The sequence below is a fragment of the Luteimonas sp. gir genome (genome assembly GCF_037198055.1).
In the GTDB taxonomy this organism is placed as follows: domain Bacteria; phylum Pseudomonadota; class Gammaproteobacteria; order Xanthomonadales; family Xanthomonadaceae; genus Luteimonas; species Luteimonas citri_A.
Genome location: NZ_JBBAXQ010000004.1, coordinates 1 through 57,671, shown reverse-complemented (window position 1 = coordinate 57,671; position 57,671 = coordinate 1). Strand labels below are relative to the sequence as shown.

The window sequence follows — 57,671 nt, the reverse complement described above, 5'->3', positions numbered from 1 at the left end:
CGACGCGCACAACTCCAAGACCGAGAGCCTGCCCAATGATCCGCTGACCGGCGGCGGCTCGATCTTCATGAGCGTGGCGGGCACCAACAACTGCACGACCGGGCCACATTGCGGCGGCTCGTGGGTGCAGGAGCTGGTCTTCAACAACGGCCTGCCGATTGGCACCCAGACCTGGTATCCGACGACCGCCGACGCGATCGCCGGCACCAACGGGGTGGTCAATCCCGGCTTCGTCGCCGGCGAGATCGGCTCCCAGGTGCTGCGGGTCAATGCGCAGACCCAGGTCAGCGAGATCGAGCAAGCCCGACTCGACGGCGAATGGATGTTCGATCAGGGCCGCTTCCAGTTCGGCGTGGATTCCAGCACCGCGAAGACCCACCGTCTGCAGGCCGCCGAGGCGTATTCGACACTGGGCGACTGGGGCGTGGCCAATGTCGATGCGGATGTGGCGGGCGGCCTGATGGATCTGTTGCAGCCGCTGGACCTGGTGGGGCTGTTCCACGGGCGCAGCATCAGCAGCTGGCCGGCCTGGCGCGGCGATGCCGGCGCGCTCGCGCAATGGGCGCGGGGGCAGTACGGCGTCGGCCTGGGCGTGAGCCCCCAGAACGCGGCGGACAACCGGGTGGAGGAGAAGACCCGCTCGGCCTACATGCAGGTCTCGCTGGACGGCGAACTGGGCGGCTTCACGACCAATACCCGCATCGGTGTGCGCTACGAGACCACCGATGTCGTCTCCACCTCGGTCATCGCCACTCCCGAGGCGATCGAGTGGCAATCCAACAACGATTTCCGCATCGTGTTGTCCGACGAGCTCGAACCCTTCAGCGAGTCGAGCAGTTACAGCTACATCCTGCCGAACCTGGATTTCAGTATCGACTTCACCGACCAGCTCAAGGGCCGGGCCTCGTTCGGAAAGAGCATTGCGCGCGCACCCTACGGCAATCTCTACGCAGGCCCCGGCGCGCAGCAGCCCTTCGGTTCGGTCTTGCTGGACCCGTCCAGCCGGGCGAGCGGCAACGCGCAGAATCCTTCGCTCAAGCCGCTGGAGTCGGACAATCTCGACTTCGCGCTGGAGTGGTACTTCGCCGAATCGAGCTACGTCTCGCTGACCTACTGGCACAAGTCGGTCAGCAATTTCGTCGGCAACACGGTGAGCCAGGAATCGCTCTACGGCCTGACCGACCCGACCTCCGGCCCCGACGCCCAGGCCGCGCTGGCGTTCCTGCAGAGTGCGCAATGCCGCGAGCAGGTGGGGCCGGCCAACGCGGCCGCGTGCTCGGGCAACGACACTTCGCTGTTCACCGCGCTGGCGCTGCTGCGCAACGATCCGGCGGGGCTGGGGGCGTTCAACGGCACCGGCGCCCAGGCGCTGGCGACCGAGGCCGCCTACGATCTGTACGGCACGCCGGACGATCCGCTGTACCTGTTCAACGTCAACCGCCCGATCAACCAGAACCAGTCCAAGCTGCACGGCTGGGAGCTCGGCGGCCAGTACTTCTTCGGCGACAGCGGGTTCGGGATCCTGGCCAACTACACCGTCGTGCAGGGCGATGTCGGCTACGACGATGGCGGCGACCCGGGCATCGACCAGTTCTCGCTGACCGGGCTGAGCGATACCGCCAACGTCATGTTCATGTACGAGAAGTTCGGCTGGTCGGTCCGCTTGGCCTGGAACTGGCGCGACGAGTATCTGATCCTCGCCAACCAGGGCGCCAGCCGGAACCCCTACTACGTGGAGGCCTACCAGCAGTGGGATCTGAGCGTGAACTACGCGCTCGACGCGCACTGGTCGTTCGGGCTGGAAGCGATCAATCTGACCAGCGAGGAGGTGCGTTGGCACGCGCGTACCGATCAGCAGATCATGAAGCTGGCCGACCAGCGTCCGCGCTACATGCTGGGGGTGCGCTACAAGTTCTAGAGGCGCGGCGTGGCGTCGCAGGTTTCGATACCGCACGATGGAGAGGTGATGGCGCGTTACGAACTGCTCAACAACGTGGCGCACAAGGATCTGCGTGTCGCGACCGGCTTCGGCGCGCAGTTCGGCGACGACGTGGGCATGGTGCCGGCGTTCCCCAGCGAGTACGCCGAACTGCAACGCGAGTACCCGATTTTCTTCCGCAAGGATGCGGACGGGCAGTGGGGCTCGGTGGCGTTGCTGGGATTCGAACAGCGGGAGAACCTGTACCTGCGTGACGGCCGATGGAACGCCGCCTACCTGCCCGGCGCCGCGGCGAAGGGGCCGTTCCTCATCGGTTTCCAGGAGCAGCGCATCGATGGCGAGCTGCGCCGCGAGCCGGTGATCCATGTCGACCTCGATCACCCGCGTGTGAGCACGGACGAGGGCGAGCCGGTGTTTCTGCCGCAGGGCGGCAACAGCCCGTACCTCGATCATGTCGCCGGCGTGCTGCGCGGCATCCGCGACGGGGTCGCGTTCGGCGCGGCCATGCTCGCGGCCTTCGATGCGCTAGGGCTGATCCAGCCGGTGACGCTGGCGGTGGACCTGGACGAGCGCCATCGGGTGGATGTCGCGGGTCTGTACAGCATCGACCGCGAGGCCCTGGCGTCGCTGGACGGACCGGCGCTGGCGCGATTGAACCAGGCGGGCTATCTGGAAGGGGCGTATCTGGTCCTGGCCTCGCTGCATAACGTGCGCCGGCTGATGGCCGAGAAGCAGCGCCGCCTGCGCGAGCAGGATGCCGCGATGCCACGCGCGGACGCCTGAGCGCATGCCGTCGGCCATGCGCGCAATCGAGGTTCGCGACGCGGCCGCGCTGCCGCTCGATACGCTGGTGTCCGAGGGGCAGCCGGTGCTGCTCAAGGGGGTGGCGCGCGACTGGGGGCTGGTGCGTGCGGGCGAGGCGTCCACCGCCTCGGCCATGGCGTATCTGCGCGGCTTCGACACCGGCCGGCCGGTGCCCTATTCGTTCGGCGCTCCCGCGATCCAGGGGCGCCCGTTCTATACCGAGGACTTCACTGCTCTGAATGTCGAGGTCCGTCGCGGTGGACTCGGCGAGGTCCTGGATGCGATTGCGGCCCATCTCGACGATCCGCAGCCGCCGACCTACTACGTCGCCTCGTTGTCGGTGGCGGGCGCCTTGCCGGGCTTCAGCCAGGAGAACGATCTGCGTCTGGCCGACCGCGGTGTCCCTGCGACGCCGGGCATCTGGATCGGCAACCGGGTCGTGGCCTCCTGTCATTACGACGTGCCGGACAACCTGGCGGTCTGTGCCGTGGGCCAACGTGCATTCACCGTGTTCCCGCCCGAGCAGATCGACAACCTCTACCCGGGACCGCTCGATCCCACGCCTGGCGGGCAGGTCGTGAGTCTGGTCGACTTCGACCGGCCCGACCCTGCGCGCCATCCGCGCTTTCGTCAGGCATTGGCCCATGCGCAGACCGCGCTGCTGTCGCCGGGCGATGCGATCTTCATTCCCGGCATGTGGTGGCACCACGTGCGCAGCCTCGCGCCGTTCAACGTGCTGGTCAATTACTGGTGGCGCAACGCGCCGGCGTTCCTGCCATCGCCGGTGTCTTCGCTCTACCACGCGCTGTGGGCGATCCGCGACCTGCCCGAGCGGGACAAGGCGGCCTGGCGCCATGTTTTCGATTACTACGTGTTCGGGCCGAGCGCGCACGCGGGCGGGCACATCCCCGAACAGGCGCGCGATGTGCTGGGGCCGATCGACGAAACGCGGGCGCGACGCATCCGTGCCTTGTTGCTCGGCCAGTTGAACCGGTGAGCGGATAGAGAGGCGAGGCAATGGACGAGCACCAGGGGCCGCCTGGCCGGATACGCAAGGTGGTGATCGCCGGAGGCGGTACCGCGGGTTGGCTGGCCGCGTGTGCGCTCGCCCACCAGTTCCGGGACCGGTTGGACATCACGCTGGTGGAATCCGAGCAGATCGGCACGGTGGGCGTGGGGGAATCCACTGTGCCGCCGATCCGCACCTTCCACCGCTTCCTGCAGATCGATGAGCAGGCGTTCCTGCGCGCAGTGTCGGGCACGTTCAAGCTCTCGATTTCGTTCGAGCACTGGCGGCGGCCCGGCGATCGCTACATCCACCCCTTCGGTGCCACAGGACAGGGGACGTGGGCCGCGGCCTTCCATCATTTCTGGCTCGACAGCCTGCGCCGCGGCATGCCGTCGGAACTGGGCGACTTCTGCCTGGAGACGCTCGCTTCGCGCGCCGACCGGTTCTCGCTCGACACCGATCCGCAGGTCAACTACGCCTACCATCTCGACGCCGGTCTCTATGCGAAGTTCCTGCGCGCGCAGGCCGAGCGCCATGGCCTGGTGCGCATCGAGGGCCGGATCGAAACGGTCGTGCGCCATGCGATCAGCGGCCATGTCGAGGCCCTGGTGCTGGATGGGGACCGGCGGGTCGATGGCGACCTGTTCATCGATTGCACCGGCTTTCGCGGTCTGCTGATCGAGCAGACCCTGCAGACCGGGTACGAGGACTGGAGTCAGTGGCTGCTCTGCGACCGGGCGGTCGCGGTCCAGACCGAGCCGGTAGGTCCGCCCGTGCCGTACACACGCGCGATCGCGCATGAGGCGGGCTGGCGATGGCATATCCCGTTGCAGCATCGGGTCGGCTGCGGTCTGGTGTTTTCCAGTCGGTACATGTCCGACGATCAGGCGCAGGCCAAGCTTTTGCGCGACGTCGGCGCGCGGCCGTTGCGCGATCCCTGGGTGGTGCCGTTTCGGACCGGACGTCGGCGCCGGGCCTGGAACGGCAACGTGGTCTCGCTGGGCCTGGCCAGCGGTTTCATCGAACCTCTGGAATCGACCAGCCTGCACTTGACCATCAGTGCGGTCGTGCGGCTGATCCAGCTGTTCCCGTTCGAGGGCATCTCACCGACGCTGGTCGAGCTGTTCAACGCGGTCAGTCGCGCGGAGATGGAACACGTGCGGGATTTCATCATCCTGCATTACCACGCCACCCAGCGCGACGAGCCCCTGTGGGCGGCGTGCCGGGACATGGCGCTGCCGCCATCGCTGGAGGCCCGGCTGCAGGCCTGGCGCGAGCGCGCGCATGCCTGGCAGGGCGCCGATGAGCTCTTCCGGGTCGATTCGTGGACGCATGTGCTGCTGGGGCAGGGCATCGTGCCCCGGCAGCATCATCCTCTGGCGCGTGCGCTGCGCGACGAGGACCTGCGTCATTTGCTGCGCGCGATCCGCGAGCCGGTCGAGCGTGCGGTCGAGCAGATGCCTTCCCAGCAGGCCTACATCGATCGCTACTGCAAGGCAGATGCGGCGGTGTGGGGCACGCGATCCGTGGTGCGGTAGGCGGATCGGCAGAAGAACAGAAAGAACGAAGCCGCGGCTGAGCCGCGGCTTCGTCGTTCATCCATTGCCGGCGTGTCGGCTCAGAAGCGGAAGGTCACACCCGCCATCGGGCCGTGGACCTTCAGGTCGCCGGTCAGCTTGCCTTCGTACGGGTAGGGGCCGGCGGCGACGCCGTCGGGGGCGCGCGCCGTCCCCTTGTACTCATCGGAAAGCTTCAGGCGGAACCAGTCGTAACCGGCATGGATACCGAAGCGCTCGGTGACCATGTACTCGACGATCAGGCCGCCGCGCTCGAAGTGGCCGCGCTCATCCAGGAAATCACCCCAGCGGGTATCGAGGTACTGGGCTTCCAGGCCGACGGTCCAGCGCTCGGCTGGGATCCAGGTCAGACGGGTGTGCAGGCCCGGCGAAAAGCCGTCACGCTTCCAGCGGACGGTCTCGAACTGCGGGTCCACAAGGTCGGTGCCTTCGGACGCGCCGTTGGCGAATGCCTCGAGCTCGGCGTAGGTGACGCCCAGACCCAGGCCCCACTGGAAGCTGTCGTTCTTGACCACGCTGTACTCGTAATTGAGGCTGGCGAGGCTGAACGACAGGCGGCCGTCGATGCGGGCGGCGGGGATGTCGATCTGTTCGCCGCTGCCGCCGATCGTGCCGGTGTCGAGTACGGTGCCGCCGTAGTTCCAGGTCTCGTCGCGGCGATAGTCGTAATAGTTGCCGACCAGCGCCTGGCGGTCGCTGATGCGGAAACCGAACGCGCCGCGCGGGCGCCATTCGCGGCCGGTGCCGAAGGTCTCGTTGAAGCCGAAGGTCGCCTCGTCGGTGCCGTCGGTGACGGTGCCGTTGCCCGAGAACCCCAGCTTGGCCTCAGGGTTGAATGCGCTCACGCGCAGGACAAAGCGATCATCGCGGCTCTGGGCCTGTGCGGGCATCGCAAGCGTGGCCAGAACCACGGCGGCAGGCAGGGCGGCCAGAGCGAGGGTGCGGAAGGGCTTGGGGGACATCGGCATGCCAAGGTCGTGGGAGAGGAGACGATGGTCGGTAAGTGAAGGTCTTGCCGGCGTGAAGTGATGACGCGAATAACGAATGGTCCGTTCATTGATGTCCCGGTCGGCCAGCTTCTGGAGATTGAGCTGGACTGGCGACCGGCGCGTTGTGCCGGCCGGACCGATTCGTAAATCGAAGCAGGCGCGCCCTGATTCACGAAAGCAGGGAAATCTTGCTTCTGCAGGCGATCATGGCCCCTGCCTTCGGATCGCGCGTCGCGCTGGCAGGGTATTGCTCCCGGCTCGGTCAGCCCGCTCCGCGGTCCGGCCCGGCGAAGCACGCCGGTCGTTCGTGCGGGCTGCGCGGCATGCCGCGCAAGCAGCCCACTCTCACCCATGGCTGACTCGCCGTCGCGGGCCATCCGTGGCCCGCTATCGCAATCCCCAACCAGCACGACGCACTGGGGCCGAAGGTGCGCGACTTCTTCAACGTGCGACTCTTGGTCTACTCGAAGACAGGATGCAAACGTCCACGGCAGCCGACTGGCGGCCGGTGGCCGCGTCGAGCGCGCCACGGATGGCGTGCGCCCGAGTCAGGACAGGGTGAGCATGGATGGCGCGCTCGGCATGCCGCGCATCCATGCGAACGCCACGCGTGCTTCGCGTGGCCGGACCGCGAAGCGGGCCTGACCAAGGGGAGAGCGGCTTTCGGCTGACAGGCTGCTGCCTATCCGAAGTGGAACTCCCGTTCAGCCCTTGAGAAGAACCAAAAAAGAGCCCCGGCGGCGGGCCAGGGCTCGGGTGGCGATCTGCGGACACGACCGACGAGGAAAGTACGGCAGATCGGGCACGATAAGTCGGACCCTGCTGACGGGCACAAGTTCCGCCCGGTTGCCAAGAAAATTATGAATGGGGCCGGGCATTTGCCGGCGTCGGTCCCCAGCCGGGAGCGGGACCTTCGCCGGTTGTGGGTCAAATGGCTCCGCTGCTATACTTTTGCGGCTCGACGGGGCCGTTTCGACGCGTTCCGTGTCCCTCAGATGCCCAGGATCCTGATGTGTTGACATCCGTCGCTGTCGGTCGGCGGCTGGCACAGCGCGCACTCGTCTGGCAGGCGGTGGCGGTCGCGGTGACGGCCCTGGCCTTCCTTGCAAAGGGTGGCGCCTGGGCGCTGGCGGCTGTACTGGGCGGCGCGGCGATCGCGATCGGCGGCTGGCTGTCGAGCGTGATTGCGCTGGGGGGCGGGGTCAATCCTTCGGCAGGCGCGCTTGCGCGGCTGCTGGCGGGAATGGCGCTGAAGTGGGTCGTGGTGGTGGCCGTGTTGCTGCTGGGCACAGGGATGGTGGGCTTGCCGCCGGTTCCGATGCTCGCCGGGGTCATCGTCGCGCTCTTCGCGCAATTGCTGGCGATGGCCCGGCCTCCGGCCGGTTCCTGACACTTGGGCACTGAATTTCAAACACAGGCAGGTCTTCGATCTTATGGCGGCTGATTCGGAACTGACCCCAACCAGCTACATCCAGCATCACCTGCAGAACCTCACGGTCTCGACCGGCGAGGGCGGCTTCTGGACGTTGCACCTGGACACCCTGATCACCGCGCTGCTGATGGGCGGCCTGATGGTGCTGATGTTCTGGATGGCGACGCGCAAGGCCACGTCCGGCGTGCCGGGCAAGTGGCAGGCGTTCGTCGAGATCTGCCTGGAGTTCGTCGACAAGCAGGCGCGCGACACGTATCACGGCACCAGCAAGCTGGTGACGCCGATCGCGATCACGCTGTTCTTCTGGATCCTGCTGATGAACCTGCTGAAGATGATCCCGGCAGACTTTATCGCCAAGCCGCTCGAACTGGCCGGCGTGCATTACTGGAAGCCGGTGCCGACCGCCGACGTCAATGCGACGCTGGGCCTGTCGATCAGCGTGTTCTTCCTGACGGTCTTCTTCGCGCTGCGGTCCAAGGGCCTGGGCGGGTTGACCAAGGAGTTCCTGACCGCGCCGTTCGGCAAGTGGATGGTGCCGTTCAACCTGATCCTCAACATCGTCGAGTGGCTGAGCAAGCCGATTTCGCTGGCGATGCGACTGTTCGGCAACATGTTCGGCGGCGAGATCGTGTTCCTGCTGATCTGGGTGCTGGGCGGCGCCGGCCTGCTGGGCATGCTCGGCAGCGGCGTGCTGGGCCTGGGCTGGATGCTGTTCCATCTGCTGGTCATCCCGCTGCAGGCCTTCATCTTCATGATGCTGTCGATCGTCTACCTCAGCCTTGCCGAGGACAGCCACTGATCGGCGGGCGACACCCGGTTTCGTTCCACCATTTGTCTCAATCCCAGTTCCACCCTTAACAAGCAATCCGTTCCGGAGAAAACAATGGAAATCGCACTGACCTCGTTTGCCCAGATCCAGGCTTCGACCGTTCTGGCCGTCGGCATCATGATCGGCCTGGCCGCGCTGGGCGCAGGTCTGGGCCTGGCCATCATGGCCGGCAAGTTCCTCGAGTCGGCCGCGCGTCAGCCCGAGCTGATCCCGGTGCTGCAGGTCCGCATGTTCATCACCGCCGGCCTGATCGACGCCGCGTTCATCATCTCGGTCGCCGTCGGCCTGCTGTTCGCGTTCGCCTCGCCGTTCGTCGGCCCGATCGCCGCCCAGATCGCCGGCTGATCCGGACGAGCGCAGGCGCTTTCCGATGCGGCCGGCCTACGGCCGCATCGGCGATGACAGCGGGCATGCATGCATGCCCGACCCTTCACGACAGGCAGCCACAAGCCCATGAATATCGGTCTGACCCTAATTGCACAGGCGATTGCGTTCGCCGCCCTGATCTGGCTGATCGCGACCAAGATCTGGCCGCCGTTGCTCAATGCCATCGAAGAGCGCCAGAAGAAGATCGCCGAAGGCCTGGCCGCCGCCGACAACAGCCAGCGCGCGCTCGCGCAGGCGCAGGAAACCGCCAACGAGGAACTCAAGGCCGCGCGTGCGAAGGCCAATGAGATCATCGAACAGGCGCACCAGCGCGCCAACCAGATCGTCGATGCCGCCAAGGCCGAAGCCGTGACCGAGGGTCTGCGTCAGAAGGCACTGTTCGACGCCGAGCTCCAGGCATCGGCCACCCGGGCCCGTGAGGATCTGCGTCGCCAGGTATCGCTGCTGGCGGTGACCGGCGCCGAGCGCCTGCTCAAGCGCGAGATCGATGCCGACGCCCACAAGGCGCTGCTCGACGAACTCGCTGCCGAGATCTGAGGCCGACACGATGACGCTGACGATCGCCCGTCCCTATGCCCGCGCCGCGTTCGCGATCGCGCGCGACGCCGGCCGGTTTGCACCGTGGTCGGACGCGCTGGCGTTCTCGGCGCGCATCGCCGCCGATCCGCAGGCCGCCACGGTGCTGGGTCACCCGGCGCTGGCGCATGCCGATGCCGTCGCGCTGCTCGCCCCCGAGGGGGCGGACGAGGCGTTCGCCTCGTTCCTGGCGCTGCTGGCCGAGAACGGCCGGCTGCCGCAGCTGCCCGAGATCGCCGGACTCTACGAGCAACTGCGCGCCGAGGCCGAACACGTGGTGCTGGCCAAGATCACCTCGGCCACCGCGCTGCCCGACACCGAGGTCGAGCAGATCCGCAGCGCGCTCAAGCGCCGCTTCGGTCGCGAGGTCCAGGTCGAGACCGCGGTCGACGACTCGCTGATCGGCGGCGCGGTGATCGCGGCGGGCGATGTGGTGATCGACGGCTCGCTGAAGGGCAAGCTGGCGCGCCTGCAGTCCGCGCTGGCGCACTGACACGAATTTCAATTGCAACGCCGGCGGCGACGCCGACACAAGGGAATCCCCGATGGCTACCACGCACCTCAATCCCTCCGAGATCAGCGAGCTGATCAAGTCCCGCATCGAGAAGGTCAAGCTGTCCGCCGAGTCGCGCAACGAAGGCACGGTCACCAGCGTGTCCGACGGCATCGTGCGTCTGCACGGCCTGGCCGACGTGATGCAGGGCGAGATGATCGAACTGCCCAACGACACCTTCGCGCTGGCGCTCAACCTCGAGCGCGATTCGGTCGGTGCGGTGGTGCTGGGCGACTACGAGCACCTGCGCGAAGGCGACGTGGCCAAGACCACCGGTCGCATCCTCGAAGTGCCGGTCGGTCCGGAGCTGCTGGGCCGCGTGGTCAACGCGCTCGGCGAGCCGATCGACGGCAAGGGCCCGATCGACGCCAAGCTCAGCGCGCCGGTCGAGCGCGTGGCGCCGGGCGTGATCTGGCGCAAGTCGGTCGACCAGCCGGTGCAGACCGGCTACAAGTCGGTCGACGCGATGATTCCGATCGGCCGTGGCCAGCGCGAGCTGGTCATCGGCGACCGCCAGACCGGCAAGACCGCGATGGCGATCGACGCGGTGATCAACCAGAAGAACACCGGCATCAAGTGCGTGTACGTGGCGATCGGCCAGAAGGCCTCGACCGTCGCCAACATCGTGCGTCGCCTCGAAGAGAACGGCGCGCTGGCGCACACGATCGTCGTCGCTGCGACCGCGTCCGAGTCGGCCGCGATGCAGTACATCAGCGCCTACTCGGGCTGCACGATGGGCGAGTACTTCATGGACCGCGGCCAGGACGCGCTGATCGTCTATGACGACCTGTCCAAGCAGGCGGTGGCCTACCGCCAGATTTCGCTGCTGCTCAAGCGTCCGCCGGGCCGCGAAGCGTATCCGGGCGACGTGTTCTACCTGCACTCGCGTCTGCTCGAGCGCGCCGCGCGCGTGTCCGAGGAGTACGTCGAGAAGTTCACCAATGGCGAGGTCAAGGGCCAGACCGGCTCGCTGACCGCGCTGCCGATCATCGAGACCCAGGCCGGCGACGTGTCCGCATTCGTGCCGACCAACGTGATCTCGATCACCGACGGCCAGATCTTCCTGGAAACCGACCTGTTCAACGCCGGCATCCGCCCGGCCGTGAACGCCGGTATCTCGGTCTCGCGCGTCGGTGGCTCGGCGCAGACCAAGATCATCAAGAAGCTTTCGGGCGGCATCCGTATCTCGCTGGCGCAGTACCGCGAGCTGGCGGCATTCGCACAGTTCGCCTCCGATCTCGACGAAGCGACCCGCAAGCAGCTCGAGCGCGGCCAGCGCGTCACCGAGCTGATGAAGCAGAAGCAGTACCGGCCGATGTCGATCGCCCATCAGGCGCTGTCGATCTATGCGGTCAACGAGGGCTACCTCGACGACGTGCCGGTCTCCAAGATCCTCGCGTTCGAAGAAGGCCTGCATGCCCACTTCGACAACACCGACGGCGCGCTGATCGAGAAGATCAACGCCTCGGGCGGCTGGAACGACGAGATCGAGGCGGCGTTCAAGAAGGGCATCAGCGAGTTCAAGGCCACCGGCTCCTTCTGAGCCGGCGGTGGTGATGCGTGATGGGTGATGCGTAACAGCAACAACAGGTGCGTGACGGCGCGCGATTCGCTTCTTCGAATCGCGATGTCCCGATCACGAGTTGCCGCAAGCGGAGCGAGCTAAATGGCTGGTGGACGGGAAATCAAGACCAAGATCAAGAGCGTGCAGAACACCCGCAAGGTGACGCGCGCGCTGGAGATGGTCTCCGCATCGAAGATCCGCAAGGCGCAGGACCGCATGCGGTCTTCGCGCCCGTACGCCAATGCCATGCGGCAGCTGATCGGGCATCTGGCACAGGCCAGCTCCGAGTTCCAGCATCCCTACCTGGTCGAGCGCGAGATCAAGCGGGTCGGCTACATCGTCGTCTCTTCGGACCGCGGCCTGGCCGGCGGCCTGAACAACAACCTGTTCCGCAAGCTGCTCGGCGAGATCCGTCAGTGGCAGGACAAGGGGGTGCAGGTCGATGTGGTGACGATCGGCCAGAAGGCGACGGTGTTCTTCCGCCGTCTGAAGGTCGACATGCTCGCCAGCGTGACTCACATCGGTGACACTCCGGAAGTCGAACAGCTGGTCGGCATCATCAAGGTGATGCTCGATGGCTACACCGACGGCCGCCTGGATCGGGTGTTCCTGGCCTACAACCACTTCGTCAACACGATGACCCAGAAGGCCAGCTTCGATCAGCTGCTGCCGCTGCCGGCCTCGGAAACGAAGGTCGTCAAGCACGACTGGGATTACATCTACGAGCCGGACGCCGAATCGGTGCTCGGCCACGTCCTTACCCGCTACATCGAATCGCTGGTCTATCAGGCAGTGATGGAGAACGTGGCCTCCGAGCACGCGGCGCGCATGGTGGCGATGAAGGCCGCCAGCGACAACGCGACCAAGCTGATCGACACCCTGAACCTGGTCTACAACAAGGCCCGCCAGGCGGCGATCACGCAGGAAATCTCCGAGATCGTCGGCGGTGCGGCAGCGGTGTAACGCGAGTCCCTTCGCAACAGCCCGCACATCGATGTGCGGACTTTCCAAACAAGCAGCGACGCGTTCGCTCAGAAAATTTCAGAGCTAGAGGTTCTCACCATGAGTCAGGGCAAGATCGTTCAGATCATCGGCGCCGTCGTCGACGTCGAGTTCGCGCGCAACGAGGTACCGAAGGTCTACGACGCACTGAAGGTCGACGGGACCCAGATCACGCTGGAAGTGCAGCAGCAGCTCGGCGACGGCATCGTGCGCGCGATCGCGCTCGGTTCCACCGACGGTCTGAAGCGCAACCTGGTCGCCGTCAACACCGGTCGCGGCATCGCGGTGCCGGTCGGCACCGGCACGCTAGGCCGGATCATGGACGTGCTGGGTCGCCCGATCGACGAAGCCGGCGATGTGCAGGCCTCCGATCACTGGGAAATCCACCGTGCGGCGCCGTCGTACGAGGACCAGGCTTCGACCACCGAGCTGCTCGAGACCGGCATCAAGGTCATCGACCTGATGTGCCCGTTTGCCAAGGGCGGCAAGGTCGGCCTGTTTGGCGGCGCCGGCGTGGGCAAGACCGTCAACATGATGGAACTGATCAACAACATCGCCAAGGCGCACGAAGGCCTGTCGGTGTTCGCCGGCGTGGGCGAGCGGACCCGCGAGGGCAACGACTTCTACCACGAGATGAAGGACTCCAACGTCCTCGACAAGGTGGCGATGGTCTACGGCCAGATGAACGAGCCGCCGGGCAACCGTCTGCGCGTCGCGCTGACCGGCCTGACGATGGCCGAGTACTTCCGTGACGAGAAGGACGAGAGCGGCAAGGGCAAGGACGTGCTGCTGTTCGTCGACAACATCTACCGCTACACGCTGGCCGGTACCGAAGTGTCGGCGCTGCTGGGCCGCATGCCGTCGGCCGTGGGCTACCAGCCGACGCTCGCCGAGGAAATGGGCGTGCTGCAGGAGCGCATCACCTCGACCAAGTCCGGTTCGATCACTTCGATCCAGGCCGTCTACGTGCCCGCGGACGACCTGACCGACCCGTCGCCGGCGACGACGTTCGCCCACCTCGACTCGACGGTGACGCTGAGCCGCAACATCGCCTCGCTGGGCATCTACCCGGCGGTCGATCCGCTGGACTCGACCAGCCGCCAGATGGACCCCAACGTCATCGGCAACGAGCACTACGAGACCGCGCAGCGCGTGCAGTCCACACTGCAGAAGTACAAGGAGCTCAAGGACATCATCGCGATCCTGGGCATGGACGAGCTGTCGGAAGAAGACAAGCAGGCCGTGTCGCGCGCGCGCAAGATCGAGCGCTTCTTCTCGCAGCCGTTCCACGTCGCCGAAGTGTTCACCGGCTCGCCGGGCAAGTACGTTCCGCTCAAGGAGACGATCCGCGGCTTCAAGGGCATCGTCGACGGCGAATACGACCACCTGCCCGAGCAGGCGTTCTACATGGTCGGCAGCATCGACGAGGCGGTCGAGAAGGCGAAGAAGATCGCCGCCTAAGCGGCGATCTTCGGTGAATCGGGGTGGGTGCGCGGCGAGCATTGTTCGCCTTCACCGATCCCGCATCACGAACGTAAGTTGAGCGAGCAAAGCGAGCCAAGCCCATGAGCACCATCCGTTGCGACATCGTCAGTGCAGAGGCCGAGATCTTCCACGGCGAGGCGACCCTGGTCGTCGCCACCGGGGAGCTGGGCGAGCTCGGCATCGCGCCGCGCCACGCGCCGCTGATCACCCGCCTCAAGCCCGGCAAGGTCGTGGTCACCCAGCCCAATGGCGAAGTGCTCGATTTCGCGATCGGCGGCGGCATCCTCGAGGTGCAGCCCCAGGTCGTGACGATCCTGGCCGATACCGCGATCCGCGCCGATGACATCGACGAGGCGGCGGTCAAGGCGGCCAAGGACGAAGCCGAGCGTGTGCTTGCCGGCCGTGGCGAGGCGATGGACGTGGCCGAGGCGCAGCAGAAGCTCGCCGAAGCGGTCGTCCAGCTGCAGGCACTCGAGCGCCTGCGCAAGACGCTCAAGCACTGAGCCGCTTCGCGGGTCATTCGTTCGAAGACGCCGGCCCTCGTGCCGGCGTTTTTCTTTGCGGGCGTGCTTGGGATCCGACGCGCAGCTAGCGCTTGTACACCCACTGCCGCGAGACCACGAAGCCGAGTGCGCCCAGTGCGGCCTCGACCAGCGGCTTGGCAAGCCACGCCCAGTGCCGACCGAGATAGTCGTCGATGTGGCCGATCGCCCAGGTGCTGAGCACCGTCATCACCCCCCACATCACCACGAAGCGCAGCAACTGCGCCCGATTGGGGCCACGGCCATCGGCGCCGAAAGTGAAGCGCCCGTTCAACCAGAACCCCATCAAGGCGCCGCAGATTCGGCCGATCACGTTGGCCTGGCGGACCGGCAGTCCGGCCTGGCTGAGCGCGACCATCACCGCCCAGTCGAGCAGCCATTGCAAGCCGCCGATCAGCAGGTAGCTGCCGCCCTGTCGCTTCAAGCTCATCGCACGATCACTCCTGCCCGCGCCGCCACAGCGCGATACCATTGAGGCTGCGGACATGGACCGCACCGCTCGCGGCCAGACCGGCGCGCAGGGCCGGGGACGCGTCGGCCTCGGTGACCAAGATCCAGCGCGCATCGGTGTCGGCGAATACCCGTCGCCACGCGTCGCCGGACGGATCGGCGTCGGCGGCCAGCCGCGCGGCAGCGAGCGTCGGTGCGTGGAGCGACATCAGCCGTCCGCGACCGGCGAGTTCGGCGATGTAGCCGCGCTGGGGATCGGTGGCCAGCACGATGCCGTCGTCGTCGGGGAGCCCGGCGATCAGCGTCCGCTCGGCGACGTAATGCGGCAGCACCGCCGAGGCATCCCCCGGTGCGCGCAGGGTGCGCTTGAGTGCGGCGCTGTGGTGGGTCCATCCCGCGTTGGCCTGGAACGCGAGGTTCAGCGCGCACAGCGCAACGATGCCCCAGCGCCAGGCCCGGTCGCCGACCTGGGCGCGACTGCCGGGCAGGCAGGCGACGATCAGCAGCGCGATGCCTGGATAGGCATAGCGCGCGTACTGCATCGGCAGCAACGGCAGCAAGGCGACGCCAGCGACCGCGAGCGCAAACCCCCGCGTCGCACGCCGTCCAAGTGCGAGCAGCCAGGCGCCGGCCAGCCCGATCAGCAGAAAGCCGGCGCCGCCATCCCAGGCTTCGACGTAGCGGCTGCTGGCGAATGTGAGCTGCCAGGGCAGGCCGAGGCCCAGTCCTGCGTGCCAGCGGTCGTCGCCCATGTTCTCCGGGGGATGGAATGGCGATTGGAACACCGCATTGAACAGCGGCAGCACCGGATTGCCGGTATGCCACCAGGCGTTGGCGTAACTCGAGCCGGCGATCAACAGGCCGGCCGCCAGCGCCACCAGCCAGTGCTGCGCGCTGGCGCGCGGCAGGCCACGCATGCTCGCCCACACCAGCAGCGGCAATGCCGAGAGCGCATGGATCGGCTTGAGCGCAGTGAGCGCCGCCAGCAGCAGCGCGGCCGCCATCAGCCGCGGCCCGTCGTCGTCGCGATGGGCAAGCACCGCGCCCAACGCGAACAGCACCGCCATCGCCGGCAGTTCGGTCTGCATGCCGGCGGTCAGCCAGACCAAGGGCGGGAAGCTCGCGAACAGCGCGATTGCCGCGTTGCGCTCCAGTGGCGTTGCGCCCAATGCGCGCGCGCAGCCGCCCAAGGCGACGGCCGCGGCAATGAGCCAGAATGCGTTGAGCGCGCCGCGCGCTTCCTGGCCGGCAATCAGCCACGCAATGCCTTGGCCGATATCGCCCAACCACGGTGCGAACGCCCAGACACCATGCTGGGGCGCGGCTTGGTAGTGCGCATGCAAAGCCAACTGCGCGGGTAGATTGAGATGGTAGGTGAGGTCATCCATCTGCATCGTCGGCAACCATGTGCCTGTCGATGCCAGCCCCAGCAGCATCACGCTCCATGCCAAGGCGCGGGGGGACTCGGCGGCAGCGTCGCGCCACGCGCTCGTGGATGCGCGCAGCTCGGCGACCAAGGCCTTGCGGCCGAGCACGACGAGCGCCGCCAGTGCGACCAGCCACACCGGCGCGTGGTGGATCGGCAGCGCGAGCAGCCAGCCCGTGACGCCGGCGATCGCTGCATAGCCGAGGATCGCCGCGATGGCCGCACGTGCGGGAAGCCGGGCCGGCACCCAGCGCAGCCCGGTCGCCATCGCCGCAAGCGCGAGCAATGCGACTGCGAACACCGGCCTGGGCCCCGCGAACAGGAGCAATGCGCCGCTCCAGACTGCGACCAGGGCCGATGCCCAACGCCAGCGAAGCCAGCGCACGGCCGGCCAAGCCAGGGCGGTGGCCACCAACGCCAGCGCCAGGGCGAGTGCGAAGCGTTCCCAGGGCAGCTGCGCCCACAGCCCGTGGGCCGCGATGCCGATCGCGACCAGGACGGGGCCGGCGGCCCAGACCAGGGCCGCCCAACGTTGCGGCCCACCCGCGGTGGCGGGGGCTCGGGAACGGAACATCGCAGGTCCTAGAGGCACGGGCGTCGATTATCATCGAACCCCCGCCAGGTTTCGAACGCCATGACCGCTCCGCTGCACGTCGTCATCCTCGCCGCAGGCGAGGGCAAGCGCATGAAGTCCTCGCTGCCCAAGGTGCTGCAGAAGATCGCCGGCAGGCCGATGCTCTGGCACGTGGTCGCGGCGGCGCGCGAACTTGAGCCCGCGGGCATCCACATCGTGTACGGTCACCGCGGCGATCAGGTGCAGGCGGCCTTCGCCGATCAGGCCGATCTGCAGTGGGCTGAGCAGCGCGAGCAACTGGGCACCGGGCATGCGGTCCGCCAGGCGATGGACGCGGTGCCCGACGGGGCTCAGGTGCTCGTGCTCTACGGCGACGTGCCGCTGCTGCGCGCGCAGACCCTGCGCGGGTTGGTGGCGGTCGAGGGCCGGCTGGCGGTGCTGGCGGCCGAACTCGAGAATCCGACCGGCTACGGCCGCATCGTGCGCGATCCCGAGGGCCACGTCGGTGCGATCGTCGAGCACAAGGACGCCGATGAAGAGCAGCGCCGGATCGGCCTGGTCAATACCGGCATCCTCGCGGCCGAGGCGACCGCACTCAAATCCTGGCTCGCGCGGCTGTCGTCGGACAATGCGCAGGGCGAGTACTACCTGACCGATGTGTTCGCGATGGCTGCCGACGAGTACAGCGCCGCGCAGATCATCATGGTCGACGACCCGCTCGAGGCCGAAGGCGCCAATGATCCCTGGCAACTGGCCCAGCTCGAGCGTGCGTGGCAGCTGCGTGCGGTGCGGGCGCTGTGCCAACGGGGCGCCCGGTTCGCCGATCCTGCACGCGTGGATATCCGCGGCGAGGTGGTCGTCGCGCCGGACGTTGAAATCGACGTCGACGTGGTGTTCGAGGGCCGCGTCGAACTGGGCGAGGGGGTGCGTATCGGGCCGTTCTGCCGGCTGCGTGACGTTGGCCTGGCCGAAGGCACCGAGGTCCGCGCGCATTGCGACCTGGACGGCGTGCGTGCCGAGGGCGCCGTCACGATTGGTCCATTCGCACGGCTCCGCCCGGGCACCGTGCTCGCCGACGGTGTGCACGTGGGCAACTTCGTCGAGACCAAGAACGCGACCCTTGGCGTCGGCAGCAAGGCCAACCATCTGACCTACCTGGGCGACGCCGAGGTCGGGGCCGGCAGCAACATCGGTGCCGGCACGATCACCTGCAACTACGACGGCGCGAACAAGTCCAAGACCGTCATCGGCGACCGTGCGTTCATCGGCTCCAACGCCGCGCTGGTCGCGCCGGTGCGCATCGGCCATGACGCCACGACCGCCGCCGGCTCGGTGATCACCGCCGATGTACCCGACGGCAAGCTCGCTGTTGCGCGGGCACGGCAAAGCCTGATCGAAGGCTGGGCGCGCCCGGTCAAGCGCCCACGCTGATCCGGTGCACGGCCGCCCGCGTGGCGCGGCGGCCGCGCGGGCGCGATCGGCGCCGCCATTTGCAGTGCTGCAACGGTGCTGCGATCGATATCGTTCGAGCGTCGGAGCCCGCCGATCGAGGCCGCATGGCCGCTTGCCGCGGCTCCCTGCTCAGCGATGTGAGTTTTCCGTGAAATAAATGGTGAGCAAGCGTGCGTGTATCCCCGCGCGCCTTGCCGTCTAATGCCGGCCGTTGTCCAGGGGTGCGCCGCGTGCGGCGCCAAACAACCGTGCGATCTGCCGCCGACATCGCGGCGGAAGGCCTGCGCCTTCCGTTCGTGCATGTCGGCGCATGAGCGCGCGCCTGGCAGCGACGAGACCGCGGGTTGCGGTCGCGGACCGAACGAAGAGCGAAGGGGCAGGGCATGAGCCAGCAAGATGGGCAGACGAACAACCGGATCGTGGCGGAGATCCGCCGCGTGTTGACGGGGCGGGCACGATGGCTGATGGCCATCTGCGTCCTGCTGCTCGCGCAAGGCGTGGCACAGGCGCAGCTCAATGAGCGGCACAGCTTCAATGCGCGCGGCGACGTCGAGATGATCGGCAACGCGCTGTTGACCTGCGCCAGCTGCAACCAGTCCAACAGCGGCCTCAACAACGGCTCCAACATGGCGATGGAGTTCGTCAACGTTGAGGGCAATCGGTTGCCCGCCGGTGTGCCGCAGAACTCCTCGACCGCGACCCTGAGCCTGCCCAGCGGGGCGCGCGTGCTCTCGGCCGGCCTCTACTGGGGCGGCCGATCGGACGACGCGGGCCGCGGCACGCTGCAGTTCCGGACCCCTTCCGGCAACTACCAGGCGATCACCGCCACCGACCTCAATACCTTCCCCGATCAGGGTGACGCGGGTAGCCGTCCTTATACGGCCTACCGCGATGTCACCGCGCTGGTCGCGTCCGCGGGCGCGGGTACCTATGGTGCGGGCGGACTGACCTCGGATATCGGCCGCATCGGAAACGTCAACAACGGCGGAAGCCTGGGCCAATACGGCGGTTGGGCGCTGATCGTGCTCTACGAGCACGACAGCAAGCCGTACCGACGCTTGATGGTGTTCGATGGCGATGCCGGCTATGTCTCTAACGGCAGCCCGCAGTCCGTCACGGTCACCGGCCTGTTGACCCCGCAAAACGGCGAGTTCACCGCCTACATGGGCGCGCTTGTGTGGGAAGGCGACGGCGGCATCGTTGGCGACCAGTTCCGGCTCACCGGCTCGGATGTGCTCAATGCCGGTGCGCTCAGCGATGCGCTGAACCCGGCCAACAACTTCTGGAACGGCGGCATCAGCCGTCTGGGCCAGCGCTATACCGCCAAGAATCCCGACTACGTCAACCAGTTCGCCGTCGATCTGAAGCTGGTCGATATCTCCAATAACGCCGCCAATGCCAACCGCCCGCGTCTGCGCAACGGCGCCACCGGCGCGACGTTGGAATTCACCAGTACGGGCGACGCGTACTTTCCGCATGCGCTGGTCTTCGCGACCGACCTGTTCTTCCCCGACCTCGTCACGTCGCTGACCAAGCAAGCGCGCCGCGTGCCCTCGGGCGAGGTGCTCGGGCCGAGCAGCGAAGTCCGCCAGGGCGAAGAGGTCGAGTACATCGTCTCGTTCACCAACAACGGCCAGGACGGCGCGACCAACGTGGTCGTCACCGACCCGATTCCGGCCAACACCACTTATGTGCCCGGTTCGTTGCGGGTGCTCACCAACGCGGCCGATGCGGCCACCGGCAGCATGTCCGATGCGGCGGGCGACGACATCGCCGAGTTCGATGCCGTCAACAACCGCGTCGTGTTCCGGATCGGTACCGGTGCCACCGGCTCGGCCGGCGGCATGCTCTCGCCTGCCCAATCGGCCCAGATGTCGTTCCGCGTGCGCGTCGATACCGCGACGCCGACTGGCGAGTTCATCCGCAACGTCGTCTCGGTGCGCCACAACGCCCAAACCGTGCCCTTGCCGCAGGATGTCGAGGGCGAGGCGGAAGCCAATGTGATCGGCCCGGTCGTCCCGTCGGCCGAGGAGATCGGGTTCTGTCCGACAGATGGCGGCTTCTTCAACATCGTCAACGGCGTCGGCATCTATCAGTACTCGCCGGGATCGGCCGCCGACAGCCGTGTTGCCGGTCTGGACTTCGCGGTCCCCGGTGACCTCAATGCGCTGATGGTCGATCCGACCGGTCGGACCCGTCTGCTGTTCCACCAGGCGGGCGGCAACACGATCTGGGCCTATGATCCGACCCATCCCACCAGCCCCGGCTGGTATCGCACCGGCGTGACGATCAACGCCAATCTGCCGCGTGCGGGCATGACCCAGGCCGGCGTGGGCTATCTGATCACGGCCGCGACCCGCGCAGGCGCTGGGGCGACGGCGCAGATGTACCGTATCGAGCGCGACGGCGACTACGGCTATCGGCTCGGCGGGCAGAGCACCCTGACCTACGACGTGGCGCCGAGCGACTTCGGCTCGGGCGACATCGCGTTCGACAATGCGGGCGTGGGCTGGCTGGTGGCCGGCAACGACCTGTATCGCGTCGATGTCGACGCGGGCACCGCGACCCGCCAGCAGACCTTCACCGGCGCACCGTCGGGTGTGAACTACGCAGGCGCGGCGTTCGGCGCAGACGGTCTGCTCTACGTGGTCGTCAACACCACCGGCGCCTACTACGCAATGGATCTGACCAACGGCACGATGTCGCAAGTCGGCGCATCGGCCAGTGGGGCAGGCCGCGATCTTGCCTCGTGCAGCTTCCCGACCATCGCGCCCGCGCAGTTGCAGGTCACCAAGACGCTGGCCTCGATCACCCGCAACGGCCTGCCCGTTGCTGCGGGCGAATCGGCCGCGCCGGGCGACCTGCTGGGCTATGCGATCGAGGTCCGCCATGTCGGCGGCACCCAGGCCGCGACCGTGTTCGCGGGCGACGTCGTCGAGACCGTGCCGGCCAACACCCTGCATGGCGCGACGGCGGACGACTTCACCTGCACCGGCGCCAACTGCGTCAACACCGAGTCGCGCAATGTGCTGGCCGGTCAGAGCACCGTGTTCTCGTTCGTGGTGCAGATCGATGTCGGCACGCCGGCCACGGTCAACCAGATCGTCAACTCGGTCACGGTCAATGGCATCGACTGTGCGGTGGCGGGTAACGACTGCGACGAGACCACGCTGATCGACGTCGAGCCGGCGGTCACCTCGACCAAGGCGTTGACGGCGGTCAATGGCGCGACGCCGGCCGGCCCGGTGGCCGTGGGCGATGTGCTGACCTACACCGTGACGGTCACCAACAGTGGCAACGTCACGCTGCCCACCGTGACGGTGGCCGACGCGCGCATCACGCCGGACAGCATCACCTGCGCACCGCTGACGGTGGGTGACAGCTGCGCCCTGGTGGGCACCTACACGGTGACCCAGGCCGATGCGGATGCAGGCACGATCCGCAATACCGCGATCGTCACCACGCCCGACACGCCCCAGGTCTGTCCGGCCGGTTCGACCGCCGCCGCCGCCTGCCAGCCGACGATCGAGATTCCTACCGAGACGCCCGATCCGTCGCTGACGGTGGTCAAGACCGCAGGTACGCCGAGCGGCAACACCGCCGGCAGCACGATTGCGTATTCGTTCTTGGTGACCAACACCGGCAACGTGACGATTGCCAATATCGCGATCGATGACGACAAGCTCGACGCCGCGGCCGTGTGCCCGGTGACGACGCTGGCGCCGGGTGCGAGCACGACCTGCACCGGCACGCACACGATCACGCAGTCGGAAGTCGACGCTGGCGAAGTGCTCAACACCGCGACCGCGACCGGCACGACGCCGGGCGGCGGCACGACGACGAGTCCGCCGGACGAAGAGGACGTGACGCTCGAGACCACGCCGTCGCTGACGGTGGTCAAGACCGCGGGCACGCCGAGCGGCAACACCGCAGGCAGCACCATTGCCTATTCGTTCCTGGTGACCAACACCGGCAACGTGACGATCACGAATGTCGCGATCGACGACGACAAGCTCGACGCCGCGGCCGTGTGCCCGGTGACGACGCTGGCCCCGGGTGCGAGCACGACATGCACCGGCACGCACACGATCACGCAAGCGGAAGTCGACGCCGGAGAAGTGCTCAACACCGCGACCGCGACCGGCACGACGCCGGGCGGTGGCACGACGACGAGCCCGCCGGACGAAGAGGACGTGACGCTCGAGACCACGCCGTCGCTGACGGTGGTCAAGGCCGCGGGCACGCCGAGCGGCAACACCGCCGGCAGCACCATCGCCTATTCGTTCCTGGTGACCAACACCGGCAACGTGACGATTGCCAATATCGCGATCGACGATGCTCAGCTCGACGCCGCGGCTGTGTGCCCGGTGACGACGCTGGCGCCGGGTGCGAGCACGACCTGCACCGGCACGCACACGATCACGCAGGCGGAAGTCGACGCCGGTGAAGTGCTCAACACCGCGACCGCGACCGGCACGACGCCGGGCGGCGGCACGACGACGAGCCCGCCGGACGAAGAAGACGTGACGCTCGAGACCACGCCGTCGCTGACGGTGGTCAAGACCGCGGGCACGCCGAGCGGCAATACCGCCGGTAGCACGATTGCCTATTCGTTCCTGGTGACCAACACCGGCAACGTGACGATCACGAATGTCGCGATCGACGATGCCCAGCTCGACGCCGCGGCCGTGTGCCCGGTGACGACGTTGGCCCCTGGTGCGAGCACGACCTGCACCGGCACGCACACGATCACCCAGGCGGAAGTCGACGCTGGTGAAGTGCTCAACACCGCGACCGCGACCGGCACGACGCCGGGCGGCGGCACGACGACGAGCCCGCCGGACGAAGAGGACGTGACGCTCGAGACCACGCCGTCGCTGACGGTGGTCAAGACCGCGAGCACGCCGAGCGGCAACACCGCCGGCAGCACGATTGCCTATTCGTTCCTGGTGACCAACACCGGCAACGTGACGATTGCCAATATCGCGATCGACGATGCTCAGCTCGACGCCGCGGCTGTGTGCCCGGTGACGACGCTGGCCCCGGGTGCGAGCACGACCTGCACCGGCACGCACACGATCACGCAGGCGGAAGTCGACGCCGGTGAAGTGCTCAACACCGCGACCGCGACCGGCACGACGCCGGGCGGCGGCACGACGACGAGTCCGCCGGACGAAGAGGACGTGACGCTCGAGACCACGCCGTCGCTGACGGTGGTCAAGACCGCGAGCACGCCGAGCGGCAACACCGCAGGCAGCACCATTGCCTATTCGTTCCTGGTGACCAATACCGGCAACGTGACGATTGCCAACATCGCGATCGACGACGACAGGCTCGACGCCGCGGCCGTGTGCCCGGTGACGACGCTGGCCCCGGGTGCGAGCACGACCTGCACTGGCACGCACACGATCACGCAGGCGGAAGTCGACGCCGGTGAAGTGCTCAACACCGCGACCGCGACCGGCACGACGCCGGGCGGCGGCACGACGACGAGCCCGCCGGACGAGGAAGACGTCACCATCGAGCGCAACCCCAGCATGGCGACCAACAAGGCGCTGGCCGGCAACGCCGACGAGGATGGCAGCGGTACCGTCACCCTCGGCGACACGCTGACCTACACCATCACCGCGACCAATACCGGCACGGTGAGCCTGGGCAATGTGGAGGTGCGCGACGACCGCATCACGCCGTCGAGCCTGGTCTGCGCCAGCCTGGCCCCCGGTGCGAGCTGCGTGCTGACGGGCACCTACGCGGTGACCCAGGCCGATGTGAATGCCGGCCAGGTGGTCAACACCGCCGTCATCACCACCGATGAACCGGCGGTCTGTCCGGCCGGCGATACCTCCGCCGCCTGTCAGCCGTCGGTCACCATCGACGTGACGCCGTACGAGATCGTGGCCAACGACGACAGCTATGGCCCGGTCAACGGCGCCACCGGCAACCCGTCGGTCGGCAACATCCTGGACAACGACACGCTCAATGGCGTGCCGGCGACCATCGACACGGTGACGATCACGCTCGGCACGCTGCCCACGGGCATCGTGGCGGATCCGTCGACGGGCGTGGTCGGCGTCTCGCCGGGCACCCCGGCGGGCAGCTACACCTTCGACTACACGATCTGCGAGGTGCTCAACCCGGCCAACTGCGACACCGCGACGGTGACCGTGGTGGTCGAGGCGGCCGAGATCGTGGCCACCGACGACAACTACGGCCCGGTCAACGGCGCCACCGGCAATCCGTCGGTCGGCAATGTGCTGGACAACGACACGCTCAATGGCGTGCCGGCGACCATCGACACGGTGACGATCACGGTCGGCACGCTGCCCACGGGCATCGTGGTGGATCCGTCGACGGGCGTGGTCGGCGTCGCGCCGGGCACCCCGGCGGGCAGCTACACCTTCGACTACACGATCTGCGAAGTGCTCAATCCGTCCAACTGCGACACCGCGACGGTGACCGTGGTGGTCGAGGCGGCCGAGATCGTGGCCAACGACGACAACTACGGCCCGGTCAACGGTGCCACCGGCAATCCGTCGGTCGGCAACATCCTGGACAACGACACGCTCAACGGCGTGCCGGCAACCATCGATACGGTGAAGATCACGGTCGGCGAGCTGCGTGTGGGCGTCGTGGTGGATCCGTCGACGGGCGTGGTCGGCGTCGCGCCGGGCACCCCGGCAGGCACGTACACCTTCGAGTACACGATCTGCGAGTTGCTCAACCCCGACAACTGTGACACCGCGACGGTGACGGTGGTGGTCGAGGCGGCCGAGATCGTGGCCACCGACGACAGCTACGGCCCGGTCAACGGCGCCACCGGCGATCCGTCGGTCGGCAACGTGCTGGACAACGACACGCTCAACGGCGTGCCAGCAACGCCGGACACGGTGACGATCACGGTCGGCACGCTGCCCACGGGCATCGTGGTGGATCCGTCGACGGGTGTGGTCGGCGTCTCGCCGGGCACCCCAGCGGGCAGCTACACCTTCGAGTACACGATCTGCGAAGTGCTCAATCCGTCCAACTGCGACACCGCGACGGTGACGGTGGTGGTCGAGGCGGCCGAGATCGTGGCCACCGACGACAGCTATGGCCCGGTCAACGGTGCTACCGGCGATCCGTCGGTCGGCAACGTGCTGGACAACGACACGCTCAACGGCGTGCCGGCAACGCCGGACACGGTGACGATCACGGTCGGCACGTTGCCCCCGGGCATCGTGGTGGATCCCTCGACGGGCGTGGTCGGCGTCGCGCCGGGCACCCCGGCGGGCAGCTACACCTTCGAGTACACGATCTGTGAGGTCCTCAACCCCGACAACTGCGACACCGCGACGGTGACGGTGGACGTCGAGGCGGCCGAGATCGTGGCCACCGATGACAGCTACGGCCCGGTCAACGGCGCCACCGGCGATCCGTCGGTCGGCAACGTGCTGGACAACGACACGCTCAATGGCGTGCCGGCGACCCCGGACACGGTGACGATCACGGTCGGTGCGCTGCCCACGGGCATCGTGGTGGATCCGTCGACGGGTGTGGTCGGCGTCTCGCCGGGCACCCCGGCAGGCAGCTACACCTTCGAGTACACGATCTGCGAGGTCCTCAACCCCGACAACTGCGACACCGCGACGGTGACGGTGGACGTCGAGGCGGCCGAGATCGTGGCCACCGACGACAGCTACGGCCCGGTCAACGGCGCCACCGGCGATCCGTCGGTCGGCAACGTGCTGGACAACGACACGCTCAACGGCGTGCCCGCGACGCCGGACACGGTGACGATCACGGTCGGCACGCTGCCCCCGGGCATCGTGGTGGATCCGTCGACGGGTGTGGTCGGTGTCACGCCGGGGACCCCGGCAGGCAGCTACAGCTTCGAGTACACGATCTGTGAGGTGCTCAATCCCGAGAACTGCGATACCGCCAGCGTCACGGTGGTGGTCGAGGCGCCGGAGATCACGGCTGCCGACGACAGCACGACGACCGATCAGAACACGCCGGTCACGATCCCGGTGCTCGACAACGACACCCTCAACGGGGTGCCGGTCGATGCCGACGACGTCACGGTCGTGGAGCTCACGCCGCCTGCGAACGGCAGCATCGTGATCCAGCCCGACGGGACAGTGGTCTACACGCCCAACCCCGGCTTCTCGGGCGACGACAGCTTCGAGTACCGGATCTGCGAGATCACCAACCCGGAGAACTGCGCGACGGCCACGGTGACGGTCACGGTGCGTCCGAACATCGTCGAGGCGATCGATGACGATGCCGGGACTGCGGAGCCGGGTGTGCCGACGCCGGTGGTGGTGGTCGACAACGACACCAGCACGGGGGCGCCGCTCGATCCGGGCTCGGTGACCATCCTGACCCCGCCGCAGCACGGCCAGGTGAGCTGTGCGAACGGCACCTGCAGCTACACGCCGGCATTCGGCTACAACGGTGAGGACAGCTTCGTGTACCGCGTCTGCGACACCTCCTACCCGGCGCCGGTGTGCGACACCGCGACGGTGACGGTGAAGGTCCAGGGCGAGGCCCCGCTGCGCATCACCAAGTCGGTGGCCGTGCGCGAGGTCAAGGTCGGCGATCTGGTGCGTTACACGCTGACGGTGGAGAACGTGAGCAACGCGATGGTGACCGGGGCGCATGTCCTCGATACGCCGCCGCAGGGCTTCAGCTACGTCGACGGTTCGCTGTCGAGTGGCGACGGCCGGGCGCTGGCGGTGTCGGGTCACAACCCGATCCGCATCTCCAGCCTCGACCTTGCGCCGGGCGACACCATGAGCATCAGCTACCTGCTGCGTGTGGGCGCAGGCATCCGTGCCGGTTCCCACATCAACCAGGCCGTGGCGCAGAGCGAGAGCGGCGTGCCGCTGTCGAACATCGCCACCGCCCAGGTCGGGACCGCGTTCGATCCGCTGCTCGACGACAGCCTGGTGTTCGGCACGGTGTTCGACGATCGCAATGGCGATGGCTGGCAGGCGAGTGCGGTGCTGACCGATGTTCGGGTGCAGGGCGGGTTCGCGCCGGAGGCCTATGTTGCCGGCTCGACCACGATCGACCGCGGCGAAGGGCCGCAGCCGGTCGCCGACGCCAGCGCGCCGCTGCTGCACGGGATGGCGCTGGGCACGATCACGGGCCGGCAGTCGGTCGGTGATCCGGTCGAGGCGCACCAGGTGGTCATTCGTCAGCGTCTGCGCTCGGCGACGTTCGCCGGGGACTTCGTGCTCACCAGCGCCCAGGGCGTGACGGTGCGCATGGCGGTCGACGGCAGCACGCAGGTGGAACGCGAGGGCGAGGCGGCCAAGGGCCTGTCCGCGGCCGAGCCGACCGTCACGCGACGTGTGATGCAGGAGGCAGATGGCTTGGTGGTCGAGTACGTGATCGCCAACAGCGGGATCGATGAGCGCGGCATCCCGGGCGTGCGGATTGCGTCGGTGGAAGGTCTGCTGATCGAGACCGACCAGTACGGCCGCTATCACCTGGTGGACGTGCCGGGCGGCAACGCGATGCACGGGCGCAACTTCATCCTGAAGGTGGATCCGTCCACGCTGCCGCCGGGCACCGAGTTCACGACCGCCAATCCGCTGGTGCGGCGCGTGACGCCGGGTCTGCCGGTGCGCTTCGACTTCGGCGTCAAGTTGCCGATGATCGAGTTGCAGGGTGGCCGCGAGGCGGTGGAGCTGGAACTGGGCGAAGTGTTCTTCGCCCCGGACAGCAGCGAACTGCGCGAGGCGTATCTGCCGGCGATCGAGGCGATGGCCGGGCAGATCGACCGCTACCGCGGTGGCCGGGTGGTCGTCACCGGTGAGGGCGAGCACGAAGCGCTCGCCTTTGCCCGGGCGGCGGCGGTCCGCGACGCACTGCAGTCGCGGGTCGCACCGGAGGCGGCAGCTGCGCTGACCGTCGAAATGCGGACGCGGGTCGAAGATCCGCACGCGATGGTGGCCGGCGTCGGCAACGGCGGCGTGTTGCTGGGCACCGTGTTGTTCGACACCGACAAGTCGGCCATCCGGCCGGAGTTCGAAGCGCTGCTCGACGCAGTCGCCCAGCGCCTCGAAGCGCTGGGTGGCGGGACGGTCGGCATCGTGGGCCATACCGACGTGCGCGGTTCGCACGCCTACAACGTCGACCTGGGCCTGCGCCGCGCGCAGTCGGTGTTCGATGCGCTCTCGGGACGTCTGAGCCCGCAGGTCCGGGCCAAGACCCGGGTGGAAGCAAGCAGGGATCCGGCCGCTCCTGTCGGGGAGGCGCGGAAGTGAAAGGGGACCGGATCATGAAGAGGAAGCTGCTCGACGCAGCGCTGCTGGCTGCACTGGCCGGCATGGCATCGACGACCGCGGCGGCGCAGAGCGCCCCCGCGGCGCCGACCGCCGATGACGGCGCCGCTGGCGCCGCGACCATGGACTGCGACGCCGATGGCTGCCGCAGCGACGGCGACCTGCTGTTCCGGCTGCGCACGCGCAGCTACGACCAGCCGGTCACCCGCGGCACCAGCGAGGCGTCCTCGTCTCAGGCGCTGCAGCCCGATCGCCGCGTCAGCGTCGCGCTGGAGCAGCCCGGTCGCGCGACCGCGGTGGGCCAGTTCTCGGTGCAGTTGCCCGGTGGCGGCGCCATCTGGGCGACCGAGGACCCCAACCTCGGCCAGCCGGAGCTGTCGGTGTCGGCGCCGACGATGGTGCCGTTCGAGAATGGCCGCATCGTCAAGCCGGTGCGCTTCTTCGCGCGCAGCAACTACATCGACTTCGTCGAGCGGCTGGAGCTGACGCTCTACCGCGCCGCCGATGCCGATCTGATCGAGCCGATCGCGCAGTTCGAACTGCCGCGCTCGGCGGTCGCCGATGCCGAGTGGGACGGCACACTGCCCGCAGGCCGCCAGTACCGGACCGGCGACGAGCTGGTGTACGTGCTGCGCGCCTATGACGCGGCCGGCAACTTCGACGAGACCTTCGTCCAGCGCCTGCAACTGGTGACACCGGCTGAAGCCGAACGCGGCGCACAGATCCTGCGCCAGAGCACCGAGCGCGGCCTGGGCATGTCGCTGGGCGCCGATCAGGCGGCCGCGCAGGCGCTGGTCGACAACGTGTTCTCGGGCAATGGCCTGCGCCAGCAGAACATCCCGGTCTACGGCTCGCGCGTGCGCATCACCGGCCGCAATCTGCCCGAAGGGCAGACGCTGCTGATCAACGGCGAGAACTACCCGGTCGATCTGGAACGCAAGTTCGTCGCCGAGTATCTGATGCCGGTCGGCCAGCACCGCTTCGATATCGGGCTGCGTGGCCGCGATGGCGAAGTGTCGGAGCACGCGCTCGATGTCGACGTCAGCGGACGCTACTTCTTCGGCGTCGGTATTGCCGACGTCACCGTCTACCAGAACAAGGCCAGCGGTCCCGGTCGCGAGATGGCGATGGCGGGCCGCGAAGACGACATCCTCAGCGACGGACGTCTGGCGTTCTACGGCAAGGGCAAGATCGGCGGCAAGTATCTGATCACCGCCCAGGCCGACACCCAGAACCGGCCGCTGAGCGATCTGTTCGATGGCTTCACCTCGGCCGACCCGCAGGACGTGTTCCGGCGCGTCGATCCCGACCTGTACTACCCGACCTACGGCGACGACTCGACGACCTATCGCGACGTCGACACCATGGGCCGCTTCTACGTGCGCATGGATTGGGACAAGAACCAGGCGTTGTGGGGCAATTTCTCGACCGGCTTCACCGGCACCGAGTACGGGCAGTACCAGCGTGCGCTCTACGGCGCGGCGCTGGCCTGGCGCTCGCGCATGGCCAATGCCTGGGGCGATCCGGGGACCGAACTGCGTGCGTTCGTGTCCGAGGCGCAGACCGCGCCGGGTCACAGCGAGTTCTCCGGCACCGGCGGCAGCCTGTACTACCTGCGCCACACCGACGTGCTGCCGGGCTCGGAGCAGGTCGTGGTCGAGGTCCGCGATCCGACCACCGGCCGTGTCGAGGCACGGACGGTGCTGCTGCGCGGCGCCGACTACGAGATCAACGAGTTGCAGGGCCGGATCATGCTGACCCGCCCGCTCTCGCAGGTCAGCCGCGAGAACCTGCCCACGATCATCCGCGACCAGCCGCTCGACGGGTTCGATGTGCGCATGCTCGTCGACTACGAGTGGGTGCCCAGCGGCTTCGACCCCGACGAGCTCACCGCCGGCCTGCGCGGCAAGCACTGGTTCGGCAATCACGTCGGCGTCGGTGCGACCTGGGTGGATGAAAGCCGGGCGGGTGAAGACTACACGCTGATGTCGGCCGACCTCACGCTGCAGGCCGGCAAGGGCACCTACCTCAAGATCGAGCACAGCCGCACCGAGGCGACCAGCGCGCCGGTGTTCTTCTCCAGCGACGGCGGCCTGACGTTCGGGCAGCTCAATCCGGTCGGCCCGCGCGAAGGCGAAGCCACCGCGGTCGAAGCCCGCGCGAACTTCCGCGAGCTCGGCTGGACCACCAGCGACTGGAGCACCGGTGCGTGGTGGCGTCGCGTGGATGCCGGCTTCTCGGTCGCGCGCTTCGACATCGGCGCCGATGTCGAGGAGTACGGCGCCGAGGTGCTGGGCGAGTTCGGTCGCGACGTCGGCTTCTACGCGCGCTACAGCCGTGCCGAGCGCGGCGCCGAGACCCTGACCCAGGCCCAGGCGGTGACCGAGTGGCGCTTGTCGGATGTCAACGCGCTTGCCGCCGAGATCCGCCGCGTCGAGGAAGGCCGCCTTGGCGGCGATGCGACCGGTGTGCTCGGTGCGCTGCGTTACACGCACCGTTTCGGCACCGCGCTGGATGTCTACGGCACCGCGCAGCTGACGCTCGACGACGACGGCGGCTACGCCGACAACGATGCCTACACCCTGGGCGGCCGCTACAACTTCGCCAACCTGTCGAGCGTGGGCGCCGAAGTCACGACCGGCGATCGCGGCGACGCGGCGCAGATCAACGGCGAGTACCGCCTGACCCCGCAGCACAGCTTCTACGGCGCGTATACCTATTCGACCGATACCACCGAGTACGACCCGCTGTTCAACCGTTCGCAGCAGAACGGCTGGACCCTGGGCCAGCGCTGGCGGCTGTCGAACCAGGTCAACCTGTTCAACGAAAGCCAGTTCCTCAAGTCCCGCTACGAGTCCGGCCTGGCGCATACCTACGGTATGGATTTCTACCCGGCGATCGGCTGGAACCTCGGCCTGACGTTGTCGGACGGCGATCTGACCAACCGCGACGGTGGCCAGATCGACCGGCGCGCGATCAGCGTGTCGGGCGGGCGGACCTCGTCGAGGACGGACTGGCAGAGCAAGATCGAGTGGCGCGAGGACAGCGGCGTCGAGCGGCGGACCCAGTGGGTCACGACCAACCGGGTGCAGCATCGCCTCAACGAAAGCTGGCGCGTGGCCGCCCGCTTCAACTACGCCGACACCCAGGACGATCTGAACCCGGCGGCCAGCGCGAAGTTCATCGAGAGCAATCTCGGCTTCGCCTACCGCCCGTGGGACAGCTCGCGCTGGGGTCTGTTCGGCCGCTACACCTACCTGTACGACCTGGCGACGCTGGGTCAGATCGGCGGTGCGCAGGTCGATCAGAAGTCGCAGGTGCTGTCGCTCGAAGGCGTCTATCGCCTCGACGACCACTGGGAAGTGGCCGGCAAGCTGGCGCGGCGCGAAGGCGAGGCGCGGTACGGTCGCGGCACCGGCGCGTGGTTCGACTCGGCCACGACGTTCGCGGCCACCCAGGTGCGCTACGAGCTGCTGCAGCGCTGGCACGCACTGGCCGAGTACCGCTGGCTCGACGTCGACGATGGCGGCACGCGTCAGGGCTGGATGGTCGGTGTGGACCGCGATATCGGTCGCAACTTCCGGATTGGTGTGGGCTACAACTTCACCGATTTCAGCGACGACCTGACCGACTTCGACTACGACCACCGCGGGGTCTACATCAACTTCGTCGGAAGCTACTGAGCTTCGGGGAACCGGCGACCGGCGCCAGTCGCCGGTCGTCGTGGGGCATCAGCGGGGCGTCTTCGCGGCGGGCAGCGATCAGGTCCCGGGCAGCAGCAGGTTCTCGAACGGGCGCGTGTCCTTCCAGCGATAGCCTGCGAAGTCGCGCAGGTCGGTGGACAGGATGCGCCCTTCCTGCAGTTGCTCGGCAAGGATCACCAGCGACGCGTCGGCGAGGTCCATGGGGAGGTCGTGATACCGGCGCATCAGGTGCGCAGCACGGCCCAGGGCGTCCTCGGGCGGTGGCGGCACGACGCAGGCGCCCTGCGAGACGGAATCGACGAAGGCCAGCGCCTGGTGCACCCCGACACGGGCAACCAGCAGGTGCGTCACTTCGGTCAGGACTGGCCAGGTGGTGGCGAAGCCTTCGCCTGCCCATCGCTCGACCGCTGTGCGCGCGACGGCATGGTGGCGGTCGCGGCGATTGCCCAGCGCGATCCAGAAGCCGCTGTCAGTCAGGATCATGCCTGTCCTGCACGCGCAGCGGCAGCTTCTCCTCCAAAGCGTCCGCCAAGTAGGTCTTGTATCCGGCCGACAGGTCCTCAGGCCCGTCCCCGGCACCGATGTAGCCGGCCAGCAGATCGAGCGGGTCGCGTCGCGGCTGGACGTGCGTGGCGTGGTACTCGCGCAACGCATCGCGCAGCAAGTCGGATGCGGACCCGCCGCTACGATCGAGCAACTCGCGGAACCGGGCGGCATCCGGCCCGCTCAGGCGGGCGTTGATGCGGACGTCGGAAGAGGGGGCGGTCATGGCTGGTCTCCAAGAAATTTTCGGAGCTCCGGAAGGTGTCATAAACGTATGACAGCCAGTGTGGCGTGTCAACCCGGCTCAGGCCGGCGGCTCCGGCAGCTGCAGCGTCACTCGCAGTCCGCCCGCATCTCGGTTCTGCAAGGCGATCCGCCCGCCATGGGCTTCGGCGATCTCGCGTGCCAGCGCTAGCCCAAGGCCAGTCCCGTTGCGCTTGGTGGAGTAGAACGGCAGCAGCGCGTTGGCGAGCACCGCCTCGTTCATGCCGTCGCCGCGATCGAGAACATCGATCCGCCAGCCATCGGGCAGCCGTCGCAGTCGCAGCCGCACCTGATCGGCAGGGGAGCCGGATTCGTGCGCGTTGCGCAGCAGGTTGATCAGGCATTGCGCCATCTGCGCGACGTCGACGCGCACCTGGCCGCCGTCGTCGCCTTCCAACGTGAACGGCACCTGGTCGCGCAAGCGCGCGAGGAATGTGTGCCAGGGCACCGTTTCGGTGCGCGGCGCTGGCAACTTCGCAAAGCGCGCGTAGTCGCGGATGAATCCCTCGAGGTGGCGTGCGCGCTCCTCGATGGTCGCCAGGGCATCGGGCAGGCGCTCGAGCTGGCCGCGCCGCAGCAACTCCGCACCCGAGTGCGCGAGCGAGGCGATCGGCGCCAGCGAGTTGTTGAGCTCGTGGCTGATGACCCGGATGACCTTCTTCCAGGTCTGCACTTCCTGCCGGCGCAGCTCGGTCGTCAGCCTGCGCAGCAGCACCAGTTCGTGGCGGCGGCCGTTGAGGCGAAACGAACGCCGCGACAGGTGGTAGATGTCCTCCTGGTCCTCTTCGCCGACGCTCAGCAGGCCGTCGCCGCCGCGCAGCAAGGCCTCGCGCAGCGCCGGCGGCGCCTGCGCCGCCAGTGCCTCGAAGCCCTGGCCCTCCAGCCGGCGCCCGTCGCCGAGCAGCTGGCGTGCGGCGACATTGCCGAGCACCACGCGCTGCTGCGGATCGAACAGCACCATCGCCACCGGGGTGTTCTGCACCATCGTGTCGAGCAGCAGTTCGCGTTGCACCAGCGCATGGCGCTGCTCGCGCAGCACGTCGCCGAGCCGGTTGTGTGCCGCCACCAGTTCGCCGAGCTCGCCGCCGCCGTCCCAACGGATGCCGAAGCCGTAGTCGCCATCCCGATAGGAGGTGACCGCGCCGGCCAGCGCACGGAACAGCGCACGCACCGGGCCGAGCATCCGCTGCGCCGCCCACAGCAGCCCGGGCAGGCACAGCGCGGCGGCTGCGAGCACCGCCGACCAGGCCGGCAGCCAGCGTGTGAGCCAGGCGGCGAGCAGCGCGACGGCGATCGCGAACAGCGACGCCAGGGCGCCGAGACGGATCGTCAGCGGCAGCTGGCGTGCAGGCATCAGTCGCGCCGCAGACCCAGGCGGTCCATGCGCCGATACAGCGCCTGGCGCGAGAGCCCGAGGTCGGTGGCCGCCTGCGCCAGTACGCCGCCGGCACGCGCCAGCGCGGCCTCGATCGCCGCGCGGTCCGGCTCGGGCGCACCGGACGCCGGCATGGCGGCTTGTGGCAGACCCAGCGCGTCGGCTGCGATCGCCGCCTCCTGCGACAACAGCGCGGCGCGCTGGACCGCATTGCGCAACTCGCGCACGTTGCCCGGCCAACGGTGCGCGAGCAGGGCGCGCTCGGCGGGGCGCGACAGCGACCGGCCGGCCGGCAGGAAGTGCCGCGCCAGCGGCAGGATGTCGTCCGGGCGATCGGCCAGTGCCGGCACCTTGAGCTCGATCGCGTTGAGCCGGTAGTAGAGATCTTCGCGGAAGCGCCCGTCGGCGATCGCCGCGGGCAGATCGGCATTGGTCGCGCTGACCACCCGCACGCGGACCTGGCGCTCGCGGTTAGAGCCGAGCCGCTCGAAGCGCCCGGTCTCGAGCACCCGCAGCAGCTTCATCTGTCCGGCCAGCGGCAGGTTGCCGATCTCGTCGAGGAACAACGTGCCGCCATCGGCGGCCTCGAACTTGCCTTCGCGCGCCCGATTGGCGCCGGTGTAGGCGCCGGCATCGGCGCCGAACAACTCGGCCTCGATCAGGTCGGCCGGCAACGCGCCGCAGTTGAGCGCGACGAACGGACCGTCGCGGACCGCAGAGTTGGCGTGGATGATCTCGGCGATCTTCTCCTTGCCTGCGCCGTTGGGCCCGGTGACCAGCACCGGCAGTTCCGAGCGCGCGACCTGGACGGCCAGACTGAGCACGCGCTCACTCGCGGCGTCGTCGAAGACTGTGCCGCGCAGGTCGTAGGCGTCCTCGAGCGCGTGCCGGTCACGCTGCTCGCGGCTGCGGCGGCGCTCGAGTTCGCGCCGGCTGGCCGACAGTTCCAGCAGATTGGCGACCGTCGCCATCAGCTTGTGGTCGTCCCAGGGTTTGGCCAGGTAGTCGGCCGCGCCGGCCTTCACCAGTCCGACCGCGGACTCCAGGTGCGTCCACGCGGTCAGCAGCACCACCGGCAACTCGGGATGGCGCGCGTGGATCGCCTCGAACAGCGCCGCGCCCTCGTCCCCGGACGTGGTGTCGGCGCGGAAGTTCATGTCCTGGATCACCAAGTCGACCGGCTCGCGCGCGAGCGCGGCCAGGCCGGCTTCGGGCGACTCGGCATACACCGTGTCGATGTCGTGCAGCGAGAGCAGCACGTCGAGCGCGGTGGCGACCGCGGGGTTGTCGTCGATGATCAGGACGGTGGGCATGGGGAAGCGCTGGGGCCTGTTCGCGAGGGACGCGTCCGGGGAGCCATTCTGGCACTGCCCGGCGCGGTGGAGGTCGGTTCGGTGTCGACCGCTTCACGCACTGCGGGTGGCGACCGCCGGCGGCACCGCCGCTGCGCGTCGCGCCGGGCCGAGCACGGCGAGCTGGCCCAGCAGCCACAGCAGCGCCGCACCGATCGGCAGGTAGGCCAGCGGCAGACGCGCCATCGCGTAGTGCTGCATCAGCCACTGGTTGATCGCGTATGCGGCGAGCATGCCCGGGACCAGGCCGGCCGCGACGATGAGTGCGTTCTCGGCCAGGAAATGTCGCAGCACATCGCCGCGGGTTGCGCCGAGCGCGCGGCGAATGCCGATCTGGCGGATCCGCTGCTCGATCCAGTAGCCGGTCAGGCTGGCGATGCCAATCAGCGTGATCAGCGTGACGACCAGGCAGACGGTGCCCAGCAGCCACACTGCCGCGCGCCGGGTCTTGAACGCATCCGAGCGCTGGGACTCGTAGTCGACGATGATCGGCGCGATGCCGGTCATCAGCTGCGGGCCGTCCTGGCGCGCGAAGACCGCCTGGATCTGCGCCCGCACCGTCTCGCGCGCGTCCGGTTCGGTGCGGACCGCAAACGCCAGAATCGGCAGGTCCTCGAAGACCCGGTTGGGAATCAGCATCGAGTACTCGGCCTGGCCATCGTCGAGCTCGGAGAGCTGGTAGCGCAGCAGGCGGCGGACTGTGCCGACAACGACATAGCGCGGTTCGCCGGCATCGCTGAGCACGCCGCCGATCGCGTCGCCATCCGGGAACAGCGTGCGTGCCAGCGCCTCGGTCAGGATCGCCGGCACGATGCCGCGGCGCGCGTCGTCGCCGAACAGGCTGCCATCGCGGGCGTAGTCGCCGTCCTCGAAGTCGCGGCCACGCACCAGCTCCAGCCCGAGCGCCGGCACCAGCCCCTCGCCGGCGAAGCCGGTCGCGGTGACGCTGACCTCGGCCGGGCTGTCGAGCGTGAGAGTGAACGTCATCGTCTGGCGCATCGGGATGCCGAGGGTCGGCGCCACCGCACGCACGCCCGGAATCGTCTGCAGCGTCTGTTTCAGGGACTGCACGTCCGCGGTGGTCCAGCGCCCCTGTGCCTGGATCAGTTGGTCGACCAGCAGCAGCTGCCCACGCACGATGCCGTCGGGAATCAGCATCGGGCCCACCTGGCGCTGCAGCAGGAACAGCGCATTGGTCAGGATCGCGCAGGCCAGCGCGATCTGCGCAATGACCAGCACTGGCATCAGCCGCTGTCGGTGCAACACAGAAAGAATCGGCCGCAGGGGCGGGAGAGTGGCCAATCGGATCATCGAAGGCTCCATCAAAGGCTCTTGACCTGCAGCGCGGGTTCGATCCGCGCCGCGCGCCAGGCGGGCAGCAGCCCGACCAGCAGCCCCACCGCGACGGCGAGGCTGAGCAGCACGACGAACAGCCCCGGGTTCAGCACGGCCTGCTCGGTGTAGCCACGGTCCTGCAGACGCACCACCCACAGCCCGAACAGCGTCAGCGGCAGCGCCAGCAGGCCGCCGGCCAGACCCGCCGCCCCGGCTTCGACCAGGCACTGGACCACGATCGTCCGGCGGCTTGCGCCCAGTACCCGACGCACGCCCAGCTCGCCGCCGCGACGCAGGAAACGTGCGGCCAGCAATCCGGCGATGTTGACCATGCACAGGCTGAGCAGCCCGAGCGAGAGCCACAGGTTCAATCGCACGCTGTCGGGCACCACGCGGTTGGCCGTCAGCCAGGCCCGCACGCTGTACACCTGCGCCTGCGGTGGGCGCTCGAACGCGCCGGTGTCGTGGCGTTGCCGGGCATACCGCTCGAGGGCGGCGCGGAAATCGTCGACCGCCTGCGGTGTCGGCAACTCGGCCCAGAGCTGCAGGAAGCGGCAGGCGCCGAGATCGAGCTCGTTGAAGCGGAAGCCCCCGGTCCCGCCGCGATCGCAGTCCTGCGCGCTGATCGGGGTCACGCCGACTGCGAGCGCGCTGTCCAGCGGCAGGAATGCGCGGATCGCCAGCGCCTCGCCCCAGCCCGAATCCGACTCCTGCAGCGCGTAGAACCCCGGCTGCGGATTCCATTCGGCGCTGATGCCCACGACCCGCACCTGCCCCTGGCCGACGCGGAGCAACTGGCCGGTGCCGTCGGCGCGACCGAACAGCCGCAGGCTGGTGCGTGCGTCGATGATCGCGACCGGGGCGTGATCGCGCGCTTCCTGTTCGGTCCAACTGCGGCCATGCAGCAGCGGCACCCCGAACATCGAGGGCAGGGGGCCGGTCGCGAGCAATGCACGCACCGATTCGCGTCGCGCGTCCTCGCCTTCCAGGGTCAGCGAGGTCGGCACCAGCGCGGTCTGCCGGACGCCGGGCTGGGCGTTGGCGATGGCCTGGACATCGGCAAGCTTCCACAGCCGGGGCGGGGCGCCGACGTCGTCGGACGCACGCGCGCCCGCGGCCGGGGCCTGGCGCGAATCGACCCAACCCAGGTAAAGGTGCTGGCTCAGACCCGGCAAGGGATCGGCCGAGAGCATCGACAGCAAGGTCAGCATCGTCATCGTGGCCGCGAGCCCCATGGCCAGGGTCGCGACCGCCAGCCCCATGGTGCGCGGATGCCGCAGCAGGCCACGCACCCCCAACTCGAACGCATACCGCATCCCCATCCTCCTTGATGACCTCAAGTGCTGCGGGTAGCGACCGCCGGCGGCACCGAGGCGGCGCGGCGCGCCGGCCCGTACACGGCGATCTGCCCGAGCGCCCACAACACCAGCGCGCCGGCCGGCAGATACATCAGCGGCAGCCGGCCCAGTTCGTAGCGCGCCATCAACAATTGGTTGAGGCCGTAGGCCAGCAGCATTCCCAGCGCGATGCCCATCGTCGCCAGCAGGAAGTTCTCCACCTGGAAGTAGCGCAGGATCTGGCCGCGGGTCGCACCGAGGGCGCGACGGATACCGATCTGCTTGGCGCGCTGCTGCACCCAGAAGCTGGCCAGGCCGATGATGCCCAGCGCGGTGACCACCAGCAGGGCGATGCACACCACGACCAGCAGCACCGCCATCGCCCGGTCCTGCCGGTAGTACTTTTCCCGCAGTTCGCTGATGAGGTGCTTATTGACCGTCACCCGGTTGGGGTCGATCCGCTTGAGCGCGGCCTCGGCCGCCTCCAGTACCTCGCGGCGCTGCGCGGGATCGGTCCGGATCAGGTAGTTGAGATTGGGCGAGGCCACGCGGACTGGCAGCAGCATCGTCGCATCGCCGGGGCCGCTGTTGTCGTTCGGACGCGCCAGCGTCTCGACGACCCCCACGATCGGCATCGGCGCGCTGCCCCAGCTGTAGATGTGCTTGCCGACCGCGTCTTCGCCCGGGAACAGCGCCTGCGCCATCGCGCGGTTGACGATGACCGCGGGCACCTTCGCGTCCTCGCCGCCGGCATCGATGCGCGCCATGTCCACATAGTCCTCGGCATTGAAGCCGCGGCCGGCGATCAGGCGCAGCCCGAGCGTATCGAGCAGGTCCTCGCTGCCCAGGTACGGCGAGGCGATCAGCGTGTTGTTCACCTGGTCGTCGCTGAGCCGCACGCCGCTGCTCGAGCTGCTGTTGCCGTACGGGATCTGGGTGGCGGCCGCCACGTGCCGCACCCCCGGCACTGCGCGCAGCGCAGCGAGGTCGCGCGCGACGTAGGCATTGAGATCGAGTGTGTCGTCGCGACTCACGCGCGGCATCTGCAACTGGACCAGCTCGTTCTCCACCGCCCCGCTGGGGCGCGCCATGCGGTCGATGCGACGGTCGATCAGGTAGATGGCGTTGCAGATGATCGCGCAGGCGAGCGCGATCTCCATCACGATCAGGGCGGCCGCGGTCTTGTGGCGGCGCAGGGTGGAGAAGATGGGGCGGATGTCCATGCGGGTGTCCGTCGGTTGGGCCGGGGTCAATTGGATTTGAGCTGGATCGCGGGCATGACCTGGGTCGCCCGCCAGGCGGGGAGCAGGCCGGCCAACAAGGTCGCGACGATCGACAGCACGAACGTGGTCAGCAGCATGGTCGGGTCGAGCCGGGCGAGCTCGGCGTAGGTGCTTGGCGCCTGACGCACAGCCCACAGGCCGCAGAGCGCGACCGCGAGCCCGGCGATGCCGCCGGCCACCCCGATCGTGCCGGCCTCGACCAGGAACTGCGCGAAGATCGCCTTGCGCGAGGCGCCCAGCGAGCGTCGCACCCCGATCTCCGACGCGCGGCGCAGGCTCTTGGCCAGCAGCAGGCCTACCGTGTTGACCAGGCACACCAGCAGGAAGCCGAACGCCAGCCAGACCTGCAGGCGCACGTCGCCGGGCACGATCTGGGCGTAGTCGAGATGCGCGCGCACATCGCGCAGGCGCACGTTCGCAGGCCGCACGAAGCGCCCAGCCTGACGTTGCTGTTCGGAGTACGCGAGCAGGTAGTCGCGATACGCCGCGGCATCGTCCGGCGAATCGAGCTCCACCCAGTACTGCAGCCAGGCGCACGGCGCGTTGCGGGCGTTGGAATCGATGCCGCCCGAATCGCCCCAGCAGCTCATGCTGCCCATGCGCGAGAGCTTGGCGTCCATCGCGGCGGAGAACGGTACGAACACCGATTCCAAGGGCTCGAACCCGTCGAGATTGAGGTCCCAGAACCGGGGCGTCGGCCGCCAGGGTGCCAGCACGCCGATGACCTGGAATGCGTTGCCGTCGATGCGCAGCGTCTTGCCGGTGCTGTCGCCGCCGCCGAACACCTTCTGGTTGGTCTCGGCCGAGATCACCGCCACGCGCGCAGCGTCCGCATCGTCCTGTGCGCTCCAGCCACGCCCGAACGCCATCGGCGCATCGAACATCGGGAAGAATTCGCCGGTGGTGTAGCGCGCGTCGGTGAAGTAGGGCGACGCGCCTTCGGGCTCCAGCGCCACGAACCCGCCGCTCATGAAGGCCTGGCGTTTGCCCCGGGCTTCGTGCAGCAGCGTCTCGGAGTCGAAACGGGTCATATTCCGCGCCGGCTCGCCGCCGGCGGTGTAACCGGTCATCGGTTCGGGATCGAGCTGGACATGGAACAGCCGGTCGCTCTTGTCCGGGATCGGGTCGCCCGACAGCACGTGGAACACGGTCAGCGTGGTCATGCTGGCGCCGATGCCCAGCGCGACCGCCAGCACCATCAGCGCGGTCAACATGCGATTGCGCCGGAAGCTGCGCACCGCGAGATTGCAGTAGTAACCCAACATGTCGGAAGTCCTCAGGCGGCGCGGGTGGCGATAGCGGGGGAAATGGCGGCGGCACGGAGCGCCGGCCACAGCACGGCGGCCTGTCCGAGCGCCCACAGCAGCAGCGCGCTGATCGGCAGGTAGGCCAGCGGCAGGCGCGGCAGTTCGTAGCGGCCCATCATCAGCTGGTTGAGCGCATAGGCCAGGGCCATGCCCAGGACGATGCCGATGCTGGTGAGCAGGAAGTTCTCGGCCTGGAAGTGGCGCAGGATCTGCGCTCGGGTCGCCCCCAGCGCGCGGCGCACGCCGATCTGGCGCGTGCGCTGCTGCACCCAGAAGCTCGCCAGACCGACGATGCCGAATGCGGTCACCACCAGCAGCACGATCGAGACGGTCGACAACAGGCCGATCATCTCGCGATCGTTGCGGAAGTAGTCTGCGCGGATGGCCTCGTAGGAACTGCGGGCAAGGATCAGCCGGTTGGGATCGACCGCTTCGAGGGCATCGACCGCGGCCGCGAGCACCGCGTCGCGGCGTGCCGGATCGATCACGCGGATGAGATACGAGCCGCCGTTGTTGTAGTGCAGGCGGATCGGCACGAGAAACGAGAACGTGCCCTCACCGTCGCTCGGCGAGGGCCGGGCCAGGGATTCGACAACGCCGACAATGACCAGGGGCATCGGCCCGAGGTACATCGTGCGTCCAACCGCCTGTTCGCCGGGAAACAGCCGCTCGGCCATCGAGGCGGTGACGATGGTTGCGCCGCGCACACCTTCGCTGCCATCGAGCGCTTCCACCTCGGCAACGTCCATGTATTCGTCAGGCAGGAAGTCGCGACCCGCAACCAGGCGGATGCCCAGCGTCGCGATGGTGGTCTCGTCGGCGTGGTAGCGCGCTGCGTGCAGTGTCGGCTGCGCTTGGTCGGCGCTCAGCGATACCCCGGAGTTGCTGGACGAAAACCGGTAGAACGGCAACTGGTTGGTGACCGTCGCACCAGCAACGCCGGGCACGGCGCGCAGCGCTGCCAGATCCTCACGCGTCCGCGCGCCGGCGTCGGCCTGCGGCCCGATGCCGCTGAGCCGGATCTGTAGCAGTTCGCGTTCGGCGATGCCGCTGGGGCGGCGGACCGCATCGATGCGCTCGCCGATCAGGAACAAGGCGTTGCAGACGATCGCGCAGGTCAGCGCGATCTCCAGCACGATCAGCAGCGCTGCGGTCCGGTGGCGGCGCAGTGACGAGATGATGGGGGGGACGTGCATGGTGGCGACCTGTGGATGCGCGATAGGGGGAGCGGGGCAAGCGCGTGTCACTGGGACTTGAGCTGGATCGCCGGTGCGATCTGCATCGCTCGCCAGGCCGGCAGCAGGCCGGCAGCGATGCTGGCCACGAGCGCGAGCACGAACGTGAGCAGCAGCATCGCGCCGTCGAGATGGGCGAGCGCGGCGTAGTCGGTCGGGCGATGGCGCACTGCCCACAGGCCGGCCTGCGCGAGCCCCAGCCCGAGCAGGCCGCCGGCGATCCCCACCGTGCCGCTCTCGACGATCGCCTGCACGAACACGTCGCGGCGCGAAGCGCCAAGCGCACGACGCACACCGATCTCGCCGCCGCGGCGCAGGAACTTGGCCAGCAACAGGCCCACGGTATTGACCAGGCACACCAGCAGGAAGCCCAGTGCCAGCCATAGCTGCAGACGCACGTCGCCGGGCACGACCTTGCGGTGGTCGAGCCAGTCCATCACGCTGCGCAGCCGCACGTTGGCTGGCCGCTCGAACCGCCCCGCCGCCTTCTGCTGTGCGGAATAGTTGGCGAGGTAGGCCCTGAAGCCATCGGCCTGCGCCGGGTTCTCGAGTTCCACCCAGTACTGGATCCACGTGCAGGGCGCATTGACCGCCCGGCTGTCGTTGGTCGGTGCGTTGCCGAAACAGTTGCTGCTGCCCGAGGTGCCCATCTCGAGTTCGACCGCCGTCGAGAACGGCAGGAACAGATGCTCCTGGCCATCGAAGCGGCCGGTGTTGAGGTCGTAGAACTTGGGCCGCGGCAACCAGTCGTCGATCACGCCGACGATCCGCAGCGCATTGCCGTCGACGCGGATCTGGCGGCCGACGCTGTCGGCGCCACCGAACAGCTTGTCGTTGAGGGTGCGTCCGATCACCGCGACGCGGCCGCGTCCGGCGTCGTCCTGCGCCGTCCAGCCCTGGCCGTGGAGGAAGGGCACATCGAACATCGCAAAGAAGTCGGCCGAGGTGTAGCGCATGGACTCGAGAAACGGGCGAACGGCGCTGTCTTCGGCCTCGATGATCCCGCCGCCCCCGGTCATCATCGCCTGCCGCGTCGCGCCTCTGTCGCGCAACAAGGCCTCCGCATCGAAGCGGGTGAGCTGGCTGTCGGGTTCGGCGCCCGGCACGTAGGTGGCCAGCGGCTCGGGATCGAGCTGGACATGGAACAGCCGGTCGCTCTTGCCCGGAATCGGGTCGCCCGACAGCACGTGGAACACCGTCAGCGTAGTCATGCACGCACCGATGCCCAGTGCGAGCGTGAGCACCATCAGCGCGGTCAGCACGCGGTTGCGGCGGAAGCTGCGCAGGGCGAGGGTCAGGTAGTAACCGAGCATGGCAGGTCCGTACGTCAGGCGCTGCGAGTGGCGATGGCGGGGGAGATGGCGGCGGCGCGCAACGCCGGGCCCAGAACGGCCGCCTGGCCGAGCAGCCACAGCAGCGCCGCGCCCAGCGGCAGGTACGACAGCGGCAGGCGCGCCAGTTCGAAATGGCGCATCAGCAGCAGGTTGCCGCCATAGGCCAGCGCCATGCCCAGGGAGATGCCCAGACCGGCAAGCAGAAAGTTCTCGAGCTGGAAGTAGCGCAGGATGTCGCCACGGGTCGCGCCGAGCGCGCGACGAATGCCGATCTGCCGGGTGCGCTGCTGGACCCAGAAGCTGGCGAGCCCGACGATGCCCAAGGCCGTCACCAGCAGCATCGCGGCGATCACGCCGAGCAGCAGCCAGGCCATCGCGCGGTCGCGCTCGAAGTAACGTTCGCGCAGGTCCGACAGCGGGCGGCTCTGGTCCAGATCGATCACCGCTTCGGGCACGGCCGCGGCCACCGCCTCGCGCGCGGCGATCGCCAGCCGCGGCAGGTCGAGCGGATCGGCGCGAAATGCGTAGACGCCCGACTGCGCCTCATCGCGCACCGGCACGATCACCGACCACTGCGCGCCGGCAACGCCATTCTCGCTGCGTCCGGGATTGGGACGGGCGAAGTGCGCCAGCAGGCCGGCGACGCGGAAGTGGTAGTCGCCCATCCAGAATTCGCGGCCGATCGCCGCCTCGCCAGGCCACAGGTGGGCGGCGAAGGCCTCGGTGATCCAGACCTCGGCCTCGGTCGGCAGGAAGTTCTCGATCGGCTGGAAATCCGCCGCCTCGAAGCCCCGACCCTGCGACGGCCGCAGGCCGAGCGTCTCGATCGCATCGGGACCGAAGGTGTAGAAATGCGGCACGCCGCCGAAGTGCCGGCCTTCGGCATCCAGCGTCACGCCGGCGTCGGCGTCGCGAATGCCGAACGGGGTGGCATTGAGTACGCCGGCCGCCTGCACGCCCGGCAGGCCGCGAAGGGCCGCCAGCGCCCGGGCGTTGATGTCGGCGTTGACGCAGCCGTCGCAGCCACGCAGCGCCACGACCGCCAGCGACGACGCATCGATGCCGCTGTCGATGCGCATCAGCGCCTCGCGCCCTGCGATCAGGAAGCAGGCATTGCACAGCACCGCGCAGGCAAGTGCGATCTCGAGCACGATCAGGCTCGTGGCGATGCGGTGCCGGCGCAGGGCGGCGACGATCGGTCGGATGTCCATCACCGGGGTCCTCACAGCGACTTGAGTTGCATGGCCGGTGCGATCCGGCTGGCGCGCAGGGCGGGGAACAGGCCGGCGAGCAGGCTTGCGACGAGCGCCAGCGCGAAGGTCGCTGCGAACATCGACAGGTCCAGCCTTGCCAGATCGGCGTACTCGACCGGTTGACGTCGGATCGCCCACAGCCCGAGCAACGTCAGTCCCCAGCCCAGGACGCCACCGGCCAGTCCGACCATGCCGGCTTCGACCAGACACTGCACGAAGATCTCCCGGCGCGAGGCGCCGAGTGCCCGGCGCACGCCGATCTCGCCGCCGCGGCGCAGGAACTTGGCCAGCAGCAGCCCGACCGTGTTGAACAGGCAGATCGCCAGGAACGCCAGCGCCAGCCAGGTTTGCAGCCTCACGTCGCGCGGAACGACGTGGTTGTAGTCCAGCCAGTCCATCAGTCCGACCACGCGCGCGTTGTCCGCGTGCTGGATCCGGCCCTGTGCTTGCTGCTGCCGTGCATAGGCGGTGACGAAATCGCGATAGCCGGCGACCTTGTCCGGGGTGTCGAGCTGCACCCACAACTGCAGCCACACGCAGTCGCTGCCCTGCAGATGACCCGGGACCTCGGGCAGTTGCCAGCACGTGAACTGCTGGAAGTGGCCGTCGTTGATCTCCAGGCCCGTGGAAAACGGCAAGAAGACATCCTGCGGCGCGGCATAGAAGCTGGCGGTGTCGCCCTGGGCGAAGTTGCCGCCGGCCAGGCGGTAGTACAGCGGCGAGGGCCGCCACGGCGCGAGTACGCCGACAATGCGTACGTCGGTGTCGCGGATGCGCAGCGTCCGGCCGACGCTGTCGTGGCCGCCGAACAGCGTGCGGTTGAGGTCGGCCGAGATCACCGCTACGCGGGCGTGACCAGTGTCGTCGGCGGCGCTCCAGCCGGCGCCGTAGGCGAACGGCACGTCGAACATCGGAAAGAAGTCGGCATGCGTGGACAGCATCTGGGTCATCAGCTTCGGCCGCCCGGTGTCGGGTGCCTGCAGCCGAATCTCGCTTTCGACCACCAGCGCCTGCCGGTCCGCACGGCCCGCGCGCCACAGATCCATCGCGGTGGTGTGGTCGAGCATGTCCGGGGGATTGGGGCGCATGCGTTCGCCGGGCCTCGGGTCGACCTGCGGATAGAAGAGCGTGCCGCTGCGGCCGGGCAGCGGATCGCCCGACAGCAGGTGCATCACGGTCACCGTGGTCATTGCCGCACCGATGCCGACCGCGATCGACAGCACCATCAACGCCGTCAAGACCTGGTTGCGGCCGAAGCTGCGCAGCGCGAGCCGGGCGTAGTAGGCGAACATCGGGCGCGCGTTCCTCAGGCCGCGGCGGTCGCGGATTCGCGGCGCAGATCGGTCGCCAGGCCGTCGACGATGTGCACATTGCGCTGGGCGCGCGCGGCGAGCTCGGGATCATGGGTGACCATGACGATCGTCGTGCCCTGCGCGTGGATCTCCTCGAGCAGTTCCAGCACGCTGCGCGCCATCTGCGAGTCGAGGTTGCCGGTCGGTTCGTCGGCCAGCAGCAGGCGCGGACTGCCGGCCAGCGCGCGGGCGATCGCCACGCGCTGCTGCTGGCCGCCCGACAACTCGGCCGGGTAATGCTTCATGCGCGAGGCCAGGCCCACCAGGCCCAGCGCTTCTTCGATCCGCAGCCGGCGCTCGGAGGCCGGCATGCCGCGATAGCGCAACGGTACGTCGACGTTGTCGAACAGGTTGAGGTCGGGAATCAGGTTGAAGCCCTGGAAGATGAAGCCGATCTTCTCGTTGCGCAGGCGCGAGCGCTGGTTGTCGCCCAGCCCTTGCACATCGACGCCGTCGAGCTTGTAGGTTCCGCTGGTGAAGGTTTCCAGCAGGCCGGCGATGTTGAGGAAGGTCGTCTTGCCCGAACCCGACGGCCCGGTGACAGCGACGAACTCGCCTTCGCGGACGTGCAGGTCGAGCGCGCGCAGCGCATGGGTTTCGACGAGTTCGGTGCGGTAGACCTTGCCGACCTGGTTCATCTGCAACATGGGGCGATCCTTATCTTGGATGGAAGGAGCGGGCCGATTCGGGCCCGGGAAGAATGTCAGCGGCTGATGCGCACCCGTTCGGCATCGCCGAACAGGTCGCTGCCCGAGACGACGATGCGCTCGCCGGCCTGCAGGCCCGACACGATCTCGACCGCCCCCAGGCTGCTGGCGCCGGCCTGGATCGGACGGCGTACCGCGCTGTTGCCGTCGACGACATAGGCGTAGCGGCCACCGGACTGCTCGACGAACGGGCCGCGCTCGACCATCAACACATCGCGCCGGGTGTCGAGCAGGATCCGCGCCGACAGCCGCTGGTTCTGGCGCAGGCCGGCGGGCTGGCGTTCGGAGAAGCGCACGCGCGCGGCGACTTCGCCGGCGACGACCTCGGGCGAGACCGCCGAGACCTCGGCCGGGAACACTTCATTGGCGCTGCGGATCTCGGCCGGCATGCCGATCGCCAGGTCGCGTGCGAAGCTCTCGGGCACCTTGATCTCGACTTCGAACACCGACAGATCGACCACGCCCAGCACCGGCGCGTTGGCAGCCACGTTGGTGAACTGGGCCACCTGCACCTGGCCGACCTGGCCATCGAACGGCGCACGCAGCGTCAGCGCCCGGACCTGGCGGCGCGCCTCGGCGACGACGGCGCCCTGACGATCGGCCAGCAACTGCTTGTTGCGCGCGTCCAGCCCGGCGCCCTGTCCCTGCAGGTTGGCGTCCTCGCGCGCCGAGGCCAGGCCGATGTCGGTCTTCTTCAGCGCGTCCTCCGACTTCGCCAGATCGACCTGGGCGACGACGCCGGCCTCGAAGGCGCGCTGGTAGCGCTGCAGATCGCGTTCGGCTGCGGTGCGCTCGATCTGCGCCTGGTCGAGCAGCTTGCGCGCCTCGGCGCGGGCGATCCGCGCATCGAGCGTCGCGCGTTCGGCCTCGGCCTGCAGGCTGGCGAAGGTGGATTCTTCCTGGACCAGCTTGCTGCGCAGTTCCGGACTGTCGATCTCGGCCAGCACCTGGCCCTTCTCGACGCGGTCGCCCGCGACCACCTTCAGGGTCACCGTGCCCGGGGCGATCGCGTACAGCGTGGGACTGTTGGCCGAGATCACGCGACCCTCGGCGGCGATGTCGCGCACCAGGTCGCCACGGGTGACCTCGGCGATGCGCAGCCGGGCCGCGTCGATCGACGTGGCGCCCGACGCCCAGCCGGCGATGAGCCAGGCCAGTGCTGCAATCACCGCGATCGCGGCTGCAGCGATCGCCAGCCAGCGACGCCGGCGGTCGGGGCGCGCGACATGGACCGTGTCCTGCGCGGAGGTGTCGCGGATACCGCGGCGGACGGGAGAGGGGGAGGCGGGTGCGGACATGGACAAGGCACGATCGGGATCTGCCTGGAATCAAGCAGGGATCGTGCCAAGCGCAAGTCTTTGATTTTAATTGATTTTCTGAGGTCTCCCGGGTGTCCGCAACGGCGTCCGGACGTCCGCAGCCCCGGACAACCCGCGTACGGACTCGTGTAACCGCGTCTCTGCGCCGGGACCTGGCCGGCCGCTAGAATGGTGCATTGACTGGCAGGAGTGGGCGGTATGTGCGGAATCGTCGGTGCGATCGCGGATCGCGATGTGGTCCCGGTTCTGGTCGAAGGCCTCAAGCGGCTCGAGTACCGCGGCTACGATTCGGCCGGCCTCGCCGTGCTCGACGGCGACAGGGTGCGGCGCGTGCGCCGGACCGGCCGCGTCGCCGAGATGGCCGCCGCCGCGCAGGTCGAGGGGCTGCACGCGTCCTTAGGGATCGGCCACACGCGCTGGGCGACCCACGGCGGCGTGACCGAGCACAACGCGCATCCGCACATCAGCCACGACACGCTGGCGCTGGTGCACAACGGCATCATCGAGAACCACGAGACGCAGCGCGAGCGCCTGACCGCACTGGGCTACGTGTTCGAATCGCAGACCGACACCGAGGTCATCGCCCACATGATCCACCATCACCAGACCCAGGGGCTGGATCTGCTGGCCGCGCTGCAGGCCACGGTCAATGAGCTCGATGGCGCCTACGCGCTGGCGGTGATCGACCGGCGCGACCCCGGTCGCCTGGTCGCGGCGCGGATGGGCTGCCCGTTGCTGGTCGGTCTGGGCGAGGGCGAACAGTTCGTCGCCTCCGATGTCTCGGCGATCCTCCAGGCCACCCGCCGGGTGATCTTCCTCGAGGAAGGCGACACCGCCGAGCTCACCCGCAACGCGGTGCGGATCTTCGACGGCACCGGGGCCGAGGTGAAGCGCCCCGAACACCTGTCCGACGTCTCGCTGGCGTCGCTGGAGCTCGGGCCGTACCGGCACTTCATGCAGAAGGAGATCCACGAGCAGCCGCGCGCGCTGGGTGACACGCTCGAGGCAATCATCGATGCGGCCGCCTTTGCGCCGGCGCTGTTCGGCGATGCCGACGGCCAGGTGCTGAGCGAGATCGAGGGCGTGCAGATCCTGGCCTGCGGCACCAGCTTCTATGCCGGCTCGGTCGCCCGTTACTGGATCGAGTCGATCGCCCGGCTGCCGTGCTCGGTCGAGATCGCCAGCGAGTACCGCTACCGCGAGGCGGTGGCCAACCCCAAGCACCTGATCGTGACCATTTCCCAGTCGGGCGAGACGCTCGACACGATGGAGGCGCTCAAGTACGCCAAGTCGCTCGGCCACCGGCACACGCTGTCGATCTGCAATGTGCCCGAGAGTGCGATCCCGCGCGCCAGCAGCCTGGTGTTCTACACCCGCGCCGGCGCCGAGATCGGCGTCGCCTCGACCAAGGCGTTCACGACCCAGCTCGTCGGCCTGTTCGCGCTGGCCGCCACGCTCGGGAAATTGAACGGCCGCGTCGATGCCGCGCAGGAGGCCGACTACGTCGAGGCCCTGCGCCATCTGCCGGGCAGCGTGCAGCACGCGCTCAACCTCGAGCCGCAGATCGCCTCGTGGGCCGAGCGCTTTGCACCCAAGCAGCATGCGCTGTTCCTGGGCCGCGGCGTGCATTACCCGATCGCACTCGAAGGCGCGCTCAAGCTCAAGGAGATCTCCTACATCCACGCCGAGGCCTATCCGGCGGGCGAGCTCAAGCACGGCCCGCTGGCGTTGGTCGATGCCGACATGCCGGTCGTGGTGATCGCGCCCAAGGACGGCTTGCTGGAGAAGGTGAAGTCCAACATGCAAGAGGTGCGCGCGCGCGGTGGCGAGCTGTTCGTCTTCACCGATGCCGACAGCAACTTCGGCCCGTCGGAGGGCGTGCACGTGATCCGCACCCCGCGCCACGTCGGCGTGCTGAGCCCGATCGTGCACACGATCCCGGTGCAGTTGCTGGCCTACCACACCGCATTGGCGCGCGGCACCGACGTCGACAAGCCGCGCAATCTCGCCAAGTCGGTCACCGTCGAGTAGGCCGGCGGGCGCCGCCGCCCGGCCGTTGCCGGCCGCGGCGGCACACCCACGCCGGCCTCGCGATCTGTGAAAATGCCGCGGTGAAGACGACGTACTGCCCGCACGGACGCGACGCTCGATGAGCGATCCGACTCCGCCCTCGCTGTTCTCGGTCGTGCCCGCCGGCGTGTTCGGCCCGCTGGCCTCGGCCAACCGCGAACACTACTGGCTGCTCCTGCACCGCCTGTTCGATGAGTTCTTCGGCCCCGATGCGCCGATGCCGCCCAGTCACGGCTTGCCGCGTCGCGAGATCACCGCCGCGATCGAGCGCTATCTGGTGGCCGACGATCCCTGGGAGGACGAGGACGGGCAGGGCCCGGACACGCCGCCGGGCATCCGCGCCCATGGCATCTACGAGCGGTTCCGCAACGCCGGCTGGCTGCGCCAGGAGCGCATCGGCGCTCGCGAGATGGTCGCCATGCCGCCGGCGGTCTCGCAGCTGTTGTCGACCCTGGTCGAGTTCGCCGAGCACGGACCGACCTTCGTCTCGGCCAAGGTGCGCTCGATCGAACTGCAGATGCAGCAGGTCGTCGATGGGGCCGGCGCCGGTGACGCCCTCGATGAAGCAGCCGACCAGGCCCGCCGGCTGCTGGTCTCGCTGGCGTCGATGAGCCTGCAGGTGCGCGACCTGATGCCCGAGCTCAGCCGCGCCGAGACCACCGCGCAGTTCGCGCGGCAATGGTTCGAGCAGTACGTCTCGCGCTTTTTCATCGGCGACTACGCCGGTCTGCATCGCGCCGACCACCCGCTGGCGCGCCGCAGCTCGATCCTGGCGATGGTGCAGCAGGTCGAGACCGGCCCGCGGCACGAGGCGCTGCGGGCCTGGTACCGCGAGCACCTGGCCGGGGGCGACGATGCCCGTGCGGCGCTGCGGCTCGGGCGCAGCCTGCGCCGCCTGCGCGAGCTCGAGCGCATCGACGAGTACCTGGGCCGGCTCGATGACGACATCCGCCAGGCCAACCGCCGCGCGCTGGCGTTCCTCGACTACCGGCTGCGCGCGCCCGATCGGCTCGACATCCTGCTGCGTCGTGCCTGTCGCGGCGTGCTGACCGCGCCGGCCGAAGCGCTGCGCTTGCCGGTCGCGCCCGGCGCGCTGATGGACGAGACCCGTCTGCGTCCGCCGCGGACCCGGCCGCAGCCGATTCCGCGCAGTGCCAACGCCGCGCAGGTGCCGACGCCCGAGCAACTCGCGCGGCTGAGCCTGTTGCGGCGCATGAAGCGTGCGCGGCTGGTCACCGCCGAGGACATGGCCCGCTATGTCGGCCACCACCTGGGCGAGGCCGACAGCGTCGATTCGGCGCAGATGCGCGTGGCCTCGATCGAGGACCTGCGCGCCTACCAGACCCTGCTCACGCTCGCGCTGCGCAGCCAGCGGATCGGCGGTCTGCGCCGCGACGATCCGCTCAGCCGGCTGCTGCGCGGTTTCCGCGTCGAGCTCCTCGATTCCGCCGAACCGCTGGACAATGGCGTCCTGCGCGCGCCGCGCTTCGTCGTCCGCCGGCTCGCGCCCGCTTCCCGGACCCCCGCATGAAACGCAGCTGGAACACCTTGAGCCAACAGTCCAACGGCCTGTACGCCGTGCAGGACTTCGAACGCGCGGCGTATCGCCTGGTCACCGAGCAGGTGCTCTACGCCGCCGATCGCACCTCGCGCGTGGCCTACCACTTGGTCGAGGACCATTTCGACGATTTCGTCGGCGCGCTCGCGCCGCTGGGCATCCGGCTGGCGCGCAATCCGCACTACCGCTATCTGGTCGCGCTGCCCGCGCATGGCGAGGGCGTCGCAGTCACGCTGGACGAGACCTTGCTGCTGCTGGTGCTGCGCCAGCGCTATGACGAGGCGATGCGCCAGGGACAGATCGAGGAACACGGCGAGGTCGTCGTCGAGCTGCCCGAACTGCAGGAGGCCTACCAGGCACTGGCCGGCCGCCCGATGCCCGACGTCGGCACCTTGCGCACGCTGGCACGCACCTTGCGCCGCTGGGGCCTGGCGCGGCTGGTGGATTCGGACCGCGACGATCCGCAGCCATTCCATCTGGTGGTGCGTCCGGCGATCGTGGAGATCGTCGGCGAACTGTGGCTGCAGCGCCTCGACCAGCACAATCGCGATGACGACGACGGCGCCTCGGACGACAGCGCGCAGGACACGCCGGAGGATGACGATGCAGCTGCTTGAACGCGTCCACCTAGTGCAGTTCTTCCTGTTCGAGGCGCAGACGCTCGAACTCGATGCGACCAGCGCGATCATCGCGCCCAACGGCGCCGGCAAGAGTGCGTTGCTCGACGCGCTGCAGATCGTGCTGCTGGGCGGCGACCGCAGCCGCATCCGCTTCAACGCCCAAGCCGGCGGCAGCGCCCGCGCGCGCACGATCCGCGATTACTGCCTGGGCGTGTACCGCAGTGGCGACGACGGCCGCAAGCGTCGCACCGCAACCACCTATATCAGCCTGGTGTTCCGCGACCAGGAGACCGGTCAGGCGCTGACGGCCGGCATCGCGCTGGGCGCTTCCGTCGACGAGCCCGAGCACCGGCTGCACGGCCTGTACCTGCTGCCCGGCGTCGCGCTGGAGCGCGACGATCACCTGGAACGCGTCAAGGGCCGCGAACTGCCGCTGGCCTGGCCGACATTCCGCGAACTGGCGGCGCGCCGCTGCCGCGAAGCGGGCGAGAAGGTCGAGCTGCACACCACCAGCGAGCGTTTTGTCCGCGACCTGCTGTTCCGGCTGCGCGCTGCGCCAGGTGTCCAGCCCGACCTCAACGCCTATCGCAAGGCGTTCCAGAATGCGCTGAACCTGCAGCGTGTGGAGGACGTCGACCTGTTCGTGCGGACGCTGGTCGCCGAAGACCGGCCGACCGACATCGCCCGCTTCCGCGCGCTGCTCGAGAGCTTCCGGCAGATCCGCGACAAGATCGAACAGGTCCGCCAGCGCATCGAATCGGCCGAAGAGGTCGAGCGCCAGTACGGCAAGATTGCCGCACAGGCGGTGCGTGCCGCTTCCTACCGCGCGCTCGCGGCCGAGTACCGCCGCGATCTGCTCGGCGAACAGGTGGAGCAGGCCGAGCAGGCGGGTGAAGCGGCCCGCCAGGCGCTGGCGGCGGCCCGCGTGCAGTTGCAGGACGCGCGCAGCGAGCGCGAGAGCCTCAAGCACGAACTCGAGCTCGCCCAGCAGCAGCTCCAGGGGAGCCGCGGCTTTGGGGAGCAAGCCTCGTTCGACGAACTGGCCGAGCGCGACCGTGAGGAGCTGGTCCGCCTCAAGCGTGAACTGGGCACCCAGTTCGCCTATGTGCGTGACCAGTTGCAGGCGGTGCAAGGCCTGGGCGTCGCCGAGCTCGATGCCGCCCGGATCGACGCTGCCGTCGCGCCCTGGCGCGACTGGGCCGGCGCGCTGTCCGAGCTTGCGCCCGACGCCGCCATCGCGCTGGCGCCCGATCGCTTCCATGCCCAGGCCCTGGAGGCGCTCGCGTCCGCGGCGCCACTGCGCGCCGCCGTCGCCACGCGCGCCCGCGCCGCCCACGAGGCCTGGCAGGCAGCGCGCAGCCGTCGCGACGCACTCAAGGGCAATCAGCAACGTCTGAGCGTCGGCAAGGCCGGTCTGCGCGACGACGTCATGCGGTTGATGAACTATCTGCATGACGCCGGGATCGAGGCGCAGCCGGTCTGCGATCTGGTGCGCGTGCGCGATGCGGCCTGGCAGCCGGCCATCGAAGCCTATCTGCGCAGCCACGTCGAAGCGCTGCTGGTGCCGGCCGGCCAGGAAGAGCAGGCGGTGCGCGTGTATCGCGCGCTGCAGGGCGCGCGCGCCGTCTATGGCGTCAAGTTGGCGCTGCCCGGTGCTGCGCGCGGACAGCGCGGCGAGCGTCCCGCGGCCGACAGTGTCGCGGCGTTGATCGAGGGTGACGATGCCGACGCGGTCGCGTATCTGCGTCGGCAGCTCGGCGATCTGCGCTGCGTGGAGACCGAAGCCGAAGTCGTGCGCAGCCGCCAGGGCCTGACCCGCGACGGCCTGGTGGCCAAGGGCGGCGGGATCGAGCGGCGCCGGTTGCCTGCCGGCTCGGAACTGCGGATCGGCGCCAACGATGGCCGCGAACGCCTGCGGGTGTTGCGCGAAGAACTTGAGGCCGTCGAGCGCGACCTGCGTGAGTGCGAACCCGAGGCGCGTCGCCTCGACGCGCTGCAGCAGGCGTTCGCCCGCTTCGCCGACGCCGGCGAGACCGCCGACGCCCTGCATGCGCAGTTGCTGCAGCATCGCCAGATCGAATCGCGTTACCGCGCCCGCGTGCGCAGCCAGGCCGACGCGGTCGATCCCGACCTGCTGCGCCTGGCCGAGCAGGTGCGGGCGTTGCGCGAGCGCCACGATGAGAACGAGCGCCGGATCGAGGCCCTGATCGGCACCGAGGCCTTGTCGCGCAACGGCGTCGACCAGGCGCAGCGGGTGCTCGAAGGCCTGCAGGCGCAGGAAGCGCTCGTCGCCCAGGCCGCGGTCGATGCCTTCCGCGACGGCGATGTCGATCCGAACCGGGTCGAGCGTCAGCGCGAGGAACTCGACGCCAAGTGGCCCTCGCTCGAGGAGCGCAGCCGGCGCTGCGACGAGCGCGCCCGTGACAGCGACGGTCAGCTCGGCCGCTTGCTGCCCGAGGCCTGGAGCGCATTGGCGCAGTACGCCCGCGACCATGGCCTGAACCTGGATTTCGACGCCAGCGCTTGGCGTCCGGCACGCAGCCTGCTGCAGCGCGAACTCACGCAACTGCGCGACACCGACCTGGTGCGCTACCAGGGCGAGGCCGAGCAGGCCTACGCCACCGCGGTCGAGACCTTCCGCGCCAGCGTCGCGTCGGCGCTGTACGACAACTTCAATCGCCTCAAGCAGCAGATCGCCACGCTCAACCGGACCCTGCGCAGCAGCCCGGCGTTCTCCAACAACGAGCGCTACCAGTTCCACTACGAGGTCGTACCCGAGTTCCGCGACCTGGAGCGCTTCATCCGCCGCGCCGCGGATGTCGGCGGCGAGGACGGCCTGTTCGGCACCGCCGGCGAAGTGCCGGCCGCGTTCCGCGAGCTGATCGAAGACGGCGCCGCCGCGCGCAGCGCGCAGTCGCCACTCGACGACTACCGGCGGTTCTTCCGCTTCGAGGTGCAGATCCGCCAGGACGATCGCGTGATCGGCTCGCTGAGCGAGCGCATGCGCTCGGGCTCGGGCGGCGAACATCGCGCGCCGCTGTACGTCATCGCCGGCGCCGCGCTCGCCGCGGCCTATGGCAAGAGCGATGTCCACCCCGGCGGCATGGGCCTGATTCTGCTGGATGAGTTCGGCGACAAGATCGACGCCCAGAATGCGCGGGCGACGACCAACTATCTGCGTTCGCTCGGCCTGCAGCTCGTGCTCGCCGCGCCCGATACCGCGCAGGGCACGCTCAGCGGCGTGCTCGACAGCTACATCGAGCTGTTCCGCGATGGCGATCTGCTCCAGGTCGAACGGATCGAGGTCAAGGCGGCTGCCCGCGCGCTGTTGCTCAGCGACCAGTTCGACCTGCATCCCGAGCTGCTGGCCGAGGAGACCGCCCGTATCGCGAGCGAGCGCGGCGCGACGTGAGCGCCGCCCGGCGCGTGCTCGAACGGCTGCTGCGCAAGGGCGAGCGGGCACGCCTGCGCGGCCAGTCCGCGCCCGCTTCGTTGCCGATGACGGGCGCGAGCGCGGCCGAGTACCTCGCGCTGTCCACCCTTGCCGAGCAGGAAGACTTCCACGCGCAGGTCCGCCTGGCCGAGCGCGACGGCGCGATCTCGGCCCAACGCGACCGCCATCGAGACGACGGGCAACGCCTGCTGCGCCTGACGGTGCGCGATCTCGACGCGTTGGCGCAGCACCTGGGAATCGCATTGCTGGACACGCGCATGGCTGAGGCCAGGGCCCGGCTGGACGGGTGGCTGCCACGCTTTCCGGTCATTGCCGAGGTGCTCGACGCCTGGGCGCAGGGCAAGGGGCCAGGCCACGGCCCTGAATCGGCGGCCGACCTGGCCGACGCGGCGCGGGTCGTCGCGGCGCGCCACGCCGATGCCGGCGCAGAACGGATGCTGCGGCGCGAGAGCGTTCGCCTGCTGGGCGACAGCAAGCGGCTGGAGGCCCTGACGCCGTGGCTCGCGCTTCTGATCGGCGGTGAGGTGAATGCAAGCGCGCCTGAGCGCGAGCACGTCTGGTCGGCACTCGGTCTGAGGCGCGAGCCGCAGCCGATGCTGATCGCCGGGACCGGCACGCTCGTTGTCGACGGCACCGGCTTGCCGTTGGTCCGGCCCTATCTCGGCATCCCGGTCGAACGGCTCGACGCGGTCGTGACCGGGGCGCGATTCCTGCTGACGATCGAGAACCTGGCCAGCTTTCACGATGCGGCGGCCTGCGAGGGGGCCGCAGACGGGCTGCTGGTCTACACAGGGGGGATGCCATCGCCGGCCTGGCGCCGTGCCTGCGCACGGGTGCTGCAGGCATTGCCCGACGACGTGGCTGTCTACCACTGGGGCGATATCGACGAAGGCGGCTTCCGGATTGCGGCCACGCTGGCCGCCGCGATGCGCGAGGCGGGCCACGTGGTGCGGCCCTGGCTGATGTCGCCGCAGGACCTGGCACCGGCCGAGATCGAAGCCGCGCGCCGCCCGTCGGCGACGCAGCTCAGCGCCATGCTGCGCTGGGCGCAGGCGGCGGGGTGGCCGGATGTCGCCCAAGTGCTGACCGTCCGTCCGCTGCTGCTCGAGCAGGAAGCGTTGCGTGCACGGCTGCCACTGCAAGCGAGCGCGCCGTCTGACACGGGATCGCGACATCTGCATGACAGGGGTGTTGACCGGGTGTGAATTCGGCTTACAATGCGCGCCCCGCAACGCTGTGACGACGCTGAGGTCGGCCAGGGAAGCGGGGACCGGTCGGACTTCTGGGGTTTCACAGGGAGTTGACAGATCGGGAAGCTGCGCTAAGATGTGCGGCTCCTTCGGCGGAAACGGGCTTCGGTTCGGGCCACGAAGGGAAGGCAAAAAGATTCACCGAAAGGTGTTGACGG

The 57,671-nt window shown here is 68.7% G+C and carries 38 protein-coding genes (1 of these 38 running past the window's edge); 21 read left to right on the top strand and 17 right to left on the bottom strand.

The genetic code is table 11. The features are described from left to right. The 4 genes in view from WAF18_RS07935 to WAF18_RS07920 are tightly spaced (at most 48 nt apart) and all read left to right on the top strand, a layout consistent with a single transcriptional unit that may run on beyond the window. On the top strand, positions 1 to 1,918 hold the 3' portion of the coding sequence (locus WAF18_RS07935) for a TonB-dependent receptor (protein ID WP_337244615.1). 1,223 nt of this gene lie to the left of the window's left edge; 1,918 of the gene's 3,141 nt are visible here — the last part of the coding sequence; its start codon lies beyond the left edge, outside the window; it ends in the stop codon at positions 1,916 to 1,918. Positions 1,919 to 1,966: 48 nt separating this feature from the next. Further along, complete coding sequence (locus WAF18_RS07930; RefSeq protein ID WP_337244614.1) at positions 1,967 to 2,722, top strand: SapC family protein; 756 nt, start codon at positions 1,967 to 1,969, stop codon at positions 2,720 to 2,722. A gap of 4 nt (positions 2,723 to 2,726) precedes the next feature. Next, entirely contained in the window at positions 2,727 to 3,740 is a 1,014-nt protein-coding gene (locus WAF18_RS07925) for a cupin-like domain-containing protein (RefSeq protein WP_337244613.1), read from the top strand. Between the two features lie 20 nt (positions 3,741 to 3,760). Then, positions 3,761 to 5,290, top strand: a complete 1,530-nt coding sequence (locus WAF18_RS07920; RefSeq protein ID WP_337244612.1) for a tryptophan halogenase family protein — start codon at positions 3,761 to 3,763, stop codon at positions 5,288 to 5,290. Between the two features lie 80 nt (positions 5,291 to 5,370). On the opposite strand, the gene WAF18_RS07915 is transcribed toward WAF18_RS07920, so the two are convergent. Further along, entirely contained in the window at positions 5,371 to 6,291 is a 921-nt protein-coding gene (locus WAF18_RS07915) for a hypothetical protein (protein ID WP_337244611.1), read from the bottom strand. Positions 6,292 to 7,330: 1,039 nt separating this feature from the next. Between WAF18_RS07915 and WAF18_RS07910 the strand changes: the two genes are divergently transcribed. From WAF18_RS07910 to WAF18_RS07870, 9 genes are all read left to right on the top strand, one after another. Then, positions 7,331 to 7,708 carry a hypothetical protein gene (locus tag WAF18_RS07910; RefSeq protein WP_183427996.1) on the top strand — a complete coding sequence of 126 codons (378 nt, stop codon included), beginning with the start codon at positions 7,331 to 7,333 and terminating at the stop codon, positions 7,706 to 7,708. A 43-nt stretch (positions 7,709 to 7,751) separates the two neighbouring features. Beyond that, positions 7,752 to 8,549: a F0F1 ATP synthase subunit A gene (gene atpB, locus WAF18_RS07905; RefSeq protein ID WP_337244610.1), complete on the top strand. Its 798-nt coding sequence runs from the start codon at positions 7,752 to 7,754 to the stop codon at positions 8,547 to 8,549. An 84-nt stretch (positions 8,550 to 8,633) separates the two neighbouring features. Continuing rightward, positions 8,634 to 8,924 carry a F0F1 ATP synthase subunit C gene (atpE, locus tag WAF18_RS07900; RefSeq protein WP_183427994.1) on the top strand — a complete coding sequence of 97 codons (291 nt, stop codon included), beginning with the start codon at positions 8,634 to 8,636 and terminating at the stop codon, positions 8,922 to 8,924. 108 nt (positions 8,925 to 9,032) lie between these two features. Further along, on the top strand, positions 9,033 to 9,503 hold the full coding sequence (locus WAF18_RS07895) for a F0F1 ATP synthase subunit B (protein WP_183427993.1): 471 nt from the start codon (positions 9,033 to 9,035) through the stop codon (positions 9,501 to 9,503). Between the two features lie 10 nt (positions 9,504 to 9,513). After that, positions 9,514 to 10,035 (top strand): F0F1 ATP synthase subunit delta, encoded by a 522-nt coding sequence (locus tag WAF18_RS07890; protein ID WP_183427992.1) that lies wholly within the window; start codon positions 9,514 to 9,516, stop codon positions 10,033 to 10,035. 52 nt (positions 10,036 to 10,087) lie between these two features. Further along, on the top strand, positions 10,088 to 11,638 hold the full coding sequence (atpA, locus tag WAF18_RS07885) for a F0F1 ATP synthase subunit alpha (RefSeq protein ID WP_183427991.1): 1,551 nt from the start codon (positions 10,088 to 10,090) through the stop codon (positions 11,636 to 11,638). A gap of 123 nt (positions 11,639 to 11,761) precedes the next feature. Next, positions 11,762 to 12,622: a F0F1 ATP synthase subunit gamma gene (gene atpG / locus WAF18_RS07880; protein ID WP_183427990.1), complete on the top strand. Its 861-nt coding sequence runs from the start codon at positions 11,762 to 11,764 to the stop codon at positions 12,620 to 12,622. A 99-nt stretch (positions 12,623 to 12,721) separates the two neighbouring features. Next, complete coding sequence (gene atpD, locus WAF18_RS07875) at positions 12,722 to 14,122, top strand: F0F1 ATP synthase subunit beta (protein ID WP_183427989.1); 1,401 nt, start codon at positions 12,722 to 12,724, stop codon at positions 14,120 to 14,122. A gap of 104 nt (positions 14,123 to 14,226) precedes the next feature. Beyond that, the gene (locus tag WAF18_RS07870) at positions 14,227 to 14,649 is read left to right on the top strand and encodes a F0F1 ATP synthase subunit epsilon (protein WP_047137719.1); all 423 of its coding nucleotides are present in this window, start codon (positions 14,227 to 14,229) and stop codon (positions 14,647 to 14,649) included. 85 nt (positions 14,650 to 14,734) lie between these two features. Here the strand turns inward: WAF18_RS07870 and WAF18_RS07865 are convergent, their stop codons facing one another. After that, positions 14,735 to 15,118 carry a GtrA family protein gene (locus WAF18_RS07865; protein ID WP_337244609.1) on the bottom strand — a complete coding sequence of 128 codons (384 nt, stop codon included), beginning with the start codon at positions 15,116 to 15,118 and terminating at the stop codon, positions 14,735 to 14,737. A gap of 7 nt (positions 15,119 to 15,125) precedes the next feature. Then, entirely contained in the window at positions 15,126 to 17,138 is a 2,013-nt protein-coding gene (locus tag WAF18_RS07860; protein ID WP_337244608.1) for a hypothetical protein, read from the bottom strand. A 60-nt stretch (positions 17,139 to 17,198) separates the two neighbouring features. On the opposite strand from WAF18_RS07860, the gene glmU reads away from it, so the two are divergent. From glmU to WAF18_RS07845, 3 genes are all read left to right on the top strand, one after another. Further along, positions 17,199 to 18,569 (top strand): bifunctional UDP-N-acetylglucosamine diphosphorylase/glucosamine-1-phosphate N-acetyltransferase GlmU, encoded by a 1,371-nt coding sequence (gene glmU / locus WAF18_RS07855; RefSeq protein ID WP_337244607.1) that lies wholly within the window; start codon positions 17,199 to 17,201, stop codon positions 18,567 to 18,569. 404 nt (positions 18,570 to 18,973) lie between these two features. Continuing rightward, complete coding sequence (locus tag WAF18_RS07850; RefSeq protein WP_337244606.1) at positions 18,974 to 28,843, top strand: Ig-like domain-containing protein; 9,870 nt, start codon at positions 18,974 to 18,976, stop codon at positions 28,841 to 28,843. Positions 28,844 to 28,857: 14 nt separating this feature from the next. After that, positions 28,858 to 32,544, top strand: a complete 3,687-nt coding sequence (locus tag WAF18_RS07845) for a hypothetical protein (protein WP_337244605.1) — start codon at positions 28,858 to 28,860, stop codon at positions 32,542 to 32,544. A 78-nt stretch (positions 32,545 to 32,622) separates the two neighbouring features. On the opposite strand, the gene WAF18_RS07840 is transcribed toward WAF18_RS07845, so the two are convergent. From WAF18_RS07840 to WAF18_RS07775, 14 genes are all read right to left on the bottom strand, one after another. Continuing rightward, positions 32,623 to 33,048 (bottom strand): PIN domain-containing protein, encoded by a 426-nt coding sequence (locus tag WAF18_RS07840; protein ID WP_337244604.1) that lies wholly within the window; start codon positions 33,046 to 33,048, stop codon positions 32,623 to 32,625. Next, the gene (locus tag WAF18_RS07835) at positions 33,035 to 33,334 is read right to left on the bottom strand and encodes a ribbon-helix-helix domain-containing protein (protein ID WP_337244603.1); all 300 of its coding nucleotides are present in this window, start codon (positions 33,332 to 33,334) and stop codon (positions 33,035 to 33,037) included. Before WAF18_RS07835 ends, WAF18_RS07840 begins: the two co-directional genes overlap by 14 nt. A gap of 78 nt (positions 33,335 to 33,412) precedes the next feature. Continuing rightward, positions 33,413 to 34,726: a HAMP domain-containing sensor histidine kinase gene (locus WAF18_RS07830; protein WP_337244602.1), complete on the bottom strand. Its 1,314-nt coding sequence runs from the start codon at positions 34,724 to 34,726 to the stop codon at positions 33,413 to 33,415. Then, the gene (locus WAF18_RS07825) at positions 34,726 to 36,060 is read right to left on the bottom strand and encodes a sigma-54 dependent transcriptional regulator (RefSeq protein WP_337244601.1); all 1,335 of its coding nucleotides are present in this window, start codon (positions 36,058 to 36,060) and stop codon (positions 34,726 to 34,728) included. The genes WAF18_RS07830 and WAF18_RS07825 overlap by 1 nt, the downstream gene beginning before the upstream one ends. A 93-nt stretch (positions 36,061 to 36,153) precedes the next feature. Continuing rightward, positions 36,154 to 37,410, bottom strand: coding sequence for an FtsX-like permease family protein (locus WAF18_RS07820; RefSeq protein ID WP_337244600.1), 1,257 nt, complete (start codon positions 37,408 to 37,410; stop codon positions 36,154 to 36,156). 11 nt (positions 37,411 to 37,421) lie between these two features. Beyond that, positions 37,422 to 38,750 carry an FtsX-like permease family protein gene (locus WAF18_RS07815; protein ID WP_337244599.1) on the bottom strand — a complete coding sequence of 443 codons (1,329 nt, stop codon included), beginning with the start codon at positions 38,748 to 38,750 and terminating at the stop codon, positions 37,422 to 37,424. A gap of 20 nt (positions 38,751 to 38,770) precedes the next feature. Beyond that, positions 38,771 to 39,994: an FtsX-like permease family protein gene (locus WAF18_RS07810; protein ID WP_337244598.1), complete on the bottom strand. Its 1,224-nt coding sequence runs from the start codon at positions 39,992 to 39,994 to the stop codon at positions 38,771 to 38,773. Positions 39,995 to 40,020: 26 nt separating this feature from the next. Continuing rightward, positions 40,021 to 41,319 (bottom strand): ABC transporter permease, encoded by a 1,299-nt coding sequence (locus tag WAF18_RS07805; protein ID WP_337244597.1) that lies wholly within the window; start codon positions 41,317 to 41,319, stop codon positions 40,021 to 40,023. A gap of 11 nt (positions 41,320 to 41,330) precedes the next feature. After that, the gene (locus WAF18_RS07800; RefSeq protein ID WP_337244596.1) at positions 41,331 to 42,557 is read right to left on the bottom strand and encodes an FtsX-like permease family protein; all 1,227 of its coding nucleotides are present in this window, start codon (positions 42,555 to 42,557) and stop codon (positions 41,331 to 41,333) included. 47 nt (positions 42,558 to 42,604) lie between these two features. After that, the gene (locus WAF18_RS07795) at positions 42,605 to 43,909 is read right to left on the bottom strand and encodes an ABC transporter permease (RefSeq protein ID WP_337244595.1); all 1,305 of its coding nucleotides are present in this window, start codon (positions 43,907 to 43,909) and stop codon (positions 42,605 to 42,607) included. A gap of 14 nt (positions 43,910 to 43,923) precedes the next feature. After that, positions 43,924 to 45,141 (bottom strand): FtsX-like permease family protein, encoded by a 1,218-nt coding sequence (locus WAF18_RS07790; RefSeq protein WP_337244594.1) that lies wholly within the window; start codon positions 45,139 to 45,141, stop codon positions 43,924 to 43,926. An 11-nt stretch (positions 45,142 to 45,152) separates the two neighbouring features. Beyond that, positions 45,153 to 46,475: an ABC transporter permease gene (locus WAF18_RS07785; protein ID WP_337244593.1), complete on the bottom strand. Its 1,323-nt coding sequence runs from the start codon at positions 46,473 to 46,475 to the stop codon at positions 45,153 to 45,155. 14 nt (positions 46,476 to 46,489) lie between these two features. Beyond that, positions 46,490 to 47,182 carry an ABC transporter ATP-binding protein gene (locus tag WAF18_RS07780; RefSeq protein ID WP_183427966.1) on the bottom strand — a complete coding sequence of 231 codons (693 nt, stop codon included), beginning with the start codon at positions 47,180 to 47,182 and terminating at the stop codon, positions 46,490 to 46,492. A gap of 56 nt (positions 47,183 to 47,238) precedes the next feature. Further along, positions 47,239 to 48,540, bottom strand: a complete 1,302-nt coding sequence (locus tag WAF18_RS07775; RefSeq protein WP_337244592.1) for an efflux RND transporter periplasmic adaptor subunit — start codon at positions 48,538 to 48,540, stop codon at positions 47,239 to 47,241. 219 nt (positions 48,541 to 48,759) lie between these two features. Between WAF18_RS07775 and glmS the strand changes: the two genes are divergently transcribed. The 5 genes from glmS to WAF18_RS07750 all read left to right on the top strand — a co-directional run bounded on the left by glmS (position 48,760) and on the right by WAF18_RS07750 (position 57,468). Further along, positions 48,760 to 50,592: a glutamine--fructose-6-phosphate transaminase (isomerizing) gene (glmS, locus tag WAF18_RS07770; protein WP_337244591.1), complete on the top strand. Its 1,833-nt coding sequence runs from the start codon at positions 48,760 to 48,762 to the stop codon at positions 50,590 to 50,592. A 118-nt stretch (positions 50,593 to 50,710) separates the two neighbouring features. After that, complete coding sequence (locus WAF18_RS07765) at positions 50,711 to 52,162, top strand: Wadjet anti-phage system protein JetA family protein (RefSeq protein WP_337244590.1); 1,452 nt, start codon at positions 50,711 to 50,713, stop codon at positions 52,160 to 52,162. Next, entirely contained in the window at positions 52,159 to 52,806 is a 648-nt protein-coding gene (locus WAF18_RS07760; protein ID WP_337244589.1) for a DUF4194 domain-containing protein, read from the top strand. The genes WAF18_RS07765 and WAF18_RS07760 overlap by 4 nt, the downstream gene beginning before the upstream one ends. Then, positions 52,793 to 56,221, top strand: coding sequence for an SbcC/MukB-like Walker B domain-containing protein (locus WAF18_RS07755; RefSeq protein WP_337244588.1), 3,429 nt, complete (start codon positions 52,793 to 52,795; stop codon positions 56,219 to 56,221). Before WAF18_RS07760 ends, WAF18_RS07755 begins: the two co-directional genes overlap by 14 nt. Continuing rightward, positions 56,218 to 57,468, top strand: coding sequence for a Wadjet anti-phage system protein JetD domain-containing protein (locus WAF18_RS07750; RefSeq protein WP_337244587.1), 1,251 nt, complete (start codon positions 56,218 to 56,220; stop codon positions 57,466 to 57,468). Before WAF18_RS07755 ends, WAF18_RS07750 begins: the two co-directional genes overlap by 4 nt. Positions 57,469 to 57,671 lie beyond the last annotated feature (203 nt).

Excerpts from the sequence above, each read along its gene's own strand:
- WAF18_RS07760 (WP_337244589.1), top strand. The coding sequence starts at position 52,159 with ATGAAACGCAGCTGGAACACCTTGAGCCAACAGTCCAACGGCCTGTAC.
- WAF18_RS07865 (WP_337244609.1), bottom strand. The coding sequence starts at position 15,118 with ATGAGCTTGAAGCGACAGGGCGGCAGCTACCTGCTGATCGGCGGCTTG.
- atpG (WP_183427990.1), top strand. The coding sequence starts at position 11,762 with ATGGCTGGTGGACGGGAAATCAAGACCAAGATCAAGAGCGTGCAGAAC.
- WAF18_RS07815 (WP_337244599.1), bottom strand. The coding sequence starts at position 38,750 with ATGCGGTATGCGTTCGAGTTGGGGGTGCGTGGCCTGCTGCGGCATCCG.
- WAF18_RS07775 (WP_337244592.1), bottom strand. The coding sequence starts at position 48,540 with ATGTCCGCACCCGCCTCCCCCTCTCCCGTCCGCCGCGGTATCCGCGAC.
- WAF18_RS07835 (WP_337244603.1), bottom strand. The coding sequence starts at position 33,334 with ATGACCGCCCCCTCTTCCGACGTCCGCATCAACGCCCGCCTGAGCGGG.
- WAF18_RS07755 (WP_337244588.1), top strand. The coding sequence starts at position 52,793 with ATGCAGCTGCTTGAACGCGTCCACCTAGTGCAGTTCTTCCTGTTCGAG.
- WAF18_RS07765 (WP_337244590.1), top strand. The coding sequence starts at position 50,711 with ATGAGCGATCCGACTCCGCCCTCGCTGTTCTCGGTCGTGCCCGCCGGC.
- WAF18_RS07825 (WP_337244601.1), bottom strand. The coding sequence starts at position 36,060 with ATGCCCACCGTCCTGATCATCGACGACAACCCCGCGGTCGCCACCGCG.
- WAF18_RS07830 (WP_337244602.1), bottom strand. The coding sequence starts at position 34,726 with ATGCCTGCACGCCAGCTGCCGCTGACGATCCGTCTCGGCGCCCTGGCG.
- WAF18_RS07915 (WP_337244611.1), bottom strand. The coding sequence starts at position 6,291 with ATGTCCCCCAAGCCCTTCCGCACCCTCGCTCTGGCCGCCCTGCCTGCC.
- WAF18_RS07870 (WP_047137719.1), top strand. The coding sequence starts at position 14,227 with ATGAGCACCATCCGTTGCGACATCGTCAGTGCAGAGGCCGAGATCTTC.
- WAF18_RS07800 (WP_337244596.1), bottom strand. The coding sequence starts at position 42,557 with ATGCACGTCCCCCCCATCATCTCGTCACTGCGCCGCCACCGGACCGCA.
- WAF18_RS07795 (WP_337244595.1), bottom strand. The coding sequence starts at position 43,909 with ATGCTCGGTTACTACCTGACCCTCGCCCTGCGCAGCTTCCGCCGCAAC.
- atpA (WP_183427991.1), top strand. The coding sequence starts at position 10,088 with ATGGCTACCACGCACCTCAATCCCTCCGAGATCAGCGAGCTGATCAAG.
- WAF18_RS07895 (WP_183427993.1), top strand. The coding sequence starts at position 9,033 with ATGAATATCGGTCTGACCCTAATTGCACAGGCGATTGCGTTCGCCGCC.
- WAF18_RS07920 (WP_337244612.1), top strand. The coding sequence starts at position 3,761 with ATGGACGAGCACCAGGGGCCGCCTGGCCGGATACGCAAGGTGGTGATC.
- WAF18_RS07930 (WP_337244614.1), top strand. The coding sequence starts at position 1,967 with ATGGCGCGTTACGAACTGCTCAACAACGTGGCGCACAAGGATCTGCGT.
- glmS (WP_337244591.1), top strand. The coding sequence starts at position 48,760 with ATGTGCGGAATCGTCGGTGCGATCGCGGATCGCGATGTGGTCCCGGTT.
- WAF18_RS07850 (WP_337244606.1), top strand. The coding sequence starts at position 18,974 with ATGAGCCAGCAAGATGGGCAGACGAACAACCGGATCGTGGCGGAGATC.
- WAF18_RS07845 (WP_337244605.1), top strand. The coding sequence starts at position 28,858 with ATGAAGAGGAAGCTGCTCGACGCAGCGCTGCTGGCTGCACTGGCCGGC.
- WAF18_RS07790 (WP_337244594.1), bottom strand. The coding sequence starts at position 45,141 with ATGGACATCCGACCGATCGTCGCCGCCCTGCGCCGGCACCGCATCGCC.
- WAF18_RS07780 (WP_183427966.1), bottom strand. The coding sequence starts at position 47,182 with ATGTTGCAGATGAACCAGGTCGGCAAGGTCTACCGCACCGAACTCGTC.
- atpB (WP_337244610.1), top strand. The coding sequence starts at position 7,752 with ATGGCGGCTGATTCGGAACTGACCCCAACCAGCTACATCCAGCATCAC.
- WAF18_RS07805 (WP_337244597.1), bottom strand. The coding sequence starts at position 41,319 with ATGTTGGGTTACTACTGCAATCTCGCGGTGCGCAGCTTCCGGCGCAAT.
- atpE (WP_183427994.1), top strand. The coding sequence starts at position 8,634 with ATGGAAATCGCACTGACCTCGTTTGCCCAGATCCAGGCTTCGACCGTT.
- WAF18_RS07860 (WP_337244608.1), bottom strand. The coding sequence starts at position 17,138 with ATGTTCCGTTCCCGAGCCCCCGCCACCGCGGGTGGGCCGCAACGTTGG.
- WAF18_RS07925 (WP_337244613.1), top strand. The coding sequence starts at position 2,727 with ATGCCGTCGGCCATGCGCGCAATCGAGGTTCGCGACGCGGCCGCGCTG.
- WAF18_RS07810 (WP_337244598.1), bottom strand. The coding sequence starts at position 39,994 with ATGGACATCCGCCCCATCTTCTCCACCCTGCGCCGCCACAAGACCGCG.
- WAF18_RS07840 (WP_337244604.1), bottom strand. The coding sequence starts at position 33,048 with ATGATCCTGACTGACAGCGGCTTCTGGATCGCGCTGGGCAATCGCCGC.
- atpD (WP_183427989.1), top strand. The coding sequence starts at position 12,722 with ATGAGTCAGGGCAAGATCGTTCAGATCATCGGCGCCGTCGTCGACGTC.
- WAF18_RS07785 (WP_337244593.1), bottom strand. The coding sequence starts at position 46,475 with ATGTTCGCCTACTACGCCCGGCTCGCGCTGCGCAGCTTCGGCCGCAAC.
- glmU (WP_337244607.1), top strand. The coding sequence starts at position 17,199 with ATGACCGCTCCGCTGCACGTCGTCATCCTCGCCGCAGGCGAGGGCAAG.
- WAF18_RS07890 (WP_183427992.1), top strand. The coding sequence starts at position 9,514 with ATGACGCTGACGATCGCCCGTCCCTATGCCCGCGCCGCGTTCGCGATC.
- WAF18_RS07820 (WP_337244600.1), bottom strand. The coding sequence starts at position 37,410 with ATGATCCGATTGGCCACTCTCCCGCCCCTGCGGCCGATTCTTTCTGTG.